At 68.4% G+C, this 57,671-nt stretch carries 47 protein-coding genes, 1 tRNA gene and 2 pseudogenes (2 of these 50 only partly in view); 28 read left to right on the forward strand and 22 right to left on the reverse strand.

The genetic code is table 11. The features are described from left to right. The 6 genes and pseudogenes from R4823_RS15735 to R4823_RS15760 form a co-directional block, all read right to left on the reverse strand. A protein-coding gene (locus tag R4823_RS15735) for a filamentous hemagglutinin N-terminal domain-containing protein (RefSeq protein ID WP_338615377.1) crosses the window boundary here: on the reverse strand, positions 1-1,625 show its start. It extends 2,266 nt beyond the left edge of the window; the window shows 1,625 of its 3,891 coding nt (coding positions 1-1,625); its start codon is at positions 1,623-1,625; the stop codon falls past the left edge of the window. A 9-nt stretch (positions 1,626-1,634) separates the two neighbouring features. Next, positions 1,635-3,311: pseudogene (locus R4823_RS15740) on the reverse strand (ShlB/FhaC/HecB family hemolysin secretion/activation protein). A 205-nt stretch (positions 3,312-3,516) separates the two neighbouring features. Continuing rightward, positions 3,517-4,606 (reverse strand): annotated as a pseudogene (locus R4823_RS15745) (tripartite tricarboxylate transporter substrate-binding protein). Positions 4,607-4,623: 17 nt separating this feature from the next. After that, positions 4,624-6,216, reverse strand: a complete 1,593-nt coding sequence (locus R4823_RS15750; protein WP_338615378.1) for an efflux transporter outer membrane subunit — start codon at positions 6,214-6,216, stop codon at positions 4,624-4,626. Positions 6,217-6,236: 20 nt separating this feature from the next. After that, complete coding sequence (locus R4823_RS15755) at positions 6,237-9,422, reverse strand: efflux RND transporter permease subunit (RefSeq protein ID WP_338615379.1); 3,186 nt, start codon at positions 9,420-9,422, stop codon at positions 6,237-6,239. Then, positions 9,419-10,624: an efflux RND transporter periplasmic adaptor subunit gene (locus tag R4823_RS15760; protein ID WP_338615380.1), complete on the reverse strand. Its 1,206-nt coding sequence runs from the start codon at positions 10,622-10,624 to the stop codon at positions 9,419-9,421. The genes R4823_RS15755 and R4823_RS15760 overlap by 4 nt, the downstream gene beginning before the upstream one ends. Before the next feature lie 242 nt (positions 10,625-10,866). On the opposite strand from R4823_RS15760, the gene R4823_RS15765 reads away from it, so the two are divergent. From R4823_RS15765 to R4823_RS15775, 3 genes are all read left to right on the forward strand, one after another. Beyond that, complete coding sequence (locus R4823_RS15765) at positions 10,867-11,049, forward strand: heavy metal-associated domain-containing protein (protein ID WP_338615382.1); 183 nt, start codon at positions 10,867-10,869, stop codon at positions 11,047-11,049. A gap of 128 nt (positions 11,050-11,177) precedes the next feature. Then, positions 11,178-11,765, forward strand: a complete 588-nt coding sequence (locus R4823_RS15770; protein WP_087836931.1) for a TetR/AcrR family transcriptional regulator — start codon at positions 11,178-11,180, stop codon at positions 11,763-11,765. A 122-nt stretch (positions 11,766-11,887) separates the two neighbouring features. Beyond that, positions 11,888-12,406, forward strand: a complete 519-nt coding sequence (locus tag R4823_RS15775; protein ID WP_338615384.1) for a hypothetical protein — start codon at positions 11,888-11,890, stop codon at positions 12,404-12,406. Between the two features lie 168 nt (positions 12,407-12,574). Here the strand turns inward: R4823_RS15775 and R4823_RS15780 are convergent. From R4823_RS15780 to alr, 4 genes are all read right to left on the reverse strand, one after another. Beyond that, positions 12,575-12,650, reverse strand: a tRNA-Gly gene (locus R4823_RS15780). A gap of 146 nt (positions 12,651-12,796) precedes the next feature. Further along, a complete protein-coding gene (gene clpB, locus R4823_RS15785) occupies positions 12,797-15,388 on the reverse strand; it encodes an ATP-dependent chaperone ClpB (protein WP_087836992.1) in 2,592 nt (863 codons plus the stop codon). A gap of 119 nt (positions 15,389-15,507) precedes the next feature. After that, a complete protein-coding gene (gene radA / locus R4823_RS15790; RefSeq protein WP_087836991.1) occupies positions 15,508-16,875 on the reverse strand; it encodes a DNA repair protein RadA in 1,368 nt (455 codons plus the stop codon). Between the two features lie 2 nt (positions 16,876-16,877). After that, on the reverse strand, positions 16,878-17,981 hold the full coding sequence (alr, locus tag R4823_RS15795; protein WP_087836990.1) for an alanine racemase: 1,104 nt from the start codon (positions 17,979-17,981) through the stop codon (positions 16,878-16,880). 141 nt (positions 17,982-18,122) lie between these two features. On the opposite strand from alr, the gene hpnC reads away from it, so the two are divergent. The 3 genes from hpnC to hpnE are packed head-to-tail and all read left to right on the forward strand — an operon-like array spanning position 18,123 to position 21,212. Then, a complete protein-coding gene (hpnC, locus tag R4823_RS15800; RefSeq protein ID WP_087836989.1) occupies positions 18,123-18,989 on the forward strand; it encodes a squalene synthase HpnC in 867 nt (288 codons plus the stop codon). Beyond that, a complete protein-coding gene (gene hpnD / locus R4823_RS15805) occupies positions 18,979-19,842 on the forward strand; it encodes a presqualene diphosphate synthase HpnD (protein ID WP_132978733.1) in 864 nt (287 codons plus the stop codon). The genes hpnC and hpnD overlap by 11 nt, the downstream gene beginning before the upstream one ends. Next, positions 19,821-21,212 carry a hydroxysqualene dehydroxylase HpnE gene (gene hpnE / locus R4823_RS15810; RefSeq protein ID WP_243724326.1) on the forward strand — a complete coding sequence of 464 codons (1,392 nt, stop codon included), beginning with the start codon at positions 19,821-19,823 and terminating at the stop codon, positions 21,210-21,212. Before hpnD ends, hpnE begins: the two co-directional genes overlap by 22 nt. Positions 21,213-21,226: 14 nt before the next feature. On the opposite strand, the gene moaE is transcribed toward hpnE, so the two are convergent. The 5 genes from moaE to R4823_RS15835 are packed head-to-tail and all read right to left on the reverse strand — an operon-like array spanning position 21,227 to position 25,958. Further along, positions 21,227-21,685: a molybdopterin synthase catalytic subunit MoaE gene (gene moaE / locus R4823_RS15815; RefSeq protein WP_087840650.1), complete on the reverse strand. Its 459-nt coding sequence runs from the start codon at positions 21,683-21,685 to the stop codon at positions 21,227-21,229. A gap of 1 nt (position 21,686) precedes the next feature. Continuing rightward, positions 21,687-21,944, reverse strand: a complete 258-nt coding sequence (gene moaD, locus R4823_RS15820) for a molybdopterin converting factor subunit 1 (RefSeq protein WP_087840649.1) — start codon at positions 21,942-21,944, stop codon at positions 21,687-21,689. A 3-nt stretch (positions 21,945-21,947) separates the two neighbouring features. After that, complete coding sequence (glp, locus tag R4823_RS15825) at positions 21,948-23,174, reverse strand: gephyrin-like molybdotransferase Glp (protein ID WP_243724325.1); 1,227 nt, start codon at positions 23,172-23,174, stop codon at positions 21,948-21,950. Positions 23,175-23,229: 55 nt separating this feature from the next. Then, on the reverse strand, positions 23,230-24,642 hold the full coding sequence (thrC, locus tag R4823_RS15830; protein ID WP_087840648.1) for a threonine synthase: 1,413 nt from the start codon (positions 24,640-24,642) through the stop codon (positions 23,230-23,232). Positions 24,643-24,650: 8 nt separating this feature from the next. Continuing rightward, positions 24,651-25,958: a homoserine dehydrogenase gene (locus R4823_RS15835; RefSeq protein WP_087840647.1), complete on the reverse strand. Its 1,308-nt coding sequence runs from the start codon at positions 25,956-25,958 to the stop codon at positions 24,651-24,653. 309 nt (positions 25,959-26,267) lie between these two features. Here R4823_RS15835 and R4823_RS15840 point away from each other — a divergent pair, with 309 nt between their 5' ends. From R4823_RS15840 to R4823_RS15895, 12 genes are all read left to right on the forward strand, one after another. Further along, positions 26,268-26,945, forward strand: coding sequence for a TetR/AcrR family transcriptional regulator (locus tag R4823_RS15840; RefSeq protein ID WP_087840646.1), 678 nt, complete (start codon positions 26,268-26,270; stop codon positions 26,943-26,945). Positions 26,946-26,989: 44 nt separating this feature from the next. Next, positions 26,990-27,916, forward strand: coding sequence for an ABC transporter substrate-binding protein (locus R4823_RS15845; protein WP_132978732.1), 927 nt, complete (start codon positions 26,990-26,992; stop codon positions 27,914-27,916). Beyond that, positions 27,913-28,734, forward strand: a complete 822-nt coding sequence (locus tag R4823_RS15850; protein ID WP_243724324.1) for an ABC transporter ATP-binding protein — start codon at positions 27,913-27,915, stop codon at positions 28,732-28,734. Before R4823_RS15845 ends, R4823_RS15850 begins: the two co-directional genes overlap by 4 nt. Then, positions 28,731-29,495 (forward strand): ABC transporter permease subunit, encoded by a 765-nt coding sequence (locus R4823_RS15855; RefSeq protein WP_087840644.1) that lies wholly within the window; start codon positions 28,731-28,733, stop codon positions 29,493-29,495. The genes R4823_RS15850 and R4823_RS15855 overlap by 4 nt, the downstream gene beginning before the upstream one ends. Continuing rightward, a complete protein-coding gene (locus tag R4823_RS15860) occupies positions 29,492-30,274 on the forward strand; it encodes an ABC transporter permease (RefSeq protein ID WP_207958559.1) in 783 nt (260 codons plus the stop codon). Before R4823_RS15855 ends, R4823_RS15860 begins: the two co-directional genes overlap by 4 nt. A 22-nt stretch (positions 30,275-30,296) precedes the next feature. After that, positions 30,297-31,094, forward strand: a complete 798-nt coding sequence (locus R4823_RS15865) for a cyclase family protein (protein ID WP_132978901.1) — start codon at positions 30,297-30,299, stop codon at positions 31,092-31,094. Between the two features lie 40 nt (positions 31,095-31,134). Beyond that, on the forward strand, positions 31,135-32,106 hold the full coding sequence (locus tag R4823_RS15870; protein WP_087840642.1) for a tripartite tricarboxylate transporter substrate binding protein: 972 nt from the start codon (positions 31,135-31,137) through the stop codon (positions 32,104-32,106). A gap of 22 nt (positions 32,107-32,128) precedes the next feature. Further along, positions 32,129-33,103, forward strand: coding sequence for a fumarylacetoacetate hydrolase family protein (locus tag R4823_RS15875; protein WP_132978731.1), 975 nt, complete (start codon positions 32,129-32,131; stop codon positions 33,101-33,103). A 166-nt stretch (positions 33,104-33,269) separates the two neighbouring features. Continuing rightward, complete coding sequence (locus R4823_RS15880) at positions 33,270-33,653, forward strand: Mth938-like domain-containing protein (protein ID WP_087840640.1); 384 nt, start codon at positions 33,270-33,272, stop codon at positions 33,651-33,653. A gap of 50 nt (positions 33,654-33,703) precedes the next feature. Continuing rightward, on the forward strand, positions 33,704-34,168 hold the full coding sequence (locus R4823_RS15885) for a peroxiredoxin (protein WP_132978730.1): 465 nt from the start codon (positions 33,704-33,706) through the stop codon (positions 34,166-34,168). Between the two features lie 108 nt (positions 34,169-34,276). Continuing rightward, complete coding sequence (locus R4823_RS15890; protein WP_132978729.1) at positions 34,277-36,025, forward strand: PhoH family protein; 1,749 nt, start codon at positions 34,277-34,279, stop codon at positions 36,023-36,025. A 1-nt stretch (position 36,026) separates the two neighbouring features. After that, the gene (locus R4823_RS15895) at positions 36,027-37,424 is read left to right on the forward strand and encodes a CoA transferase (RefSeq protein WP_087840637.1); all 1,398 of its coding nucleotides are present in this window, start codon (positions 36,027-36,029) and stop codon (positions 37,422-37,424) included. Positions 37,425-37,470: 46 nt separating this feature from the next. Here the strand turns inward: R4823_RS15895 and R4823_RS15900 are convergent, their stop codons facing one another. Genes R4823_RS15900 through R4823_RS15915 form a run of 4 tightly spaced genes read right to left on the reverse strand, consistent with a single transcriptional unit; the run spans position 37,471 to position 41,162 of the window. Continuing rightward, positions 37,471-38,172: an ABC transporter ATP-binding protein gene (locus R4823_RS15900; RefSeq protein ID WP_087840636.1), complete on the reverse strand. Its 702-nt coding sequence runs from the start codon at positions 38,170-38,172 to the stop codon at positions 37,471-37,473. Continuing rightward, positions 38,169-38,951: an ABC transporter ATP-binding protein gene (locus tag R4823_RS15905; RefSeq protein ID WP_087840635.1), complete on the reverse strand. Its 783-nt coding sequence runs from the start codon at positions 38,949-38,951 to the stop codon at positions 38,169-38,171. The genes R4823_RS15900 and R4823_RS15905 overlap by 4 nt, the downstream gene beginning before the upstream one ends. Then, entirely contained in the window at positions 38,944-40,206 is a 1,263-nt protein-coding gene (locus R4823_RS15910; protein WP_087840634.1) for a branched-chain amino acid ABC transporter permease, read from the reverse strand. Before R4823_RS15910 ends, R4823_RS15905 begins: the two co-directional genes overlap by 8 nt. Further along, positions 40,203-41,162: a branched-chain amino acid ABC transporter permease gene (locus R4823_RS15915; RefSeq protein ID WP_087840633.1), complete on the reverse strand. Its 960-nt coding sequence runs from the start codon at positions 41,160-41,162 to the stop codon at positions 40,203-40,205. Before R4823_RS15915 ends, R4823_RS15910 begins: the two co-directional genes overlap by 4 nt. Positions 41,163-41,275: 113 nt before the next feature. Between R4823_RS15915 and R4823_RS15920 the strand changes: the two genes are divergently transcribed. From R4823_RS15920 to R4823_RS15950, 7 genes are all read left to right on the forward strand, one after another. Beyond that, on the forward strand, positions 41,276-42,787 hold the full coding sequence (locus R4823_RS15920; protein WP_087840632.1) for a YdiU family protein: 1,512 nt from the start codon (positions 41,276-41,278) through the stop codon (positions 42,785-42,787). Between the two features lie 8 nt (positions 42,788-42,795). Then, entirely contained in the window at positions 42,796-43,197 is a 402-nt protein-coding gene (msrB, locus tag R4823_RS15925; RefSeq protein ID WP_087840631.1) for a peptide-methionine (R)-S-oxide reductase MsrB, read from the forward strand. Between the two features lie 168 nt (positions 43,198-43,365). Continuing rightward, positions 43,366-43,956: a septation protein A gene (locus R4823_RS15930; protein WP_087840630.1), complete on the forward strand. Its 591-nt coding sequence runs from the start codon at positions 43,366-43,368 to the stop codon at positions 43,954-43,956. Then, positions 43,953-44,237, forward strand: a complete 285-nt coding sequence (locus R4823_RS15935) for a BolA family protein (RefSeq protein WP_087840629.1) — start codon at positions 43,953-43,955, stop codon at positions 44,235-44,237. Before R4823_RS15930 ends, R4823_RS15935 begins: the two co-directional genes overlap by 4 nt. Positions 44,238-44,291: 54 nt before the next feature. Beyond that, entirely contained in the window at positions 44,292-45,059 is a 768-nt protein-coding gene (locus R4823_RS15940) for a peptidylprolyl isomerase (RefSeq protein ID WP_087840628.1), read from the forward strand. A gap of 424 nt (positions 45,060-45,483) precedes the next feature. After that, positions 45,484-46,557 carry a porin gene (locus R4823_RS15945; protein ID WP_087840627.1) on the forward strand — a complete coding sequence of 358 codons (1,074 nt, stop codon included), beginning with the start codon at positions 45,484-45,486 and terminating at the stop codon, positions 46,555-46,557. Positions 46,558-46,963: 406 nt separating this feature from the next. Further along, positions 46,964-48,031, forward strand: coding sequence for a porin (locus R4823_RS15950; RefSeq protein ID WP_087840626.1), 1,068 nt, complete (start codon positions 46,964-46,966; stop codon positions 48,029-48,031). 95 nt (positions 48,032-48,126) lie between these two features. Here the strand turns inward: R4823_RS15950 and purL are convergent, their stop codons facing one another. Further along, positions 48,127-52,155, reverse strand: coding sequence for a phosphoribosylformylglycinamidine synthase (gene purL / locus R4823_RS15955; RefSeq protein WP_132978728.1), 4,029 nt, complete (start codon positions 52,153-52,155; stop codon positions 48,127-48,129). Between the two features lie 133 nt (positions 52,156-52,288). Between purL and R4823_RS15960 the strand changes: the two genes are divergently transcribed. Beyond that, positions 52,289-53,632, forward strand: a complete 1,344-nt coding sequence (locus R4823_RS15960; protein ID WP_338615398.1) for a D-amino acid dehydrogenase — start codon at positions 52,289-52,291, stop codon at positions 53,630-53,632. Positions 53,633-53,635: 3 nt separating this feature from the next. Continuing rightward, entirely contained in the window at positions 53,636-55,162 is a 1,527-nt protein-coding gene (locus R4823_RS15965; protein WP_132978727.1) for an NAD(P)H-hydrate dehydratase, read from the forward strand. A 22-nt stretch (positions 55,163-55,184) separates the two neighbouring features. On the opposite strand, the gene R4823_RS15970 is transcribed toward R4823_RS15965, so the two are convergent. Further along, a complete protein-coding gene (locus tag R4823_RS15970) occupies positions 55,185-55,922 on the reverse strand; it encodes an ABC transporter ATP-binding protein (RefSeq protein WP_087840661.1) in 738 nt (245 codons plus the stop codon). Between the two features lie 28 nt (positions 55,923-55,950). Here R4823_RS15970 and R4823_RS15975 point away from each other — a divergent pair, with 28 nt between their 5' ends. After that, entirely contained in the window at positions 55,951-56,667 is a 717-nt protein-coding gene (locus R4823_RS15975) for an arylesterase (RefSeq protein WP_087840622.1), read from the forward strand. 30 nt (positions 56,668-56,697) lie between these two features. On the opposite strand, the gene R4823_RS15980 is transcribed toward R4823_RS15975, so the two are convergent. Next, on the reverse strand, positions 56,698-57,671 hold the 3' portion of the coding sequence (locus R4823_RS15980; protein ID WP_087840621.1) for a SurA N-terminal domain-containing protein. Its footprint extends 943 nt past the window's final position; only the last 974 of its 1,917 coding nucleotides appear in the window; its start codon lies beyond the right edge, outside the window; the stop codon is at positions 56,698-56,700.

Raw genomic sequence — 57,671 nt, forward strand, 5'->3', positions numbered from 1 at the left:
ACGCCACTGAAACCGAGGCTGCCGTCATTGGTTCCAATAGGAGAGAAGCCGGAGAAACCGCCGCTGCCGTCCGGGTTCCAGCCCGCCGTGGCGCTGGCGTCGATGTCGCGGCCCAGCGCGTAGTGGCCGTCCAGGCCGCCGCCGATGCCCTGCAACTGGGACAGGCTGGCGACGATGGTGTAGGGCGTGCCCTTGATGCTCAGGCTGTTGCCGGTGCCGGTGAAATCCACCCGGCCGAGGCCCGGCATGACGTTCATCGTGCCCGCGGCGACGGCCGTATCGGAACCATTGGCGGTAGCCGGATTCAGCGCCAGGCCGGCGGTGCCGCCGGCGGTCATCGTCGCGTTGATGTTGATGCTATTGGCAGCGGTCAGCGTCAGGGTATTGGCGCTCCACGCGACCGTGTCGTTGACGTTGAGGTTGCCGGTGCCGGCAGCGGCTCCGGTACTGGATTCGATCGTGACATTGCCGTTGCCCAGTTGGGTGCCCAGCGCGACTCCCGTCATGTCGCCGCCGCTGGCGGCGATGGTGAAATCCACCGGATCGATCAGCCAGGTGCCGTTCCGGCCGCTGGCCGCCTTGGTCGTGATGCGGGCATCGTCGGCGATACCCACCCGCGCCGCGCTGGTTTCGATGAAGCCGCCATCGCCCCCGGCCGATGCGCTGGCGTCGAGCGTGCCGGCCACCTCGATGCGATCCTTTTCCATGCCGCCCAGCAGCACGATCCGGCCGTCTTCCCCCGTGGACAGGGTGCGCGCTTCGGTCACGCCCGTGTGGTTGATGACCGTGGACGTCAGCGCGCCGGCCGAGGCCGCCGTCATGTACACCCGCCCGCCGTCCGCGCGGATCGCGCCTCCCTGCTCGATCAGCGCGTCGATCGCCCCTTCGTCCACCTTGATCTTGACCGGCCCGCCCAGGTCCAGCGTGACCTTGTCTCCCGCGCCCAGCAGCACGTTGCCCTTGCCGGCCTCGATGCGGCCCCGGTTGGCCACGCGCGCCGCCACCAGCGCCACCGTGCCGCCGTCAGCGGCGCGGATCGTGCCCTCGTTGACGACGCCGGCGCCGCTGCGGCCTTGCAGGACGTATTTGCCGTCCTGCTCGGCGATGGCGTGCGTGGTGGCGATCAACCCGCCCACGTCCACCTGGGCGGTGGGGCTGAACACGATGCCATTGGGGTTGGACAGGAAGACCTGCCCATTGGCCTTGAGCGCCCCCTGGATCGAACTGACGTCGCTGCCCGTGACCCGGTTGACGGCCACCGAGCTCGCGTCCGGCTGCACGAACCGGACCGAATTGCCGCTGCCGATGGAGAAGCTCGTCCAGTCCATCCCCAGCCTGGCGCTGGACTGGGTGATGGTCATGTCCGGGCCGCTTTGGTGGATGACGCCGGCCCCCGAGGTGACCTGCCCGCCCGTGGGTAGCGGGCCCGCCGCCCACGACGGCGCGGCCCCTGCCAGCAAGCCGCCCCCGAGGAATCCCGCCATCAGGCTTGCCTCGGCCAGCCGCCGCAACCGCTGCCCGCCGCGCTTGCCGTGCGACTTCTGGATCTCCGGTACCGCCACCCAGACACCCCTGGCCTCGCTCCATGCCAGGCGATACGTATGGTTCAGGCTTGCGCGTTTCATAGGTCTCTCTCAAAAGCGATAAACCAGGCTGGCCCATGCCAGCGGCCGCGCGTCACGCGTATCGGATCGCGGCTTGCCCCCGTGCGTGCGCCAGGCCAGGCTCACGTCCACCGTCCACGCCTTCTGCACGGTCGCCCGCAAGCCGAAGCCCGCGCCCGACAACGTCCGGGTGTTCTCGCCCGGCGCCCAAGGATCCTGGTTGACCTTGACCCGGCCTATGTCGAAGAAACCGTAGGGCGTGACGTTGCCGATCGGATAGCGCAGCTCGGTCTGCAGCAGCCAGCCCGAATCGCCGTAGCCTTCGCCGAGCGGATACGCCCGCACCCCGCCCTGCCCCCCCAGCCCGAAGCTTTCTGACGAATGCAGGTTCTTGTTCGCCCACTGCGCCATGAAACGCGCGTACAGGTTGAGGTTCGCCGGCAATTGCTGCAGCCGCGCCACGTCCAGGTTCAACTTGTGGAAATGGCCGTTGCTGCGCGCCGTTGCCTGGTCCACCGCCATCAGGGTCGGCCCCAGGTGCAGCTTGCCCGGCGTCCAGCTCAACTGCCCATAGGTCAGCCCGCCCAGGCCGGCCAGCAGGCTGTCGCGCGCGTCGAAGCGCAGGCTGAACGGCAAGCTGTCGCTGGAGGCCTTGGTACGGCTGTCGGCGGCCTCGATGTCGTCCCTGAGGGTCTTGTGCTAATAGAGCAGTCCGGCGGTCACCCCGCCCCAGGCCGCCCGCCACAGCGGATATGACAGCCCCACCGCGGCGATGTCGGCTCTCCCGGTGGCATTGAGCGACGAGAACTCCTTGCCCAGCTCGTAGCGGGTGTGGGCGAAACGCGCTTCTGCCCGCAAGCCGCTGGTGCCCAGCGGGGCCTCGTAGCCAAGCGCACCCAGCCACATGGTTTCGGTGGTGAGCAAGGCGTCCAGGGTGGCGCGGTCGCCGAAGGTGAACAGGCTGTTGCCCCACAGGCCCAGGCCGGCGCGCCCGGCGCCGGTGTAGCGGTTGCCGTAGTTGTCGACACTGGCCTGGCCGCCCCATTTCCGGGCCATGGCCACGCCGACGTCGAGATCGCCTTCGCCCACAGCCGAGCCCGGCCCCATGACCGGATCGACCGCGACGCCGGGCAGGTCGGACAGCAGGTAGATGCTGCGCTCGAGTTCGCGGCCGCCGATGACCTGGCCGGGCCGCAAGGCCGACAGCCACGGCTGGGCCTGGCCGGCCAGTTCACCCGAGGCCGCGACCCGGCCATAACGCCCTTCCAGCACCTGGATGCGCAAGACGCCGCCCTCCAGCTCCTGGGCCGGAACGAGGGCGCGGGCGAACGGATAGCCGGCACGACGGTAATGATCGGTGATGCGATCCGCCAGGGCCTTCAGGCCGGCCAGATCGTAGCGGCGGCCCGGCGCATCGGCCACCAGCGCCTGGAGTTGCGCGGACGGGATTACGGAATTGCCATCGATGATGATGGAGCTGACGGCAACCTGCGGTCCGCCAGGCGCGGTGGGCTGGACCACGGGCGCATCGAGTCTGAATGCGGGAGGAGTGCCCGGCTGCGGCAGGCGTGGCCGCAGCTCTTGCAAGGTCCGGCCCGCATCGGGCGCCTGCTGGGCTTGGACGGACGCGGCCGGCATGACGGCGGCAAGGCAGGCCGCCAGCGGCAGCGCGGCGGCAATGATGAGATGGCGAGGGATGATGTGCATTGCTTCCGGGAAGCTCCGTGAGGTCCACGCGTGACCACCGCCGGGCTCGGAAACAACGGATTTGTGTCCCAGGGGGTTATAGCCATCGGATGATGGTAACCCTTATTTGCAGATGATCTCAAACTCCCCAAGGCAGCTTCGAATTTCAGCCAAGGGAAGCTCACTATGAGCATGCCAAGCACCAGCGATGCCGCGCCGCCGCGCCTCAATCCACACGCGCCCCCGAGCTCTTGACCACCTGGGCCCATTGAGGAATTTCCCTGTTCAGGAAAGCGCCGAATTCCTCCGGAGTACTCGTCACGACCTTGGCACCCTGGCTGGCAAGGCTCTCTTGCGCATCTGGCTGACGCAATGCCTTGACGATCGCCTCATTCAACCTGTCGATGATCCTGGCCGGCGTGCCGGCAGGCGCAACGATGCCGAACCATGGCGTCACGTCAAAGCCGGGTAGTACCGATTCGGCCAGCGTCGGCACGCCGGGCAAGGCGTCCAGACGTTGTGTACCCGGCAGCGCCAGCGCGCGCAGCTTGCCTGCGCGCACGTGAGGAGCCGCCACGGCGATGCGAGCCCGTGCCGTTGCCGCCTGAAGCGTAATTGATGCTGCCGGGCCGCTTCTTGGCCAGCGAGATCAGGTCCTGTACCGACCGGATGCCCGAGCCGGCATGGGCCACCAGAACCATGGGACTCTGCGCCGCCAGCGTCACGGGCGCGAAATCCGCCTGCGCCCGGTACGGAAGCTTGCCGTGCAGGCTCTCGTTGATGGCGAAATCCGGCGCCACCATCAGGATGGTGTATCCATCGGGTTCCGCCTTGGCGACGATGTCTGTGCCTATGGTGCTGCCGCCCCCTCCCCGGTTGTCCACGATGACAGGCTGGCCAAGGTCCTGCCCGAGCTTCGTGCCGACGAGGCGAGCCAGAATATCGGTGAATCCACCGGGCGGATACGGCACGACGAAACGGATCGGCCGGTCGGGATACCCGCCTTGCGCAGTGGCGGCATGCGCCAGCGCGGCGAGGCAACAGCCCGCCAAAAGATGTCTCCACATAATCCCTCCTTGCGTTCGATGCCGGCACGCCGGCGGCGCGGCGTCAATCGCGCTCGTGATCGCCGCAGCGGCTTTCGGATCCAGCTCGGCGGGCCGCGGCGAGGCGGGGGGCCGGATATCGGCCGACAGACCTGCCGTTGGTTGAATCAGCGTGTAGTTCGAGGCATCCGCCCCGTCCAGTCCGAAGCTGCCCTGCAGCGTTACCGGTTTGCCGGTGCCTACCTCGGCATCGGCGAACGAGGCGGTCACCCCACGGCCGTCCAGCGCTACCTCGTCGCCCGCCAATCGTCTTTCCCGGCGTTGAACGCGCCGCCCGCCCTTTCCGGGGAAATGCCTTGTGCCTTGAGCATGCCCACGGCGGTACCGGCGGCGGTCGGCTGCGCGCCGGTGCTCGGGTGCACCGTATGCTCTGTCCAGCCTCCCCCCAGCGCCTTGTACAGATCGACGAGGTTGTGGAGCCGCGCCAGGCGCGTGCGCACCAAGGTCTGCTGTGTGCCATACAGCGTGCGATGGGCGTCGAGCAAGGCGAGGTAGTCGTCCACGCCTTCCTTGAAACGATGCTCGGCCAGCTCGTAGGCGCTCCGGCTCGCGACCACCGATAGCTGCTCCGAACGGATCTGCTCATCGAGCGTGCGCTTGCCCGCCAGCCCATCGGCCACTTCACGGAAAGCCGCCTGGATGGCTTTTTCGTAATTGGCGATCTCGATGCGCTTTTGTATATGCGCCATGTCCAGGTTCGCCCGCAACGCGCCGCCCCGGAAGATGGGCAGCGTGATCTGCGGCAGGAAGCGCCAGGACCGCGAGCCGGAACCGAAGAGATCGTCGAGCGAAGCACTGGCGGTGCCTGCCGATCCCGTCAGGCTGATCGAGGGAAAGAAGGCGGCGCGCGCGGCGCCGATATTGGCGTTTGCGCCACGCAGGGTCTGCTCGGCCGCGCGTATGTCCGGACGGCGCACGAGCAGTTCCGATGGCAGCCCGCTCGGCAGCTCGGTCGGCACGATGCCGTCGGGCAGCGTGGCGGCCTCGTCCAATTGTCTCGATAGCTCCAGCGTCAGGGGCTGACCCAGCAGCAGCACGAGGGCATTGCGGTCCCTGGCCGCCTGCCGGGAATAGGCTACACGGTTGGCCTCGGCGGTGCGCAGCGCGATCTCCGCAAGGCGCAGGTCCAGTTGCGTCGAGCTGCCGACGTCCACGAGCTGGGCGGTCAGCTCGTACGAACGCTGCTGCGTAGCCAGGGTGTCGTTCGTCAGGCGCAGTAGTTCCTGGTCGGCGCGCAGCGTGAGGTAGGCATTGGCCACTTCGGACACCAGGCTCATCTGCGTGGCGATACGGTTTTCGTCGAGGGCCAGATAGGACGCCAAGGCCCGGTCGCCGAGGCTGCGGATGCGGCCCCAGAGGTCCAGTTCCCAGGCGGCCGCCACCCCGGCTACCTCGTAACGCCGAGCGATATGGGCCCCACCCGTGGCGCTGAGGTCCGACGGCACGCGCTCGGCGGCGCCGCTGGCGGAAACGCCCAGGTTCGGCAGCATCTCGGCGCGCTGGATGCGGTATAGCGCCCGCGCCGCTTCGACGTTGAGCGCGGCCTTGCGCAGATCCCGGTTGTTGCTCAGCGAGATGTCGATCAATTGCTGCAATAGCGGGTCGCGGAAAAAATCCCGCCAGCCGATGTCGGCGGTGACCGCCTCGTCGGGTTTCCCGGATGCGGCTTGGACATAGGCCGCATCCGAGGGATAGGCCGCGCCGATGGGCGCCGCCGGGCGCTCATGCTTCGGCGCCATGGAACATCCGGCCAATACAGCCGCGAGGGCGAGCGGCGCCAGCGTCCTGGCTGGCCGGGAGATTGCGGAAAGTGTCTTCATATCGAGGGTCCTCCTGGCCGTTACGCGTGCTGGTCGCTTGCGCCGACGCGGGCTTGACGGGTTGCACGGGCTTGGCGACACAGGGCGAGTTTGCGCACGACGACATAGAACACCGGTGTGAGCAGCAAGCCGAACAGCGTCACGCCCAGCATGCCGGCGAACACCGCGATGCCCATGGCGTGGCGCATCTCGGCGCCGGCGCCGGTAGCCAGCACCAGCGGCACCACGCCGGCGATGAAGGCGAACGAGGTCATCAGAATCGGGCGCAGGCGCAAACGCGCGGCTTCCAGCACCGCTGCCAGCGGGTCGGCGCCTTCGTTTTCCTTGGTACGGGCGAACTCCACGATCAAGATGGCGTTCTTGGCGGCCAGGCCGACGAGCACCACGAAACCGATCTGCGTGAAGATGTTGTTGTCCCCTCCGGAGAGCCAGACGCCGGCGATGGCCGAGAGCAGCGCCATGGGCGCAATCAGCAGCACCGCGAACGGCAGCGACCAACTGTTGTACTGGGCCGCCAGGATGAGGAAGGCCAGCAGCACCGCCAGCGGGAAGATGTACAGCGCCGAATTGCCGGCCTGCTTTTCCTGGTAGACCAGGTCCGTCCACTCGTACGCCATCCCTTCGGGCAGCGTTTCGCGGACGATCTTCTCGATTGCGTCGATGGCCTGGCCGGAGGAATAGCCAGGAGCCGGACCGCCGCTGATGTCCGCCGAGGGGAAGCCGTTGTAGTGGATGACTCTATCGGGGCCGGACCCGCGCGTGATGGCCACGAACGCGCTGAGCGGGATCATGTCTCCCGCCGCGTTCCGCACCTTGAGCAGGCCGATGTCGTCGGCCTGCATGCGGAACGGCGCGTCGGCCTGGGCCATGACCCGGTAGGTGCGGCCGAAGCGGTTGAAGTCGTTGACGTAGAGCGACCCGAGGTTGATTTGCAGGGTTTCGAATACGTCGGTCAGCGACACGCCCAGGGACTTGGCCTTCACTCGGTCTATGTCCACCTGCAATTGCGGGGCGTTGGTCTGGAAGCTGGCCAGCATGTTCGCCAGCTCGGGAGCCTGCATGGCCTTGCCCATGATCTGTCCCTGCGCCTCTGCCAGCGCCTCGAACCCCAGCCCGGCCCGGTCCTCGATCTGCAGCTTGAAGCCGCCCATGGCGCCCAGGCCCGGCACCGGCGGCGGCGGGAAGATGCCCACGAAGCCGTCCGGAATCTGGCTGAACTTGCCCATCAGCTTTCCCGCGATGGCATTGGCCGAGAGCGACGGGTCCTTGCGCTCATCGAAGGGGTTGAGCATGGCGAACATCAGCGCCGAATTCGGCACGTTCACCGGACCATTGACCGACAGCCCGGGGAAAGCCACCACGCTCTCGACGCCAGGCTCGGCCAGCGCGATCTCGGACATCTGCTTGACGACGGCCTCGGTGCGGTCGAGCGAGGCGCCGCTCGGCAGTTGAGCGATGCCGACCAGGAAGTACTTGTCCTGGGCCGGCACGAAGCCATTGGGCACCTGGTGGAAGCCCAGCCAGGTCAGCCCCACGAAGCCCGCATACAGCAGCAGCACGATGGCGCTGCCGCGCACCGCCCGGCGCACGGCCCCGACGTAGACGTTCGAAGCGCCGTCGAAGAAGCGGTTGAAGCGCCGAAAGAACCCGCCGAGCACGCTGGCCATCACGCGCGTGAGCCAATCGGACTTGGCCGCATCGTGATGCGGCTTGAGCAGGATGGCCGCGAGCGCGGGCGACAGCGTGAGCGAATTGATGGCCGACAGGATGGTCGAGATGGCGATGGTCAGAGCGAACTGGCGATAGAACTCGCCTTGCAGTCCCGACAGGAAGGCCGAAGGGATGAACACCGCCGCCAGCACCGAAGTAATGGCGAGAATGGGCCCGGTCACCTCATCCATAGCCTTGAGCGCGGCTTGCCTGGGCGATTCGCCCAAGGCCATGTGGCGTTCCACGTTCTCGACCACGACGATGGCGTCGTCCACCACGATGCCTATCGATAGCACCAGACCGAACAAAGACAAGGTGTTCAGCGAAAAGCCGAACCAGTGCATCAGCGCGAAAGTGCCCACCAGCGACACGGGCACGGCCACGAGGGGAATGATGGAGGCGCGCCAGGTTTGCAGGAACAGCACCACCACCAGGACCACCAGGACGATGGCCTCCAGCAGCGTAATGGCCACGGATTGCAGCGAGGCGCGCACGAAGACCGTGGGGTCATAGGCGATCCGGTACTCGATGTCCTGCGGGAAGCCTTGCTGCAGCGCTTGCATCTTGGCACGGACCGCATTGGAGACGTCGATGGCGTTGGCGCCGGGACTTTGAATGATCTGCAAGGCGGGCGCCGATTCGCCGTCGAGCAGGCTGCGCAGAGTGTAGGCATCGGCGCCCAGGGAGACTCGGGCGACGTCGCGCAGCCGGGTAACCTGGCCATCGGCGCCGGTCTTCACGACGATATCGCCGAACTGTTCCTCGCTGGCCAGGCGCCCCAGCGTATTGACCGTCACCTGGAACGCGGCCGAGGTATCCGGCTGCTGCCCCACCGATCCGGCGGCAACCTGGACGTTCTGTTCCCGGAGGGCGGCGACCACGTCGCTGGCGGTCAGCCCGCGCGTGGCCACCGCCGACGGATCCAGCCAGACCCGCATGGAGTACTCCCCGGCGCCCCAGACCAGGACATCGCCGACGCCGGGCAGGCGCGCGAGTTCGTCGCGCACCTGCCGGATGGCGAAGTTCGACAGATAGAGCGAGTCGTACCGCTTTTCCGGCGAGACGAGATGCACGACCATCAACACATCCGGCGAGGTCTTCTGCGTGACGACGCCGATGCGCTGCACTTCCTGCGGCAGCCGCGGCAAGGCGCGCGAAACCCGGTTCTGCACCTGGATCTGCGCCATGTCGGGATCCGTTCCCTGCTTGAACGCAATGGTCAGCACCATCCTGCCGTCGGTGGCCATCTGGGAATTCATGTAGAGCATTCCCTCGACGCCATTGATCGCCTGCTCCAGGGGCGCGGCCACGGTGTCCGCGATCACCTCGGGATTGGCCCCCGGATAGCTCGCCGTGACCTGCACCGTGGGCGGCGTGACCGCGGGGTATTCGCTCAGCGGCAATTGCCAGAAGGCAATCGCACCGGCCAGCAGCATGAGCAAGGACAGGACGATGGCGAAGATCGGCCGGGCAATGAAGAAGTGGGGAAACTTCATTTACGGGCCTCCACCGCGACGGCGGCCTGCTGCATGGGCACCAGCCGTGGCGTGACCGTCATGCCGGGGCGCACCAGGCCCTTGATGATGATCCTTTCGCCGGCCTGCAAACCGCCGTTGACGATGCGCAGCCCGTCCACCACCTGCCCCAGCTCGACCGGGCGATACTCGGCCTGATTGTCTTTGCCCACGACCAGCACATAGTTCTTCCCCTGATCGGTGCCCACGGCCTGGTCGTTGACGAGAATGGTCTGGCGCTCGTCGCCGGTGGACAGCCTGACGCGGGCGAACAGGCCCGGCGCCAGCTGGCCATCGGGGTTCGGCACGACGGCGCGTGCGCGGATCGTGCCGGTGCTGCGGTCGATCCTGTTGCCCACGAAGTCGAGCACGCCCTTGTAGGGAAAGCCTTTGTCCGTGGTCAGTCCCATCTCGACAGGCAGCGATGCCTTGCCGCGGCCGGCGTCAGGCCGGGCCCGTCTCACGGCATTGAGGTAAGTCGCCTCGTCAATGTCGAAATAGACATACATGGGGTCGATCGACACGATCGTGGTCAGCAGCGTGGCAGTGCCGGTTGCGCCGCCGCTGACCAGATTGCCCTCGGTCACCAGCACCCTGTCGACGCGCCCGGAAATGGGCGCCGTGATGCGCGCGTAGGACAGGTCGAGCCGCGCAGCGGCGACCGCCGCGTTGGCCACCTGCACCTCGGCTTGCCGTGCCTTGCGCGCGGAGGCCGCGTCGTCATAGACCTTGCGCGAGACCGCGCCGGTGGTCACCAGCCGCTCGGCGCGGTCGAAATCCGCCTGGGCCTGGCTGGCCAGCACCTCGGCCTGGCGCAATTGCGCCGTGGCGGTGTCCAGCGCGACCTGGAACGGGCGCGGGTCGATCTGGAACAACGGCTGTCCCTTGCGCACGAGGCTGCCTTCGGGAACGCTGACCGCATCGACGGTCCCGCCCACACGCGAGCGCAGTTCGACGGTCTTGGGAGCGGCCAGGAAACCGGTGAACTCGGTGGATGGCGCGATGCTGCGCCTGATGACCTCGGCCACGGGCACCTGCGGCGCCGCCGGCGCGCCGGCGGGCGCTTCCTTGGGTGAAGCGGCCGCCTTGCCTCCGTCCTTGGAAGCATCGCTGGCGGCGAACGCTATCCCCCCAGCCACCGCAATAGCACTCGCCACCACGGCAATTTTGAATTTTCGACGCATGGTCTTGCCCCTTTTCCGTGCAGCAGGGCTTCGGCCCTTCCGAAGCGTCTCTGCAGAAATTTTCGGCAAGGCTAGGCGTTGCCACGGCGGGAAGGTCAAGCCGTCCGCGGAAAATCTCCATGCGGCATGGGTTTGGCCGTAAGGCTACCGTTGAAACGAAACCACATTCCCGGGGCTTGACCTTCCCACGATGTCAAGCCTTAAGCTGGCTTCAAGTCGAACTTCACTATGGGAAGCAAATCATGAGCACGCCACGTACCAGCGATGCCGGCGCCGCAGCAGCCACGATAAGCCTGCCTATCGAGGGCATGACCTGCGCAAGCTGCGTCGGCCGGGGCGAGGCGGCCCTGGCCAAGGGAGCGCGTGCCGGCGGTGGACGGCGCGAGGTGGACACCAGGCTGACGCCTCCGCGCATTCGCGGCTGAGCCGATGTGAAATTCTTTTCGCAGCTTGACGGATAACCTACCTACTAGTAGATTGACGACACATTGGGCGTCGACACGGAGGTTTGGAGATGTCCAGCCCGCCCCCCAGCGGTTTGACGGAACTTGCCATGAACGAAGACCTTTCCCCCAAGGCGGCCGAGATTGCCGCGCATGCGCGATCGTTGATTGAAGCCGGCGGCTACAACAGCTTCAGCTATGCCGACATTTCCGATCGGGTGCATATCAGCAAAGCCAGCATCCATCACCATTTCCCCAGCAAGGCGGAGTTGGTCCGGGTCGTAGTGGCACGGTATCGCGAGGAAGCACGGGAAGGCATGGTTGCGCTCGATCGGCAGCTCGCGGATCCATTGGCGGAGCTCAACGCCTACGTGGATTATTGGTCCGCGTGCATCCGCGGCGGCACTTCCTCGTTCTGCATTTGCGCGCTGCTGGCCGTCGAATTGCCGACGATCCCCAAAGAGATTGCGGCTGAAGTCCAAGGACACTTCCAGGATCTGGCTGCGTGGCTCACATCGCTGCTCAAGAAGGGAGTGGCCAAGGGACAGTTCCGCCTGCAAGGCAGTCCGGCCGTCGAAGCAAAAGCTTTCATGTCGGCGGTACATGGGGCCATGCTTGCCGCCCGGGGCTTCGGCGACCCACAAATCTTCCAGGCACTTGCCCCTCTGGCGGTCAACAGGCTGACTTCAACCGTCTGAACCGGGCGGGAACGGACAGGTGCGCTCTTTTTTTGCCATACCAGTCTACCAACTAGTAGGTAAATATCATTGGCGCCCGACCCGGCGCCGGTCTTTCATCCGTAGCTTGAGAGAGGTTCTCCATGGTTCACTCCATCTCGCCCCTGGGCGCGATCCATACCGCCATCAGTCTGGTGCCCGTCGTTGCAGGCATCCATGGCTTTGCCCGCTATGGCAAGATCGACGCGGCTACGCGTTCCGGCAAGATCTATCTGGTCGGCCTGACGCTATCGGTGATCACATCCTTCGGCATATCCAGCACGGGCGGCTTGAATCGCGGACATGCGTTTGGCCTGCTGGTGCTTCTTGTGGCGTTCGGGGGCCTCTTCGCATCCAGGCTGACTTTCCTGGGCAGGCTCGCCCCGTATCTGTCCGCCTTCGGACTGTCTTTCAGCTTTTTCCTGTCGCTGGTTCCAGGCACCAACGAAACGCTCACCCGCCTGCCCCCTTCGCACCCGCTGGCCGATGGTCCTCAGTCCCCCGCGGTGCTGGCCGTGCTGCTGCTCTGGTTCGGGCTTTTCATCGTAGGATTTGCCGCGCAATGCTGGCTGATCCATGTACGCAACAAGGGCGTGGTCCGTGCATCGACCCGTTCAACTTGAGATGGCGGAAAGGAAGAACGCGGCGTCCATGCGAAGGCCGGGGCATGACGAGGTCGTTGGGGGAGTTTGCCCGTTTCTGGACAAGCGGAAGTCGTGCCGGAATGAAAAAAGGGGCGAAAGCCCCTTTTCAACGATTTGCAGGCGTCGACAAGCCTGCAAATCAAAATCTGGAGCGGGAAACGAGTCTCGAACTCGCGACCTCAACCTTGGCAAGGTTGCGCTCTACCAACTGAGCTATTCCCGCATCTACGCTGCAATTTTGTGCAGCGAGAAAAGAACTATAGCAAATAAAAAATTATCGTGTCAAATCACCCCCGGTACGACCGCTCGCCGCGAACCCTAAGAAAAACGCCGCACCGGCGATCCGGTGCGGCGCTCGAGGCAAGGCGATTACTGCAGGGTGCGGGTGAAGACGAAGCGTCCTTCGCTCCAGTCCACCGGCACCACGTCCTTCGGGCCGAACTTGCCCTCCAGGATCAGCTTGGCCACGGGGTTCTCGATCTCCTGCTGGATCGCGCGCTTCAACGGCCGCGCGCCGAACACGGGATCGAAGCCGGCACGCGCGATCTGGGCGATGGCCTCGTCCGAGACCTCCAGCCGCATGTCCATCTTCGCCAGCCGCTCGCCCAGGCGCTGCAACTGCACCCGCGCGATGGATTCGATGTGCTTGGCATCCAGCCCGTGGAACACCACGACCTCGTCGATCCGGTTCAGGAACTCCGGACGGAAGTGCTGCTTGATCTCGTCCCACACCACGGCCTTGATGACGTCGTACTGCTGTCCGGCCATGGCCTGGATCTGTTGCGAGGCCAGGTTGGACGTCATGACGATGACCGTATTGCGGAAGTCGACCGTGCGCCCCTGCCCGTCGGTCAGCCGCCCGTCGTCCAGCACCTGCAGCAGCACGTTGAAGACGTCCGGGTGGGCCTTCTCGATCTCGTCGAGCAGGATCACGCTGTACGGCTTGCGCCGCACGGCCTCTGTCAGGTAGCCGCCCTCTTCATAGCCGACGTATCCCGGCGGCGCGCCGATCAGGCGGGCCACCGAGTGCTTCTCCATGAACTCGCTCATGTCGATGCGCACCATGTGGTCGTCGGCGTCGAACAGGAATCCGGCCAGCGCCTTGGTCAGCTCGGTCTTGCCCACACCGGTCGGCCCCAGGAACAGGAACGAGCCGTAGGGCCGCTGCGGATCGGACAGGCCGGCGCGCGAACGGCGGATGGCGTCGGACACGAGACGCACGGCCTCGTCCTGGCCGATCACGCGCTCGTGCAGCTTCTCTTCCATGTGCAGCAGCTTGGCGCGTTCGCCCTGCAGCATCTTGGAGACGGGAATGCCCGTCGCGCGCGAGACGACCTCGGCGATTTCCTCGGCGCCGACTTCCGTGCGCAAGAGCTTGGGCTTGTCCGCCTCGATCGCCTTCTCGTTGCCTTCCGCGGACTTCAGGCGGGCCTCCAGCTCGGGCAGCTTGCCGTACTGCAGTTCGGCCAGCTTGTCGAACTGGCCCTTGCGCTGCAGCTCGCTCATCTCGGCGCGCACTTTCTCGATCTCTTCCTTGATCGATTGGGCGCCCTGGACGGCGGCCTTCTCGGCCTTCCAGACTTCCTCGTAGTCGTTGTACTCGCGCTCGAGCTTGCCCAGCTCTTCCTCGAGCAGTTGCAGCCGGCGCTGGGAAGCCTCGTCGGTTTCCTTCTTGACCGCCTCGCGCTCGATCTTGAGCTGGATCATGCGGCGGTCGAGCTTGTCCATGACCTCCGGCTTGGAATCGATTTCCATGCGGATGCGCGCCGCCGCCTCGTCGATGAGGTCGATGGCCTTGTCCGGCAGGAAGCGATCGGTGATATAGCGATTGGACAGCTCGGCCGCGGCGACGATGGCCGGGTCGGTGATGTCCACGCCGTGGTGCAGCTCATAGCGCTCCTGCAAGCCCCGCAGGATGGCGATGGTGGCCTCCACCGAGGGCTCGCCCACCAGCACTTTCTGGAAGCGGCGCTCGAGCGCGGCGTCCTTTTCGATGTACTTGCGGTACTCGTCCAGCGTGGTCGCGCCTATGCAGTGCAGTTCGCCGCGCGCCAGCGCCGGCTTGAGCATGTTGCCGGCATCCATGGCGCCCTCGGCCTTGCCCGCGCCGACCATGGTGTGAAGCTCGTCGATGAAGACGATGTTCTTGCCCTCGTCCTGGGCAAGCTCCTTGAGCACGGCCTTCAGCCGTTCCTCGAACTCGCCGCGGAACTTGGCGCCGGCCAGGAGGCCCGCCATGTCGAGCGACAGCACCCGCTTGCCCTTCAGGGACTCGGGCACCTCGTCGTTGACGATGCGCTGGGCCAGGCCCTCGACGATGGCGGTCTTGCCCACGCCGGGCTCGCCGATCAGCACGGGGTTGTTCTTGGTGCGGCGCTGCAGGATCTGGATGGTGCGGCGGATCTCGTCGTCGCGGCCGATGACCGGGTCGAGCTTGCCCTGGCGGGCCCGCTCGGTCAGGTCCAGGGTGTATTTCTTCAGGGACTCGCGATTGCTTTCGCCTTCCTGCGAATCGACCGGCGCGCCGCCGCGCACGGCGTCGATGGCGGTCTCGAGCGCCTTGCGCTGCAGCCCGGCCTCGCGCAGCAGGCGGCCGGCCTCGCCCTTGTCGTCGGCCAGGGCCAGCAGGAAGAGCTCGCTGGCGATATAGGTGTCGCCGCGGTTGGCCGCTTCCTTGTCGACCTTGTTGAACAGGGACTGGAGATCGCGGCTGATCTGGATGTTGGCATCGCTGCCCTGAACCTGCGACAGGCGGCCGATGGCGGCATTGACCTCGGGGGTCAGCTTGCTGACGGCCACGCCCGCGCGCGCCAGCAGGCTGCCCGCGCCGCTTTCGGCATCGGCCAGCAGCGCCGCCAGGACGTGCAGGGGTTCTATGTAGGGGTTGTCGTTGCGCGCAGCCAGGCTCTGCGCGTCTGCCAGGGCCTGCTGGAACTTGGTGGTGAGTCGGTCGATTCGCATTGTTTTCACGCCAATAAGTGGGGGCCGCGGGCCCGGATACTCTGGATGTGAGGTCGATTCGAACGGTTTCAATCCCCCTACATTGCGCAGGGGGATAGAAGGTTATACCACCCCGAAGACTACCCCCGCAGCCGGTCCAGCGCCTCGTCCAGCCTGTCCACTGCCCAGACCTCCATGCCCTCGATGGGCTGGCGTGGGGCGTTGGCCTTGGGAATCAGCGCCACGCTGAAGCCGAGCTTGGCCGCTTCGCGCAGGCGTTCCTGGCCGCGCGGCGCGGGCCGGATCTCGCCGGCCAGGCCCACTTCCCCGAAGGCCACCAGGCCGCGCGGCAGGGGCCGGTTGCGCATGGAGGACACGATGGCCAGCAGCACCGGCAGGTCCGCCGCGGGTTCGGTGATGCGAACGCCGCCCACGGCATTGACGAAGACGTCCTGGTCGAAGGCCGCGGTGCCGGCGTGCCGGTGCAGCACCGCCAGCAGCATGGCCAGCCGGTTGCCTTCCAGCCCGACCGACAGGCGGCGCGGATTGGGGGCGTTAGCCGAATCCACCAGCGCCTGGATCTCGACCAGCAGCGGACGGCTGCCCTCCTGCGTGACCATGACGCACGAGCCGGACACCTGCTGCTGGTGCTGGGACAGGAACAGCGCCGACGGGTTGGCGACCCCCTTCAGCCCGCGGTCGGTCATGGCGAAGACGCCCAGTTCGTTGACCGCGCCGAAACGGTTCTTGAACGCGCGCACCAGCCGGAAGGACGAATGGGTGTCGCCTTCGAAGTACAGCACGGTGTCGACGATGTGCTCGAGCACCCTGGGCCCCGCCAGCGCGCCTTCCTTGGTGACGTGGCCGATCATGACGATGGTCACGCCGGTCTGCTTGGCCGTGCGGGTGAGCTGGGCCGCGCACTCGCGCACCTGGGCCACCGAGCCCGGCGCCGAGCTGAGCTGCTCGGAATACAGGGTCTGGATGGAGTCGATCACGGCGACTTCCGGCGCGGTTTCGGCCAGCGCCGCCTGGATGGCTTCCAGGCGTATCTCGGCCAGCAGGTCGACGTTGCCCGTATCCAGGCCCAGCCGGCGCGCCCGCAGCGCGACCTGGTCGCCGGACTCCTCGCCCGTCACGTACAGGACCCGGCGGCTGGCCGACAACGCCGCCAGCGCCTGCAGCAGCAGCGTCGACTTGCCTATGCCCGGATCGCCGCCGATCAGCACCACCGCGCCGGCCACCATGCCGCCGCCCAGCACGCGGTCGAATTCGTCGATGCCGGTGGGAAAGCGCGGCATTTCGCGCGCCTCGATATCGGCCAGCTTGCGCACCGGCGTGCTGGCCGCCAGCGGCGCGTAGCGGTGGCCGGCCGCGGCGCCGGCGCTGGCCGCCGCCACGGTTTCCTCCAGCGTGTTCCAGCCGCCGCAATGGGGGCACTTACCCTGCCATTTGGGCGCGGTGCCGCCGCACTCGGTGCAGACATAGACGGTCTTGGCCTTGGCCATGGTCACTCCTCGAAATGCATGGGCACGCGCGGGGCGACCGCGCACAGCAGCTCGTAGCCGATGGTGCCGGCGGCCGTCGCCACGTCGTCCACCGACAGGCCCTCGTCGCCCCACAGCGTGACCGGCGCGCCGGCCTGGGCCCGCGGCACGGGACCGAGGTCGACCGCCAGCATGTCCATGGAGACGCGTCCCAGCAGCCGGGTGCGCACTCCGTCGACGACCACCGGCGTACCGGTGGGCGCATGGCGCGGATAGCCGTCGGCATAGCCGCACGCCACCACGCCCACGCGCATCGGTCCCTCGGCCCGGTACATGCCGCCGTAGCCGACGGCGTCGCCGGCCCGCAGTTCCTGGGTGCCGATGAGCCGCGACTTCAGCGCCATGGCCGGCACGAGCCCCAGCGACTCGGCGCTTTCGTCGGCGAAAGGCGTCGCGCCGTAGAGCGCGATGCCGGGCCGCGCCCAGTCGCCCGCCACCTCCGGGTAGCGCAGGCTGGCGGCGGAATTGCAGAGGCTGACCGGTCCGGGCAGCCCCGCGGTCGCCCGGCGGAACACCTCCAGCTGGGCCCCGATGCCCTCTGCCGTATCGGCGGTGGAGAAATGGGTCATGTGGCCGACCTGGCCCAGCCGGCCCTCGGCCTGCAAGGCCGCGAGTCCGGCATGCGCGCCGGCGTAGGCGTCCGGGCTGAAGCCCAGGCGGTTCATGCCGCTGTTGAGCTTGAGGAAGACGTCCACGGCACGCGGCAGCCGGGCCTGCCGCAGCAGCGCCAGCTGGTCCGCATGATGCACCGCCGTGGTCAGGCCGTACCGGCCGACCGCGTCCAGGTCGGCGGCCTCGAAGATGCCTTCCAGGAGCAGGATGGGCCCGGTCCATCCTGCTTCGCGGCAGCGCACGGCCTCGGACAGGTCCAGCATGGCCAGGCCGTCGGCCCGCGCGAATCCGGCCACCGCGCGTTCGATGCCATGCCCATAGGCATTGGCTTTGATGACGGCCCAGATCCTGGCCCTGCCGCCATCGGGACGGGCGGCATCGAGCCGGCGGCGGACGACATCCAGGTTGTGGGAAAACGCGTGGCGTGAAACGGTGGCGAAGATGGGACGGGGCATGGCGCAAAAGAGGACCGGCGCGGCGCGCCGGGATGGCAAAAGGAAAGTGTAGCCCTTGAGCGCCGGCCGCGCAGGACATCCCTGTCCACACCGTCGTCGCGGCGAACCGGTATCATCGGCGCCGGATTCCCAGGTCTAGCCATGTCCGCCGGTCACTACGAAAACTTCCCCGTCGCTTCGCTGCTGCTGCCCCCGCGCCTGCGGACGGCGGTGCTGGATATCTACCGCTACGCGCGCGCCGCCGACGACATCGCCGACGAGGGAGACGCATCCGACCGGGAACGCCTGGCCGCGCTGGCGCGCTTCGGCGCCGGGCTGGACTGGATCGGGGAAGGCGCACGGGCGCAACCGCCCGCCCCCGAGCTGGCCGCCATCTTCGTCCCGCTGGCCTCCACCGTCGCCCGGCATCGCCTGCCGCTCGTCCCCTTCCGCCGCCTGCTGTCGGCATTCGCCCAGGACGTGACCGTCAAGCGCTACGAGGACTTCGCGGCCCTGCGCGACTATTGCCATCGCTCGGCCGACCCCGTGGGCGAGTTGATGCTGCACCTGTACGAGGCCGCCACGCCGCGCAACCTGGCCTGGTCGGACGCGATCTGCACCGGGCTGCAGCTGACCAACTTCTGGCAGGACGTGGCCGTGGACTGGGGCAAGCACCGGGTCTATATTCCCCGGGAGGACCTGGCCCGCCACGGCGTGGCCGAGGCCGACATCGCGGCGGGCCGATGCTCGCCGGCGTGGCGCGCGCTGATGGCGTTCGAGGTCGACCGGGCACGGGCGCTGTTACACTCCGGAGCGCCGCTGGCGCGGGCCCTGCCGGGCCGCATCGGCTGGGAACTGCGCCTGGTCGTCCAAGGCGGGCTGCGCATCCTGGAACGCATCGAAGCCGGCGGGTACGACGTCTTCCGGGCCCGGCCGGTACTGAAGAAAACCGAGTGGCTGAAGCTTGCCTGGCGCGCGCTGCGCATGCCCCAAGCGACGCCCGCACCCCCTCCCCATCATGACGCCTGACCAGTACTGCCAGGAGAAGGCCGCGCAGAGCGGCTCCAGTTTCTACTACAGCTTCCTGTTCCTGCCACCCGAGCGCCGGCGCGCCATCACCGCGCTGTACGCGCTGTGCCGCCAATTGGACGACACGGTGGACGAAGCCAGCGACGCCTCGGTGGCCCGCCTGAAGCTGGCCTGGTGGCGGACCGAGATCGAACGTCTGTTCGACGGCAAGCCCGAGCATCCCGTCACCCGTGCCCTCGCCCCCCACCTGGTCGCCTGCGGCATCACCCGGGACCGCCTGCTGGAGATCGTGGACGGCATGGAGATGGACCTGGACCAGACGCGCTACCTGGACTACCCCGCGCTGCAACGCTACTGCCGCCGGGCGGCCGGCGTCGTCGGCGAACTGTCGGCGGGCATCTTCGGCTACGCCGATGCGCGGACGCTGGACTACGCCGACCGCCTGGGGCTGGCGTTCCAGCTCACCAACATCATCCGCGACGTCGGCGACGACGCCCGCAAGGGCCGCATCTACCTGCCGGTCAACGAATTGCAGCAGTTCGACGTCAAGGCGGCCGACATCCTGAACGGCCGTTATTCGGACAATTTCTCGGCCCTGATGCGCTTCCAGTGCGAGCGGGCGCGGCGTGCCTATCGCGAGGCGCTGGCGCTGCTGCCGCCCGAGGACCGGCGGCCCCAGCGCCCGGGCCTGATGATGGCCGCCATCTACCACGCGCTGCTGGACGAGATCGAACGGTCCGGCTACCAGGTCCTGCACCAGCGCATTTCGCTGACGCCGCTGCGCAAGTTCTGGCTGGCGTGGAAGACCTACGTGACCGGTGGCCGGGCCCTGTGGCGCCAGATCGGAAGCTGAGCGGCCCGCGCCGCGCGGCGGTGGTCGGCGCCGGATGGGCGGGCCTGGCGGCCGCGCACGTCCTGGCCGGCCGCGGCTACGCGGTCACGGTGTACGAGGCGGCCCGCGAGGTAGGCGGCCGCGCGCGCACCGTCGCCGCCCGTCCCGGCGGCCCCGCCTTCTCCGCCCCGCTGGACAATGGCCAGCATCTGCTGCTGGGCGCCTACACCGAAACCCTTGCGCTGATGCGCGAGCTTGGCCAGGACCCCGATGCCTTGCTGCTTCGCGCCCCGCTGCGGCTGGCCTCCGCCGATGGACGCTTCGCCTTGCGCGCGCCCCGCCTGCCCTCGCCGCTGCACGGCGTGGCCGCGCTGCTGGGCGCGCGCGGCCTGAGCGCCGGCGCGCGCTGGGCGGCGCTGCGCTTCGTGCTGGGACTGCGCGCGCAGGGATGGCTGGCGGCGGGCCGGGACCCGATGCCCGGACAGGCCGGCGGCTCGCCCACGGTCGCGCGCCTGCTCGCCACCTGGAACCAGCCACGGGAAGCCGTCGCGCGCCTGTGGCGCCCGCTGTGCCTGGCCGCGCTCAATACCCCTCCTGAACAGGCCTGCGCCCGTCTGTTCGCCGCCGTGTTGCGCGATAGCCTGGACGCGCCGCGCAGCCACAGCGACCTGCTGCTGCCGCGCTGCGACCTGTCCAGCCTGTGGCCGCGCGCGGCCGCGGCCCGCCATCAATTGCGCCGTGGACAAGCGGTGCGGGAACTGGTGCCTGGCGACGAGCGCGTGCTGGTCGATGGCGAGCCCTATGCGGCCGCCGTGCTGGCCGTCCCGCCGGGCATCGCGGCCCGCCTGCTGCCCCCCCATCCCGCCATGCAGGCGGTCCGGCAGGCGCTGCGCGCCTTCCGCCATCTGCCCATCGCCACGCTGACCGTGCGGCTCGCGGCGCCGTTCCGGCTTGCGTTTCCCATGTTGATGCTGACGGAAGACGCCGCGCGCGGGCACCTGGGCCAATGGGTATTCGACCGGCGCGCCCTGCTGGGCCACGATGAAGGACACGGGGAACTCGCCGTCGTGGTCAGCGCGGCATCGGACTTCGAAGGGCGGGACCGCGCCGCGTGCGCGGCGGGCCTGCTCGATCAATTGCGGGAACAATTGGCCGGCCAGGGCGCGGGCGGCATGCCGCCGGTGCAAGACTGGGAATTGCTGGTCGACAAGCGCGCGACCTTCGCCGCCGTGCCGGACCTGGCGCGGCCGGGCAATGCCACGGCCTGGCCGCGGCTGGCGCTGTGCGGGGATTGGACGGATACGGGCTACCCAGGCACGCTGGAAGGCGCCGTCCGCAGCGGGCTCGAGGCCGGCCGCCTGCTGGCAGACGCTGCGGACGCACGCGGCTGACCCGCGCCGCGCCCTCACTCCTGCCCGGACTCCCAGCGGCGGGCCGCCTCGTCGTCGGAATCGCGCGCCTCGACCCAACGATCGCCCCGGCCCGTGGCCTCCTTCTTCCAGAACGGCGCCTGCGTCTTCAGGTAGTCCATGATGAACTCGCAGGCGGCGAAGCACGCGCCGCGATGCCGCCCCGCCACGCCCACGAAGACGATCTGGTCCAGCGCCCGCAGCGTGCCGACGCGATGAATGACCCGTACGGCGTTCAGCGTCCAGCGTTCCCGGGCCTGCCGGACGATGTCGGCCAGCGCCTTCTCGGTCATGCCGGGATAGTGTTCGAGCGTCAGCGACGAGACGCTGTCGCCTTCGTTGATGTCGCGCACGGTGCCGACGAAGGTGACGACGGCCCCCACCGACGGGTCGGCCCGCAGCGCGGCGATTTCCGCGCCGGCGTCGAAGTCGGCGGTCTGGACGCTGATGGACATGTCACCCTCCGGTGACGGGTGGAAAGAAAGCGACCTCGTCGCCGGCCTGCAGACGTTCGGAGGCCTGCACCATCGTGTGGTTGCGCGCGGCGCGCACGGCGCGCTCGGGAGCCAGCGCCGCGGCCCAGGCGCCGCCGCGCCCGGCCAGCCACGACCGCAGTTCGCCCACGGTACGCACCGTCTCGGGCAGTTCGGCCGCTTCCCTTTCCCGGCCCAGGGCTTCGCGCAGCGATGCGAAATACAGGATGTCGACGTTCATGGCTCAGCCCAGCAGTTCGGCGTAGCTGATGAATGACACCGTATCGCCTTTCCGGATCGTCTGTCCACCCGGATTGTCGATCACGCCGTCTCCCCAGACCGTCGAGGTCAGCACCGCCGACAACTGGTTGGGGAACAGGTCGAGCCCGCCCTGCTCGTTGCGGCGCACCCGCAGGAACTCGCGCCGGCGGTCGGCCTTGGGCCAATCGAAATCGGCGCGCATGGCGGTCCTCGACGGCGTCGTGGCGTGGGCCCCGGCCAGCTTGAGCAGCAGCGGCTTGACCAGCAGGCCGAAGGTCAGGAAGCTCGAGACGGGATTGCCCGGCAGCCCGATGAAGACCGCCTCGGTACCGTCGTCGCGGCGCAGGCGGCCGAAAGCCAGCGGCTTGCCGGGCTTGATGGACAGGCTCCACATGTCCAGCCGCCCCAGCGACTCGACCGCCGGCTTGACGTGGTCTTCCTCGCCCACCGACACGCCGCCGGTGGTGATGATCAGGTCGTTCTCGCGGGCGGCGTTGCGCAAGGCCTCGCGCGTCGCCTCGAAACTGTCCTGCACGGCGCCCAGGTCGGCGTGCTCGACCGGCAGCGCCGCCAGCATGCCCTGCAGCAGGTAGCGGTTGGAGTTGTAGATCTTGCCCGGGGGCAGCGGCTCGCCGGGCGCGACCAGTTCGTCGCCGGTGGACAGCGTGGCCACGCGCAGCCTGGGCTGCACGGGCAGGCGCGGCACGCCGACCGAGGCGGCCAGGCCCACGTCCTGCGCCCGCAGGCGCGTTCCGGCCCGCAGGATGCGGCTGCCGGCCTCGATGTCGCAGCCCTTGGCGCGTATCCAGGCGCCCGCCTCGACCGGCTTGGCGAATGCCACGCGGTCGTCCCGGACGTCGGCCTCTTCCTGCATCACGACGGCATCGGCCCCCTCGGGGATCTCCGCGCCGGTGAAAATGCGGGCGGCCGTCCCGGCGGCCAGCGGTTGCGGCACGGCCCCCGCGGGGATGCGCTGCGACACGGGCATGCCCGCGGCGAACAGCGCCGCGTCGGCGGTACGCACGGCGTAGCCGTCCATCGCCGAATTGTCGGCGGCCGGCACGTTGATCGATGCCGTCACGTCGGCGGCCAGGATACGGCCCGCGGCCCGCGCCAGCTCGATCTGTTCGGCGGCCCGGCCCAGGGGCTCGACCGCCAGCAGGATCTCCAGGGCCTCGTCCAGGGAAAGCAGGTTCGAACCAGGCTTCACAATCGACTCCTTCGCGGCCCGCCCCGCGGCGCGCCGCACATACTCGACGCCGCCGTCAGACGGCCTCGGCGGCGATCAGGTCCTTGATGGTCTGCACGTCGCCGTCCACGGTCTGCACGCGCTGCGGCAGCTGTTCGATGTTCTCGAATCCCGCGGGCCGCGGCGCGGGCTGCCCCAGGGCCTCCTCGATGGTGGCCGAGAACTTCACCGGCAGCGCGGTCTCGAGCACCAGCATGGGTATGCCCGGCTCGACATAAGGCAGCGCCACCTTGACGCCGTCGGCGGTATGCGGATCGATGACCACGCCGGTTTCGGCATGGACGCGGCGGATGGTGGCCAGCCGGTCGGCATGGGTGCTGGTGCCCGAGACGAAGCCGTACTGCGCGAACTGCGGCTTGTAGGCCGACAGGTCGAACGAACCCTGCGCCGCCAGTTCGTCCCACAGCGCCTTCAGGCGCGCGGGATCGCGGCCCAGCAGGTCGTAGACGAAGCGCTCGAAGTTGGATGCCTTCGAGATGTCCATGGAGGGGCTGGAGGTCTCGTAGGTTTCGCTCGAGACGCGCGGGCGGTAGATACCGGTGCGGAAGAATTCCTCCAGCACGTTGTTCTCGTTGGTGGCCAGCACCAGGCGGCGGATGGGCAGGCCCATGCTGCGGGCGACGTGGCCGGCCAGGATGTTGCCGAAGTTGCCCGAGGGCACCGCGAACGACACCTGGGCCATGGGATCGGCCGCGCCTTCGGTGGCCAGCCGCCAGCCATGGAAGTAGTACACCACCTGGGCGGCGATGCGCGCCCAGTTGATGGAGTTGACCGCGCCGATGCGGTGCGCGGTCTTGAACGCCAGGTCGCCGCTGACCGCCTTGACGATATCCTGGCAGTCATCGAACACGCCATGCACCGCCAGGTTGTGGATGTTGGCATCCTGCAGCGAATACATTTGCGCGCGCTGGAAGGCGCTCATGCGGCCGGCGGGCGACAGCATGAACACCGCCACGCCCTTCTTGCCGCGCATGGCGTATTCGGCGGCCGAACCCGTGTCGCCCGACGTCGCGCCCAGGATGTTCAGCGTCGTGCCCCGGCGCGCCAGCACGTATTCGAACAGATGGCCCAGGAACTGCATGGCCATGTCCTTGAAGGCCAGCGTCGGCCCTTCGGACAGGCCCAGCAGCGAGATGCCCTGCTTGAGCGGCTTGAGCGGCACGATGACCTCGCCGCCGAATACCTCGGGGCGGTAGGTCTTGCGCGTCAGTTCGCGCAGGTCCTGCTCGGGAATGTCGGTGATGAACAGCTTGAGGACTTCGTACGCCAGGTCGGCATACGACAGCGAACGCCACGCCTGGAGCTGCCCGGGCGTGACCTGCGGGATGGACTCGGGCACGGCCAGCCCGCCGTCGGGCGCCAGCCCTTCCAGCAGGACGTCGGTGAACGATTGCGGCGCCATGCCGCCGCGGGTCGAAAGGTATTTCATGCTGCGTCCTAGGCGAGGTTCTCTATGCGCAGGCGCGTGACGGCCGACACCACGGTGGGCAGCGCCTCGATACGGGCGATGGCGGCGTTGACGTTGCGCTCCAGCGCCTCGTGGGTCAGGAAAATGATGTCCGCCTGGGTGGCGTCCTCGCGCGGCTTCTGGATCATGGAAACGATGGAGATCGACGCGTCGGCCAGGATGCGCGTGATGTCGGCCAGCACGCCCGGCTGGTCGGTCACCGCCAGCCGCAGGTAGTACGAGGTGGTGATGTCCTCGATCGACAGCATGGGACGGTCGGTGATGGCATCCGGCTGGAAGGCCAGGTGCGGCACGCGGTGCTCGGGATCGGCCGTGTGCAGGCGGGTCACGTCCACCAGGTCGGCGACCACCGCCGAGGCGGTGGGCTCCTCGCCCGCGCCCTGGCCGTAGTACAGGGTCGCGCCCACGGCGTCGCCCTTGACCATGACCGCGTTCATCGCGCCTTCCACGTTCGCCATCACGCGCCGGGCGGCGATCAGGGTCGGGTGCACCCGCAGCTCGATGCCCTCGGGACGCGCCTTGGTGATGCCCAGCAGCTTGATGCGGTAGCCCAGTTCCTCCGCATACCGGATGTCTTCCTGCGCCAGCCTGGAGATGCCCTCGATGTGGGCCTTGTCGAAACGGATCGGCACGCCGAAGGCGATGGACGACAGCAGCGTGAGCTTGTGCGCGGCATCCACGCCCTCGATGTCGAAGGTCGGGTCGGCCTCGGCATAGCCCAGGCGCTGCGCCTCGGTCAGCACCTCCGAGAACGGCAGGCCGCGGGCCCGCATCTCGGTCAGGATGAAATTGGTGGTGCCGTTGATGATGCCGGCCACCCATTCGATCTGGTTGGCCGACAGGCCCTCGCGGATGGCCTTGATGATGGGAATGCCGCCGGCCACCGCGGCTTCGAAGGCGACCATGACGCCCTGTTCGCTGGCGCGGGCGAAGATCTCGTTGCCATGCTTGGCCAGCAGGGCCTTGTTGGCGGTGACGACGTGCTTGCCGTGGGCAATGGCTTCCAGGACGAGTTCGCGCGCCAGGGTGTCGCCGCCTATCAGTTCGACCACGATGTCGATCTCGGGATCGCGGACGATCTGGAACGGGTCGGCGACGACTTCGGCGGCTTCGCCGACGCGGGACTTCGCCTTGGCGACATCGCGGGCCGAGACCTTGGTCGCGACGATGTGGCGGCCGGCGCGGCGGGCGATTTCTTCGGCGTTGCGGGCGAGGACCTTGAAAGTGCCGCCGCCTACGACGCCCAGGCCCAGGAGGCCTACTCGGATGGGTTCCATTGTGTTTCCGGGCAATACAGGGTTCTTCGAAAACTTCCCCGCCCTTGCTTTGGCGCGCTCCGACCCGCCGCATGGGCTCCGCCGGACGAGGCGGGATGCGGCACTGGGCTGCGGAAGGGGCGGGAATCGCCGGCCACGGCCGCCGGCTGGCAAACCTCCAGTGTAACGGACTTGGGACGACAGCAGGAAAAGCTCCCGGCGCGCCGCCGGCGGTCTTCGCGCATCGGCGTGCGGCTTCCTCTGGTTTCTCCCGATTTGTACGAACGTACAACAAACTGTACGATCGTATAAAAATCTAAATCGAGACCCATGGCCGCGAAAATCGCTCCAGCGCCCCGCCGCGCACGCCCCCGCTCCGAGATCGACGAGGCGCCCGACCGCCGCCGCAACATCCTCATGGCGGCCGAGGCGCTGTTCGCGCGCCATGGCTATCACGGCGTCTCGATACGCGACATCGCCGAGAAAGCCGGCGTGCCGCTGGCGCTGGTCGGCTACTACTACGGCCCCAAGCTGGCCCTGTACGAGGAGATCTTCCGGCAGCGCTCGGGCTACATCAGGGAGCGGCTGGCCGCGCTGGAAACGCTGTGGCATGCCGGTCCGCCCGACGAATTGCTGGACCGCATCGTCCGCGCCTTCGTACGGCCGGCGCTCAAGCTCGCCGCCAACCCCGAAGGCCGGCAGTTCATGCAGCTCGTCGCCCGCAACCTGGTCGAGCAGGGGCCGGAGAACAGCGGGCCGCGCGCCGAACTGTTCGACCCCGTGGCGCACGCCTACATCGATGCGCTGATGAAGGCGCTGCCGGGTATCTCCCGCGCCCAGGCCGCCTGGTGCTACCAGTTCTCGCTGGGCGCGCTGATGCACCACATCAGCGACCAGCGCATCGAGGACCTGTCCCACGGCCAGGCCAAGGCGCGCGAGTTCGACCGTTCCGCCGATCTGCTCTGCCGCTTCCTGAGCGCCGGCATCCGCCACGCCTGCGCCGTCTAGGACCTGTCCCCGCGGCAACCGGCACCCTTTTTCCAGGAGACACCATGAAGACATCCAGACTCGCTCCCGCGCTGGGAATCGCGCTCGCCTTATGGGCGGCGGGCGCCGCGGCGCAGACCCGCATCACCGTGGCCTATACGGCGGTATCCGAGTTCATGCCCCTGTTCGTGGCCAAGGAACGCGGCTATTTCGCCAAGCGAGGGCTCGAAGTGACGCCGCAGCAACTGGCCCTGAGCGGCGTGATGCCCGCCGCGCTGCAATCCGGGTCGGTACAGATCGCGGGCGTGGCGAGCCCGGTGCTGCTGCAGGCCAACGACAGCGGCATGGACCTGGTGGGGCTGGCCGGCACGAGCGTCCACAATCCCTCGTCCAAGGCCATTGGCCTGGTCGTGCGCAGCGGCGGCGCCAAAAGCGCGGCCGACCTGGTCGGCAAGAAGATCGCTGTGCCCGGGCTGAACGCCGCCCTGCACATCATCGGCCGCAAATGGCTGGCCGACCAGGGCGTCGATCCACGCAAGGTGACCTTCGTGGAAGGCGCCTTTCCGCAGATGGGCGATCTGCTCAAGGGCGAATCGATCGACGCCGCGGTCACGGCCGACCCGTTCCTGGGCCGCATCCTGCAAAGCGGCGCCGGCACGCTGCTGTCGCCGCTGGCGCCGGACCTGCCGGCCGGCTTTTCCAACATGCTGTACATGTCGACCCGTGCCTGGCAGCAGGCGCATGGACCGGCCATCGCAAGCTTCCGCGCCGCGCTGGCCGACGCGCTGGACTTCGCCGCCGCCCATCCCGACGAGGCGCGGGCCGACATGGGCAAGTACCTGAAGGTGCCCGCCCCGGTCCTGGCCTCTCTGACGGTGCCGGCCTACAAGGTGCCGCTGGCCGGCAGCGAGCTGCAGTTCTGGGCGGACACCATGCGCCAGCAGGGCATGCTGCGCAAGGCGCCCGACCTGGCCGCGATGGTGGCCAAGTGACCGCCAGCCTGCGCGTCGTCGACGCGGCGCCCCGCGCGGGTGCCGCCGCTCCCCTGATTCGCCTGGGCGGGGTGGCGCTGGACCTGGGCGGCCGCCGCATCATCAATGGCCTGGATCTGGATCTGGGCCGGGGCGAGTTCGTCTGCGTGGTCGGTCCGTCGGGCTGCGGCAAGACCACGTTGCTGCGGCTGCTGTCGGGCCTGGTGCAGCCCAGCGCCGGCAGCATCCTGCGCGACGGCCGCCCCATCGACGGTCCGGCACAGGATGTCGCCATCGTTTTCCAGGACTATGGGCGCGCCCTGTTGCCGTGGCGATCGGTGGCGGGCAATGTCTCGCTCGCGCTCGAGGCCGCCCGCGTCCCCCGGGCCGAACGCGCTTCGCGCATCGCGCCGCTGCTGGCCCAGGTCGGGCTGGGCAATCACGCGGACAAGTACCCGGCGGAACTGTCGGGCGGCATGCAGCAGCGCCTGCAGATCGCGCGCTGCCTGGCCCAGCGTCCGGCGGTGCTGCTGATGGACGAACCCTTTGGCGCGCTCGACGCCATGACGCGCCAGTCGCTGCAGGACGATCTGCTGACCCTGGTGCGGCGGCATGGCACGACCGTGCTGTTTATCACCCATGATCTCGAGGAAGCGATCTACCTGGGCGATCGCGTCGTCGCGCTGCGGGCCAATCCGGGCACGGGCGCCAGCAGCCTCGCGCAGGACATCGCCATCGGCCTGCCCCATCCGCGCGACCAGTTGAGCACGCGCGAGCATCCCGAGTTCCTGCGCCTGCGCCGCTTCCTGTTCGATTTCATCCAGGAGCCGCGTCCATGATCCGCGCCATCGGGCCGCGCCTGCGCGGCCTTCTCCTGCCCCTGCTGGCGCTGGCCGCCGCCGAGGCCGCCATGCGGGCCAGCGGCGCGCAAAGCGACGCGTTCGCCCGGCCCACCGAGATCCTGCGGGCCATGTGGACGGCGGCGCAGGATGGCTCGCTGGCGGCCGCGTCCGCGCAGACCCTGGGCAATGCGCTGCTCGGCCTGGCCGCGGGCGGCGGCATAGGACTGGTTCTCGGCCTGTGGTTCGGCGCCTCCCCGCGCGCCGGCCGGTGGTCGGCGCTCACGGTCAACCTGCTGCGCCCGCTGCCCTCGGTCGCGCTGGTGCCCATCGCCATGCTGGCCTTCGGCTTCGGCTACCGCATGGAAAGCGCGGTGGTGGCCTTCACCTGCGTCTGGCCCATGCTGATGTTCGCCCAGGACGGCGTGGCGCGGGTGGAGCCCCGCCTCGTCGAGGTGGCCCGCGTGCTGGGACTGGGAGGCATCCGCCGCGCCTGGAAGATCGTGCTGCCGGCCGCGCTGCCGCGTATCTTCGTCGGCCTGCGGCTGTCGCTGGGCATCGCGCTGACCATCGCCGTCACCACCGAAATCATCGCCAACCCCATGGGCCTGGGCTACGGCCTGGCCATGGCGCAGCAAAGCCTGAACCCGGCGCTGATGCTCGCGCTGGTCATCTGGATAGGCGTGCTGGGCTGGGCCGCCAATGCCGGCCTGCTGTGGCTGCAGGCGCGCCTGTTCGCCCGCCGCGGAGTCCGCGCATGAACACGCCGCTGCCCGTTTCCCTGCTTTCCGCCCGGCGCCTGGGCGACGCCGCGGGCGGCCTGCTGGTCCTGCTCGTGATCGTGGGAGCGTGGGCCTGGGCCACCGCGGCCGGCTGGGTGTCGCCCATTTTCCTGCCCTCGCCCGGTGCCACCTGGGACGCCCTGCTGCAAGGCTTGGCCGAAGGCGAATTGGCCTCGGCCAGCCTGGCCACCGTCGAACGCATGCTCTATGGCTGGCTGCTGGCCTCGGCCCTGGGCCTCGTCCTGGGCACGCTGATCGGCGTCTCGCCCGCCCTGCGCGCCTGGACGCAGCCCACGCTGGAGTTCGTGCGCCCGCTCCCCGCCTCGGCCGTCATGCCCGTCGCCATCGCGCTGCTCGGCTTGTCGCCCGGCATGGTGCTGGCGGTCATCGCCTTCGGCGCCATCTGGCCGGTGCTGCTGTCCACCGTGCACGGGTTCGCGTCGGTCGACCCGCGCCTGCACGAAGTCGCGCGAGTGCTGGGGCTGTCCCGGAGCGCCTTCATCGCGAAAATCGCGCTTCCCCACACCTTGCCCGACGTGCTGACGGGCATGCGCTTGTCGCTGACCATCTCGCTGGTGCTGGCCATCGTGGGCGAGATGCTGGCCTCGCAGACGGGCCTGGGCTCGGCCATCCTGATGGCGGCCCGCTCTTTCCGCGCCCCGGAGCTCTATGCCGGCGTCGTCCTGCTGGGCGCCATCGGGCTCCTCAGCAACAGCCTGCTCGCGCTGGCCGAACGGCTGGCCCGCACCCACCACTGACCCCTTTCTCTTGTCCGGACGCATCATGCCACGCCGCATCGTCGACCTTTCCATCTATCTCGAGAACGACATCCTGTCGGACCCGCCCGCGCTCGCGCCACGCATCACCTACGAGAATCACGTGCAGGGCGTGGCGGGCTTCCAGCGCCTGCTGCCCGGCCTGAAGGCCGAGGATCTTCCCGACGGGGAAGCCGCGGCCGCCGAATGGGTCACGCTGACCACGCACAGCGGCACCCACCTGGATGCCCCCTACCACTTCCACTCGACCATGAACCGCGGCGAACGCGCGATCACCATCGACGAGGTCGACCTGGACTGGTGCTTCCAGCCGGGCGTCAAGCTGGATTTCCGCCATTTCCCCGACGGCTACGTCGTCACCGCCGCCGACGTCGAAGCGGAACTCGCGCGCATCGGACACACGCTGCGGCCGCTGGAGATCGTGCTGGTCAATACCCGCGCCGGCTCGCGCTACGGCCATCCCGACTATGTCGAGACCGGGTGCGGCATGGGATACGAGGCGACCATGTACCTGCTGGAGCGCGGCGTGCGCCTGACCGGCACCGACGCATGGAGCTGGGATGCGCCGTTTTCCCATACCGCGCGCAAGTACCGCGAGACCGGCGACAAGTCGCTGATCTGGGAAGGCCACAAGGCCGGACGCGACATCGGCTACTGCCACATCGAGAAGCTCCACAACCTGGAATGCCTGCCTCCCGATGGCTTCTACGTGAGCTGCTTCCCGCACAAGGTACGCGCCGCCTCGGCCGGCTGGACCCGGGCCGTGGCGATCTTCGACGACCGGCTCTTCGCCCCGGCCTGAGCCTCGCCTTCCCGTTTCCTTTTTCCTCCCGGAGCCTGCCATGCCCTCCCTTCTTTCCCGCCTTGCCGCCAGCGTCGCCGCGCTGGCCGCCACTTCCGCCATCGCCGCCGGCTATCCCGACAAGCCGGTCCGCGTCATCGTTCCCTACGTGGCCGGGTCTCCCGCCGACATGGTCGCCCGCAAGCTCGGAGAAGGCCTGGCACAGCAACTGGGGCAATCCTTCATCGTCGAGAACAAGGCCGGCGCCAACGGCATGATAGGCAGCGAGTTCGTGGCCCGCGCGGCCCCCGACGGCTACACCATCATGCTGGGCAACATGGATACCCATGCCCTCAACCCGCTGCTGTACCGCCACATCCGCTACGAACCGGCCCGCGACTTCGCACCCGTGGCGCAGGTCGGCACCCTGACCGCCATGCTGATCGCCCGTCCCGACGCGCCCTTCCAGGACGCCCGTGGCCTGATCCAGGCCGCGGCCCGCGCGCCCGGGAAGCTGACCTATGGCTCGTGGGGCCTGGGCAGCGTGGCGCACCTGTGGGGCGGCCTGCTGGAGGAATCGGGGCGCATCCAGCTGATGCACGTGCCCTACCAGGGCACGCCGGCGGCCATGAACGCGTTGATGGGCAGCCAGATCGACCTGCTGTTCGGACCGCCCACGCTGGCGCTGGCCAATGCGAAGAACGGCAGGTTGAAGATCCTCGGCGTCACCTCCGCCACCCGCCAGCCGCAATATCCGGACGTGCCCACGCTGGCCGAGCAGGGCTTCGCCGGCTACGACGGCACCACGTGGTTCGGCGTGTTCGCGCCCGCCAAGGTGCCCGGCGACGTGCTGGAGCGGCTGAACCAGGCCATCAACCGCACGCTGGACAGCCCCGCGATGGCCGATACCGCCGCCACCCTGGCCATGACCGTCACGCCCGGCGACCGCCGGCAACTGGAACGGACCATGGCCGCGTCGCGCGAGAAGTGGGGCAGGATCATCGCCGACAAGAAAATCCAGCTCAACGATTGACTCTCCTTCACAAAGGCTCGCCATGAAACTCGCAACCTTGAAGAACGGCGGCCGCGACGGCCGCCTGGCCGTGGTGTCCGCCGACCTGGCCCTGGCCGCCTACCCCGACCGGCCATGCACCATGCAGGCCCTGCTGGACGACTGGGACGCCATGCGGCCCGGCCTGGAGGCGCTCTACCAGGCGTTGAACCGCGGCGCCGCCCAGGGCGCGTTCTCGTTCGATCCCGCATTGGCCATGGCGCCGCTGCCGCGCGCCTACCAATGGCTGGACGGCTCCGCCTTCGCCAACCACGGCCTGTGGATGCAGCGGGGGTTCGGCGTCCCGCCCATCGATACGACGCTGCCGCTGATGTACCAGGGTGGCTCGGACGACTTCCTGGGCGGCCGCGACGACGTGCCGCTGCCGGACGAAAGCCACGGCATCGACTGCGAAGGCGAGATCGTGGTCGCGCTGGACGACGTGCCCATGGGAGTGGACGCGGCCGCGGCCCTGGATCACGTGAAACTGGTCATGCTGGCCAATGACTGGAGCCTGCGCGCGCTGCAGCCTCGCGAGCTGAAGACCGGCTTCGGCTTCATCCATGCCAAGCCTTCGACCTCGTTCGGTCCGGTGGCGGTCACGCTGGACGAACTGGACGGACACTGGCGCGAAGGCAGGCTGCATCTGCCGGTAAGGGTGGACATCAATGGCCGCTGGATCGGCCATCCGAACGCGCGCGAGATGAGCGTGGGCTTCGGCGACCTCGTCGCCCACGCCGCCGCGACCCGGCGCCTGCGCGCCGGCACGCTGGTGGGTTCGGGCACGGTGTCCGATCCGGCCGAGGGAGCCGGCTCGGCGGCGCTGGCCGAGGTGCGTGCCATCGAGAACGCCACGCAAGGCACGATCTCCACCCCCTTCCTGAGATTCGGCGACCGCGTCCGGATGGAAGTCAATACGCCGGCCGGAGCAAGCGTGTTCGGCGCGCTGGACCAGAAGCTGGTGCAAGCCCGGGCCTGATCCCCGGGGCCGCCACGCCCCCCTCGCGGCATCCGGGAGAGCCCTCGCGCAGAGGGCATTTATAATAATCCGACTGCCGCGCAGGCACTGTCTCGTTCGCGCATCCGTGCCGGCCGTCAGCAGGCGTATAGTTTTTCCATCCTCCCGTCGAACCGGAGCCGATCTTTTGAAGTTGCATTCCGACCCTGCCTCGGCGCTGAACACCGTGACCGCCTATGGCGATGGATACGTCGAAGTCAACCGCGTCCGTTTCGAGCACGCCGTCGTGTTCGGCCCCGAGGGCGATGTCGTCGCCTGGCCCGTTTCCTCCTTCGAAGACGTCGATGCCGCCGCGATGGAACACGTGGCCCGGCCGGGCGCGGCCTCGCTGCCCGAGGTCGTCCTGATCGGCACCGGCGCCCGCCAGCGCTTCCTGGCGCCGTCGCTGCTGCGCCCGCTGCTGAAGGCCGGCGTGGGCATCGAGATGATGGACACCCTGGCGGCTTCGCGCACCTACAACATCCTGATGGCCGAGGGGCGCCGCGTCGTGGCCGCGCTGATCCCGGCCTGAATGATGCGCCGCCCCTCCCGCCTTTCCCCCCATTTTCCGGAGACCCACGCATGAGCACTGCCATCGGGCGGGCCGCCCCCGCCTTCACCGCCCCCAGCACCGACGGCGACATCTCGCTGAAGGACCTGAAGGGCCGCGTCGTCGTCATGTATTTCTACCCGCGCGACAACACGCCGGGCTGCACGACCGAGGGACAGAACTTCCGCGACCGCTACGCCGACTTCCAGGCCGCCGGCGCCGAGATCCTCGGGGTCTCGCGCGACACGCTGGCCTCGCACCAGAAGTTCAAGGAAAAGCAGGGCTTCCCGTTCCCGCTGCTTGCCGATCCGGACGAAACCCTGTGCGAGCTGTACGGTGTCATGAAAATGAAGAACATGTATGGCAAGCAGGTGCGCGGCATCGAGCGCAGCACCTTCCTGATCGACGCGCAAGGCAAGCTGCGCCAGGAATGGCGCGGCGTGAAAGTGCCCGGCCATGTCGACGCCGTGCTCGAAGCCGTGCGCGGGCTGGCCTGAATGAGTCCGTTTTTCTTCCTGCGCATGTGTCGTACGCCGGCAGGCGTACGATATATGCAATGGAGGATGCAGTATCGTTGAGCTTCCCTACTGAGGAGATCCGCGCTCATGCCGCTTCCCAAGATGCCCACCCGGCCCGCAGCAATCCTGTCCTTCCCCTCGGGTGAACCAGCGCGCCCCGCAGCCCGCGGCAAACGTACCGAAGCCGAAGCCGAACCCCGACCGCCCTCCTCCACCGACATTCCCGACGTCCAGCCCCAGCTGGAAGGCATCCAGGCCGCGCCGGCCAAGACGGCCCGCAAGACCGCCGCCAGATCCAAGGCAGGCACCCTGCTGACGCCCGCGCCGCAGGCCGGGGCGCCCATCGTCGCGCGTGCGCCGCAGCCCGCGCCCGCGCCGGCTCCCGCCGCCACCGGCAAGGCCGTGGCCAAGCCCACGCCCAGGCGCAAGGCGAAATCGGCCGGACCGGAAGTCGCCAAGCTGTTCGTGCTGGACACGAACGTGCTGATGCACGACCCGAGCTCGCTGTTCCGCTTCGAGGAACACGACATCTTCCTGCCGATGATCACGCTGGAAGAGCTGGACAACCACAAGAAGGGCATGTCCGAAGTGGCGCGCAACGCCCGCCAGGTCAGCCGCTCGCTGGACGAGCTGGTCAGCGACATCGGCGACATGGAAGCCGGCATCCCGCTCGACAAGCTCGGCAACCGCGACGCGATGGGCCGGCTGTACCTGCAGACCACCCTGCTGTCGGCCTCGCTGCCGTCCGGCCTTCCGGCAGGCAAGGCCGACAACCAGATCCTGGGCGTGGTGCGCGCCCTGCAGGAACGCTACCCCGACCGCGAAGTCGTGCTGGTGTCCAAGGACATCAACATGCGCGTCAAGGCTCGCGCCCTGGGACTGCCGGCCGAGGACTACTTCAACGACCAGGTCCTGGAAGACTCCGACCTGCTGTATACCGGCGTGCTGCAACTGCCCGACGACTTCTGGGACAAGCACAGCAAGGGCATGGAATCCTGGCAGCAGGGCGGCAGCACCTTCTACCGCATCACCGGGCCCCTGTGCGCGCAGTTCGCCGTCAACCAGTTCGTCTATTTCGAAGGCAGCATGCCGCTGTACGCGCAGGTCAAGGAAGTCAACGGCAAGACCGCCGTGCTCCAGACCCTGCGCGAATACACCCACAGCAAGAACAGCGTCTGGGGCATCACCGCGCGCAACCGCGAGCAGAACTTCGCGCTCAACCTGCTGATGAACCCGGACTGCGACTTCATCTCGCTGCTGGGCCAGGCAGGCACCGGCAAGACGCTGCTGGCGCTGGCCGCGGGCCTGACGCAGGTGCTCGAGACCAAGCGCTACACCGAGATCATCATGACCCGCGTCACCGTGCCGGTGGGCGAAGACATCGGCTTCCTGCCGGGCACCGAGGAAGAAAAGATGCTGCCCTGGATGGGCGCGCTGGAAGACAACCTGGACGTGCTGAACATGGGCGACGGCGAAAGCGGCCATGGCGGGGACTGGGGGCGTGCCGCCACCATGGACCTCATCCGTTCGCGGGTGAAGGTCAAGTCGCTGAACTTCATGCGCGGCCGCACCTTCCTGAACAAGTTCCTGATCATCGACGAGGCGCAGAACCTCACGCCCAAGCAGATGAAGACCCTGATCACCCGTGCCGGTCCCGGCACCAAGGTGGTCTGCCTGGGCAACATCGCGCAGATCGACACGCCCTACCTGACCGAAGGCAGTTCAGGGCTGACCTACGTGGTGGACCGCTTCAAGGGCTGGCCGCATTCGGGCCACGTGACCTTGCAGCGGGGCGAGCGCTCGCGGCTGGCCGACTACGCGGCCGAGGTGCTGTGACATGCGGCGTGACCTGGACGGCGGAGCAGGCGGCGTCAGCGACGGCTACCTGCGCGCCATCTGGAGCGCGACGGGAAGCGCCACGCTTCCCGCCGGCATCGCCTGGCTCGGGACGGGCAGCCTGCCGTCCATCTTCCCGGTCACGGACCTGGCCGCCGCCTCGGTGGGCGCGGCCGGCCTGGCCATTGCCGAGCTGGTCGGGCAGCGTCACGGCAGCCTGCCCGCGGTCGCGGTCGACCGGCGGCTGACCTCGTTCTGGTTCGACACGTCGCTGCGGCCGGTGGGCTGGAAACTGCCGCCGGCGCGCGATCCCGTCACCGGCGACTACGCGGCCGCCGACGGCTGGATACGGCTGCACGCCAATGCGCCGCATCATCGCGATGCCATCCTGCGCGTGCTCGGCTGCCACGGCGGTCACGATGAGGTGGCGCGCGCGGTGGCGACATGGAATGCCCTCGATCTCGAGAACGCCATCGTCGAGGCGAAGGGCTGCGCCGCGCAGATGCGTACCCGGGAAGCCTGGGCAACCCATCCCCAAGGTGCCGCCGTGGCGGTCGAGCCGCTGCTTTGGCGCACGCCGGCACCCGCCGCCGAGGCACCCGCCTGGGCCGGCACCCCCGCCCGCCCGCTGCGCGGCATACGCGTGCTGGACCTGACCCGCATCATCGCGGGGCCCGTGGCCACGCGTTTCCTGGCGGGCTACGGCGCCGAGGTCCTGCGGCTGGATCCTCCCGCCTGGGACGAACCGGTCGCTGCCCCCGAGCTGACGCTGGGCAAGCGCTGCGGCCGCATCGACCTTCGCTCCACGGAAGGCAGGCGCCTGTTCCGCCAGTTGCTGCGCGATGCCGACGTGCTGGTGCATGGCTACCGTTCGGATGCCCTGGGCGCGTTGGGTTTCGATGCGGAGCAACGGCGCCGCATCAACCCCGGGCTGGTCGATGTGTCGCTGGACGCCTACGGATGGACCGGCCCCTGGAGAGCCCGCCGCGGGTTCGACAGCCTGGTGCAGATGAGCTGCGGCATCGCCGATGCCGGCATGCGCGAGCTGGGCCGGGACAGGCCGACTCCGCTGCCGGTCCAGGCCCTGGACCACACGACGGGCTACCTGCTCGCCACCGCGGCGATACGCGGACTGACCGAGCGCGCGCGCACAGGCTGCGGCAGCGAAGCCCGAGCCTCCCTGGCGCGCACGGCGGCCCTGCTGGTACAAGGCGTGGCGCCCGCGGACGCCGCGCCTCTTGCGCCTGAAGCCCGCGACGATTGCACCATGCCCTCGGAGATGACGGCCTGGGGGCGGGCACGGCGCGTCAAGTCGCCGCTTGCCGTGGCCGGCGCGCCCATGGCCTGGGACATACCCGCCGGCCCGCTGGGCGCCTCGCCGGCGTCGTGGCGCGCCTAAGGCCCGTTCCCGCCGAAAGCAGCCTGGCGCGGGCCGGGAATGGGTCCTAGAGTTCGATCCACTCGCGCCTGGTCGAGGCATCCGCGCGCAGGGCGGCCGGCGTCCCGGTGAACACCACGGCGCCGTGGCCCAGTACATATGCGCGATCGGCGATGTCCAGGGCGAAATCCAGCTTCTGCTCGATCAGCAGGATGGCCATGCCCTGGCGGCGCAGTTCGTCCAGGCAGGCCGCCAGCTGCGCCACCACCATCGGCGCCAGTCCCTCGGCGGGTTCGTCCACCAGCATCAGTGCCGGATCGCCCATCAGCGTGCGGCCCAGGGCCAGCATCTGCTGCTCGCCTCCCGACAGGTGCTGCGCCTGCACCCCGGCTCGTTGCGCCAGCGCGGGGAACAGCCGGTATACGTCGGCGATCGTCCAGCGCCCCGCCTTGGCGGCCTTCTGCCCCAGCACCAGATTCTGCTCGACCGTCATGCCGGGAAAGACGTCCCGGCTCTCCGGCACGTAGCCGACTCCCAGCCGCGCGATCTCGAACGTGCGCAAGCTGGCCGTCTCCCGGCCTCTCCAGAGCAGGCGGCCGCGCCGCTCGACCAGCCCCATGACCGCGCGCGCCAGGGTGGAACGTCCCGCGCCATTGCGGCCCAATAGCGCGACGATCTCGCCCGGAGCCACGCTCAGATCCACGCCTTGCAGCACGTGGGCGCGGCCGTACCAGGCATGGACGCCGCGAAGTTCCAGAAGGCCGTTCATTCCGGCTCCTGCACGATGCCGCCCAGATAGGCCTGGCGGATCGCCGGATCCGCCCGGATGTGTTCCGGGTCGCCCGTGGCAACCAACCGGCCCTGGACCATGACCGAAATGCGATCGGACAGGCCGAACACCACCCGCATGTCGTGCTCGACGATCAGCACCGTCCTCCCCTGGCACGTGCCGCGTATCAGCTCCATCATGCGCGCCGTCTCGGCCCGGCTCATCCCGGCCGTCGGCTCGTCCAGCAGGACGACGCGCGCATCGGTGGCCAGCACCATGCCCAACTCCAGGGCGCGCTGCTCGGCGTAGCTCAGTTCGCCGGCGGGCAGTTCCGCGCGCCGCGCCAGATCCAGTTGCGCCATGATCTGGTTCGCGCGCTGGGCCACGCCGCGCCCGCGATCCAGCGCACACCACCATTGATAACCCAGGCCTCCCCTGCGCATGGCGGCGCAGCGCAGATTGTCGAACACTGACATGCGGCCGAAGACGTTGGCCACCTGGAAGCTGCGCGACAAGCCCAATCGGGCCATGCGATGCGCCGGCAAGCCGGTGACGTCGCGGCCATGCAAGCGCACTCTGCCCGTCGAGGGCGGCGTCAGGCCCGATATCACGTTGAACAGGCTGGACTTGCCCGCCCCGTTGGGCCCGATCAAGGCGTGGAATTCACCCATGGGGACACGCAGGCTGACGCCGTCGAGCACCTGGACATCCCCGTAGCGCTTGCCCACGCCTTCCAGCGACAAGGCGTCGATGCCGCCCGTCTCCCGCGTCTTAGACATCGCATCGCTCCGGCGAGGGCACCGGGCGGCCTCGGCCCCGACCCAGGAACACACCCGCCGCGCCCAGCACCGCCAGCGCGCCGGCAACGCTCCACGGCAGCGGCGCGAACGGGTCCAGCATCAACCCGAACCACGGGACCGCCGCCGGCCCGCCCGCGTCGTGGACGCGGCCATAGGCCAGTTCGATCGCCAGGCTCAGCCCCGCGCATGCCGCCAGCGCCCCGAGGATCGTCCAGATCCTGGCGCCCAACCATTCCCTCGACTGGCCCCGCGCCACCAGCCGCGCCGCATCGCGCAGCCCGCCGGCCAGTCCGCCAGGCAAGACCAGCACGACCGCGGCGAAGGCGAGCCCCAGGTACAACTGCCAGGCGCCGGTGTGGCGCGACAGTTCCACCGAGAAGAACGTCACCACCACCGCGCCGGCCACCGGTCCCAGGAACAGGCCGCTGCCCCCCACCACCACCGCCAGCAGCACCATGCCCGAGCGCAGCGCCCCCAGGCCGTCGGCGCTGGCGATCTCCAGGTTGAGCGCCATCAACCCGCCCGCCACGCCGGCGAAGAAGCCCGACAGGATCAGCATGAGATAGCGGACGCGATGCGGGTCATAGCCGATGAAGGCCACGCGCTGCGGATTGTCGCGGACGGCGTTGGCAAGCTTGAGCAGCGGCGTGCGGCCCAGCGCATGGATGGCCAGCGTGCAGGCGGCCGTCCATGCGGCGGTCAGGTAATAGACGTGGACATCGGGTCCCAGGGTCCATCCCGGCCACAGGCCCGCCACGAACGCGGGGCCGGCGGTACGATCGGCCGCCAGCCCGCCCTCCCCGCCGAACCATGCCGGCAGCATGCCGGCGGCGGCATGCACCAGTTCGCCTATCGCCAGCGAAATCATCGCGAATGGCGTCCCGCCCCGGCGCGTGGTCGGATAGCCGATCAGCGCGGCGAAACCCGCGCCCGCCAGCCCGCCCGCCACGGGCAGCAGCACGGTCGGGTAGACGAACGACCCGCCGTCCATCCCGCGCAGGAGATGGATGACGGCATACCCTCCCAGTCCCGCGTAGACGGCATGCCCGAAGGACAGCATCCCGGTCTGGCCCAGCAGCAGGTTGTACGACAGCGCGAACAGCGCCATCGCGCACATCTGCGACATCAGGCCCAGTTGGAAGCCGCTGCCGAAGCACAGCGGCGCCAGCGCCAGCACCGCCAGTCCAACGGCCACGCAGGCCAGGAATGGCCTGCCGTCAGGGCGCGGACTCATGTTTCGCGCACGCCCATGAGCCCGCGCGGCCGCCATGCCAGCACCGCCACCATCAGCAGATAGGGCAATACCGGCGCCACGCGCGACAGCGGCCAATCCGCCAGCGCCCGCGCGGCGTCCGCCGCGCCCAGCCACGATGCCGGCGCGGCCAGCGACCAGGCGGACCCCACCGCCAGGGTCTGCAGCAAGCCGATCAGCAGGCTGGCCCAGAAGGCGCCCGCCAGCGATCCCAGCCCGCCCACCACCGTCACGACGAACACGATGGGCCCCAGCGCCTGCGCCATGCCCGGTTCGGTCACGAACACGCTGCCGCCTATCGCGCCAGCCATGCCGGCCAGCAGGCAGCCGGCGCCGAACACCAGCATGAACACACGGGGCACGTCGTGCCCCAGCGCCTGCGCCATGTCGGGATGACTGAGCGCCGCGCGAACGACCAGGCCGGTCCGGGTACGGGTCAGGCCCCACCACAATCCCGCCAGCATCAGGCCCGCGGCCAGCGCGACCACCAGGCGATGCACGGGAAAAGCGTGCCCGCCCAGGCTGAACAGGGGCTCGCCCCAGGCGGCCGGCATGCGGTAGGGCACGGCGGAGCGGCCCCAGGCCAGTTGCACCAGTTCGGCGATGATCATGGCGAGCGCGAAGGTGAACAGCAACTCCGCCACGTGCCCCCGGCCGCGCAAGCGGCGCAGCGCCAGCCGCTCGACCGCCGCGCCCGCCAGCCCCACCAGCACGGGCGCGATGAACAGGGCCACCCAGAATGCCGCGCCCGTGGCCAGCGCCGGCGACAACGCGCCGGCCACGGCGTGGGCCGCATAGGCCCCCAGCATGTAGAAACTCGCATGCGCGAAGTTGATGATGCCCATCATGCTGAAGATCAGCGTCAGTCCGGACGAAAGCATGAAAAGCAACAGCCCATAACTGAGACCGTTCAGCAGCGAAACGATGAGCCCGTCCAAGCAATACTCCGAGCGGCGCGCGAGGGAAAGGGAAACATGGAAACGACGGCAAATAGGTTAACCTTGATTGATACCCGGCGTGAGGCCGGACCGCCAATCACCGTTCCAACGTCGTGAAGCTCGCCAGCACTCTCCAGTCCCTGCGTACCGACAACTCGTTCGCCGCCCTGCCGGACGCGTTCTATTCACGGGTGTCGCCCCAGCCCCTGGACGACCCCTGGCTGGTGCATGCCAACCCCGAGGCCGCCGCCCTGATCGGCCTCGCTCCCGAGGCCCTGGCCACGCCCGAGTTCCTGTCCGTGTTCGCGGGCGCCCGCCCGCTGCCTGGCGGAGCGCCGCTGGCCGCCGTCTACAGCGGCCATCAATTCGGCGTATGGGCCGGACAACTGGGCGACGGCCGCGCGCTGCTGCTGGGCGAAGTGGCCGGCCCCGACGGCAACTGGGAACTGCAGCTCAAGGGATCGGGCCTGACCCCGTATTCGCGCATGGGCGACGGCAAGGCCGTGCTGCGCTCATCCGTGCGCGAGTATCTCGCCTCGGAAGCCATGCACGGCCTGGGCATCCCGACCACGCGCGCATTGGCGCTGGTCGCCTCCGACGATCCGGTCATCCGCGAGACCGTCGAGACGGCCGCCATCGTCACCCGCATGTCGCCCAGCTTCGTGCGCTTCGGCTCGTTCGAACACTGGGCCAGCCGTCAGCGGCCCGACCTGCTGCGCGTCCTGGCCGACTACGTGATCGACCGCTTCTATCCCGACTGCCGGCCGGCCCCGACCGGCGTCGCCGACACGGAGGCCGGCCCCTACCTGCGGCTGCTGGCCGCGGTCACGCGCAAGACCGCCACGCTGATGGCGGACTGGCAGGCCGTGGGCTTCTGCCATGGCGTCATGAACACCGACAACATGTCCATCCTGGGGCTGACGCTGGACTATGGCCCCTATGGATTCATGGACGGCTTCGACGCCCACCACGTCTGCAATCATTCCGACACGGCCGGACGCTACGCGTGGGACGCCCAGCCCGCCGTCGGGCACTGGAACCTGTACCGCCTGGCCGGCGCGCTGATGCCGCTGGTGCAGGACGAGGACGCGCTGCGCGCCGTGCTGGCCGGCTACGAAGGCGCCTTCCTGGCCGCCTTCCACGACAGGATGGCCGCCAAGCTCGGCCTGGCGCAATGGCAGGCCGGCGACGAGGAACTGCTGAACGGCCTGTGGTCCGTCATGCACCAGAACCGCGCCGACTTCACCTTGAGCTTCCGGCGCCTGGCCGCCGTGGCCAGCGCCGGCGACACCCCGCCGGCCCCGGGCATCGAGACCTTCGAGGACCTGTATGCCGACCGCGAAGCCGCCCGCGCCTGGCTCGCCACCTATCGCGCCCGCCTCGCGCAGGACGGGCGGGCCGATGCCGAACGCGCGGCGGCCATGAACCGCGTCAATCCGCTGTACGTGCTGCGCAACCACCTGGCCGAGCTGGCGATCCGCGCCGCGAAGGAACGGGACTCCGGCGAGATCGACCGCCTGATGCGGCTCTTGCGCGATCCCTATACCGAACGCCCCGGCCATGAAAGCTATGCCCGCGTGCCGCCCGACTGGGCGGGCGCACTGCAAGTCAGTTGTTCTTCATGAGGTAGACCATGTCCGACCGGCCCAAAGTCACGAAATCCGATGCCGAATGGCGCACCCTGCTCACGCCCATGCAATACGCCGTGGCACGCGAGAAGGCGACCGAGCGCGCGTTCACCGGCCAGTACTGGGATCATCGCGAGCCCGGCATCTACCGCTGCGTGGCCTGCGGCACGCCGCTGTTCGCCTCGGACACCAAGTTCGACTCGGCCTGCGGCTGGCCCAGTTATTTCGCCCCGCTCGACCCCGATAACGTGCGCGAGGAACTCGACACCACCCATGGCATGGTCCGCACCGAGATCCTGTGCAACGTCTGCGACGCCCACCTGGGACACGTCTTCGAGGACGGCCCGCCGCCGACAGGCCTGCGTTATTGCATCAATTCGGTCTCGCTGAAGTTCGAACCGCTGTAGCCCCCCACGCCCTTCGGGCGCCCCCTCAAGGGGGCGATGCGGGCGGACCGGCAAAGCCGGATCCACCGCATCCTGGATCTTGGTAGGCCGGGTTAAGCTGGGGCTGTAGGGTGAACGGTGGGGTGGTTTTCTTGTCCCACTCGGGTGCATTTTTTTCTCGACGATTCGATGAAATTACTTTTTGATCTTTTCCCGCTGGTTCTTTTCTTCGCCGCATACAAGTTCGCCGACATCTATGTCGCGACGGGCGTGGCCATGGCGGCCAGCGTGCTGCAGATCGTCTGGCTGCTGGTGCGGCGCAGGAAGATCGAGCCCATGCACTGGATCAACCTGGCCATCATCGTGGTGTTCGGCGGCGCGACGCTGTTCCTGCACGACGAGGTCTTCATCAAGTGGAAGCCCACGGTGCTCTACTGGCTGTTCGCGGCGGTGCTGGGTGGCGGCCAGTGGCTGTTCAAGCGCAATTTCCTTCGCAGCATGCTGGGCGCGCAGATCCAGTTGCCCGAGGCGGTCTGGAGCCGGCTCAACCTTGCCTGGGTGACGTTCTTCGCGGCGGTAGGCGGCCTGAACCTGTACGTCGCCTACAACTGGCCCACCGAAACCTGGGTCAGCTTCAAGGTCTTCGGCATCTTCGGACTGCTGCTGGTGTTCGTCGTTCTGCAATCGCTCTATCTCGGCCGCCACATGAAGCCCGCCCAGGAAGCCTCCACCGCGGACATCGCCAAGCGCGAAACCGACGCCGGGGCCGAACGTTCATGAACGCCGACCGCATCGCGGGGATCCGGCAGCGCCTGCAGGCCCTCGACCCCATCACCCTGGACGTGCAGGACGAATCCCACCTGCATGCCGGGCATGCCGGCGCGGCCGGCGGCGCCGGACACTTCCGGCTACGCATTGTTTCGCCCCGTTTCGCCGGGCTCAACCGGGTAGCCAGGCATAGGCTGGTGTATGATCGATTGGCAGACTTGATGCCGGCGCACATCCACGCGCTGGCGCTCCAGGCGCTGACACCAGAAGAAGATTCCGCACCAACCTCTTGAGCCCGGTCTTTTCAACCGACCTCACTCCCCCTCTACCTTCAAGGACTTCCATACATGAAGCGTGTTTTGATGATGGCTGCCGCGCTGACCCTGGCCGCTCCGGTTTTTGCGCAGAATGCCGCCGTGGTCAACGGCAAGGCCATCCCCTCGTCGCGCGTGGACCAATTCGTCAAGCTGCTGACCAAGCAGGGCCAGCCCGACTCCCCCCAGTTGCGCGAGCAGATCCGGGAAGAACTGATCAACCGTGAAATCTTCCTGCAGGAAGCCGACAAGCGCGGCGTCGCCAAGCAGCCCGAAGTCCAGGCCGAAATCGACCTGACCCGCCAGAGCGTGCTGATCCGCGGCCTGTTCAACGACTTCCTGGCCAAGAACCCGGTCTCGCCGCAGGACATCCAGGCCGAGTACGACCGCGTCAAGAGCGCCCAGGGCGACAAGGAATACCAGGCCCGCCACATCCTGGTCGAAAGCGAGGCCCAGGCCAAGGACATCATCTCCCAGCTGAAGAAGGGAGCGAAGTTCGAGGACCTCGCCAAGCAATCCAAGGACCCCGGCTCGGCCGCCAACGGCGGCAGCCTGGACTGGGCGCCCTCCAGCACCTACGTCAAGCCGTTCGCCGACGCGCTGGCCGCGCTGCAGAAGGGCCAGACCACGGAAGCGCCGGTGCAGACCCAGTTCGGCTGGCACGTGATTCGCCTGGACGACGTGCGCCCGGTCCAATTCCCGCCGCTGGAGCAACTCCGCCCCCAAATCGAGGAATCCCTGCGCCAGACCAAGCTGCGTGATTTCCAGACCAGCCTGCGCGAAAAGGCCAAGATTCAATAAGCTTGTTGGATTCAACCAACAAAAAACGTTGTCCCGATAATTAAATTTTCAACAATCAGGGTTTCCCTGGGTTGAACCTGATGCCCCGTAAAACAGCCCCTTGCCGGCCTGAGTTACGGGGCGTTTTTCTTGCTCAACCCTCCAGCAGAACTGGCGATTCGCGGGTTCACTCCGCCCTGGGGTTGCAATTAGGTAACAAAACCTTAGAGCAAAGCACAACACATTTTTATTGCAAGGGAATTAACTATTGGCACTCCATGGGCTTTCTGGTGAAATTCTTCGAGATTTCTTCACAGCAAAGTACATCGCGTAGAAATCGTAAGCAAGACGGGGGGCTTGTCTTGGGGGAAAGCGGCAGCAATGCTGTCTTCCGACTCGTCCCTTCGGCTTATCGAGTTACTCACTCCGCTGGAGACCTATTTAAATGAAGAAGACCCTTCTTGCCGCCGCGCTGCTGGCTGGCTTCGCAGGTGCCGCTCAAGCGCAAAGCAACGTCACGCTGTACGGTTTGGTTGACGCTGGTTTCAACTACACCAAGCTCGAAGGCAACAAGAGCAAGACCGGCATCGACAGCGGCCTGCAGAGCCAGTCGCGCTGGGGTATCCGTGGTTCGGAAGACATCGGCGGTGGTCTGAAGGCCATTTTCACCCTGGAAAACGGCTTCAGCATCGATAACGGTCAACAACTCAACGGCGGCCCCGCTCCTGGTGAAAGCGCCGGCCGTCTGTTCGGCCGTTATGCCTTCGTCGGCCTCGAAAGCGCCTCCGCTGGCCGCCTGACTCTGGGCCGTACCACCAACCTGGCCTTCATGTGGGCTGCCGGCATCGTCAACCCCTTCGGCCTGAGCTTCAGCAGCGCTACCGTCGGCTCCACCTTCGCGTACAACGACGCGGATCTGGGCCTGGGTCGTGTCAACAACTCGGCCTACTACTACTCGCCTAGCTTCTCGGGCTTCCAAGGCGCGATCGGCTACAGCTTCCAATCCAATGCCAACGGCGAAGTCGCTGGCAACAAGAACAACGACCGCCTGATCGACCTGGGTTTGAAATATGACAACGGCCCCCTGAAGGCTGTGATCACGTATCAGTACCTGAACCCGTCGCAAGCCTCTGCCAACAACGGCAAGCTCAAGAACCTGACGCTGGGTGCCAACTACGACTTCGGCGTCGTAGCTGTCTACGCTGGCTATAACAACGTCAAGGGCATCCGTACCCTGACCAACTACAATGGCTCCATCGGTGCTACGTCTGCGGACTTCACCAAGGACAACGCCTACACGATCGGTCTGAGCGCTCCTCTGGGACCCGGCAAGGCTTACGCTGCCTACCAGAAAGCCACCAAGTCGAAGACCGACAACTGGGCCATCGGCTACACCTACGACCTGTCGAAGCGTACCAACCTGTACGCCTTCTTCGTCGACGGCAACGTGCGTGACTTCGCCGCCAAGAAGGACCTGAGCAACCGCCAGTTCGCTCTGGGCCTGCAACACCGCTTCTAAGCACGTGATACCGGTCTGACCGGTATCACGGGGCTTCCGCCCTCGTGCGAACAAGCAAGAACCCCGCCTTGTGCGGGGTTCTTTTTTGCCTGTCCGATTCTGACCAGTTCCTTTCGAACCCTTTCATATTGCCAAATGTAACGCTCTTCCCCCTCTTGTTGCGCGAACAGCGACAAGTCCAATTGATTTAGACAGAATCGCAACACCGCCGAATATCGCACCAGATTTATCAGTTGGCACCCTTAATCCTTTCTGGTGAAATTTCTTCAGATTTCTTCGCAGCCTAAGCAGCACCGCCTGGAAATCGGGATCAAGACGGCGGCTGTACGCCGAAGACACTGGCCCCGCCAGCGCCGCCGGAACACCAGCCAACTTGTCGAAATGTTTTTCAGCTGGAGACCAAGTAATGAAGAAAACCCTACTCGCGACTGCCCTGCTGGCCGGTTTTGCAGGCGCCGCGCATGCACAGAGTTCCGTGACGCTGTATGGCCTGGTCGATGCAGGCTTCGACTACCGCAAGGTGGACGGCAAGACCGTCAAGGGTATCGACAGCGGCCTGATGAGCCAGTCCCGCTTCGGGATGCGTGGTTCAGAAGACTTGGGTAACGGCCTGAAGGCCATCTTCACCCTGGAAAACGGTTTCAACGTTGACAATGGCACTCAGACACACGACCGCCTGTTTGGTCGCTATGCCTACGTCGGCCTCGAAAGCAACAGCATGGGCCGCCTGACTCTGGGCCGCACGACCAACCTGGCCTTCATGTGGGCCGCCGGCGTCGCCAACCCGTTCGGCCTGAACTTCAGCACCGCCAGCATCGGCAGCACCTTCGCCTACAATGACGCAGTGATGGGCGGAGGTCGGGTCAACAACTCCGTCTACTACTACAGCCCGTCGTTCTACGGCATCCAAGCCGCCGTGGGTTACAGCTTCAACGCATTCTCGCAAGTTCCGGGCGCAGGTCCTGCAGGCGAAGGGGAAGCTGCGGAAAGCGGCAAGAACAACCGCCTGATCGACGCCGGCCTGAAATACGACAACGGCCCGATCAAGGGCGTGCTGACCTACCAGCAAGTGGAATCGCCGCTGCCCGGCACCAAGACCTTCCGCAACCTGACCGTGGGCGCATCGTACGACTTCGGCGTCGCGGCCATCCACGCCGGCTACGCCAAGGCCAATAACATTACCGGCGCCTACCTGAACGGGTACAACAACGTCGTCGCCACGGGCGGCCAATTCTCCAGCGACAGTGCCTATACCATCGGCGCGAGCGCCCCGATCGGTCCCGGAAGGCTCTACGCCGCTTGGCAGAAAGCCACCAAGTCCAAGGTCGACGGCTGGGCGCTTGGCTATACCTACGACCTGTCCAAGCGCACCAACCTGTATGCGTTCTTCGCCGACAACGACGTGCGCAACTTCGACCAGAACCGCGACATGACCTATCGCCAACTGGGCGTCGGCCTGCAACACCGCTTCTAAGAAAAAGGGCCGCAAGGCGGCCCCCATGCCGGCAGCTCAGGCTGCCAGCCCTCGCACCCCGGGCCCTGCCCGGGGTTTTTATTTGCCTCGTTGGCTCAAGCGGTCCAACGGCGCGCGTTGCGGAACATGCGCATCCACGGCGAGAACTCGCCGCCGCTGTCGCGTTCGCCCCACGAGGCAGGACTCCACGACATCTGCACGTTGCGGAACACCCGCTCGGGGTGCGGCATCAGGGCGGTGAAGCGGCCGTCCGCCGTGGTGACGCCGGCCAGGCCGCCGGCGCTGCCGTTGGGGTTGTAGGGATAGACCTCGGTCGGCTTGCCGGCGTGATCGACGAAACGCATGGCGGCCAGCGCCGCGTCGGCCCTGCCCTGCTGCGAGAAGTCGGCATAGCCTTCGCCGTGGGAAACGGCGATGGGCATGCGCGAGCCGGCCATCCCGTCGAAGAAGATGGACGGCGACTCGGGGATCTCGACCAGCGAGAAGCGGGCCTCGAACTTTTCCGAGCGGTTGCGCGTGAAGCGCGGCCAGTCCTGGGCGCCCGGGATCATGGGGGCCAGCGCAGCCAGCATCTGGCAGCCGTTGCACACGCCCAGCGCGAAGGTGTCGCCGCGGCCGAAGTAGGCCGCGAACATGTCGGCCAGCACCGCGTTGTACTGGATGGTCTTGGCCCAGCCCTCGCCGGCGCCCAGCACGTCGCCGTAGCTGAAGCCGCCGACGGCGACCAGCCCCTTGAAGCTGGACAGGTCGATGCGTCCGCTCAGCAGGTCGGTCATGTGCACGTCCCAGGACTCGAAGCCGGCGCGGTCGAAGGCATAGGCCATCTCGACCTGGCTGTTGCAGCCCTGTTCGCGCAGGATGGCCATGCGCGGGCGCGCGCCGGTGGCGATCATGGGGGCGGCGATGTCTTCCTGCGGGTCGAAATCGACCTTGGGCGACAGGCCGGGATTGGCGACGTCGTCCCACAGGTCGAATTCGGCCTGCGCGCAGTCGGGGTTGTCGCGCAGCGCCATGATGCGGCGGCTGACCTCGCTCCAGGCCTTGCCGAGTTCGGCGCGCGGCTTGCCCCAGATCCTGCGGGCGTCGCGGTAGAACTCGATCTCGTCGCGGCCGTTGGGTTCGCCGATCACGTGCGAGTGGGCCGACAGTCCGGCGCCGCGCAGTACTTCCATCACCGCGTCGCGGCTGGCGGCGGGCACCTGGATGACGGCCCCCGCCTCTTCGGAGAACAACGCCTTGATCGTCAGTTCGTCGCGCTGCACGGCGACCTGTTCCGGCCGGATCTTGAAATCGCCCCAGTCCGACGCATACGGATCCAGGGTAAGCATGTCCAGGTTGATCGACAGGCCGGTATGGCCGGCAAAGGCCATTTCGCACAGCGTGGCGAACAATCCGCCGTCGGAACGGTCGTGGTAGGCCAGGATCACGCCGCTGTCGGCCAGGGTGCGGATCGCGGCGAAGAAGGCGCGCAGGTCGTCGGGGGCATCGATGTCGGGCGCCTGCTGGCCGACCTGGCCGATGACCTGGGCCAGCACGGAACCGCCCAGGCGGTGCTTGCCGCGCCCCAGATCGACCAGGATCAGGGTCGTGTCGCCCTGGTCGGTGCGCAGTTGCGGAGTCAGGGTCTTGCGTACGTCGTCCACCGGCGCGAAGGCGGTAACGATGAGCGACACCGGCGCCACCACGCGGCGCGGTTCGCCGTTCTCGTCCCAGGCCGTGCGCATGGACAGCGAATCCTTGCCCACGGGGATGGACAGCCCGACGCGCCGGCACAGTTCGCTGACCGCGCTGACGGTGTCGTACAGCGCCGCGTCCTGGCCGGGCTCGCCGCAGGCGGCCATCCAGTTGGCGGACATCTTGACGTCTTCGATGCGGACCACGGAGGCCGCCACCAGGTTGGTGATGGCTTCGGCCACGGCCATGCGGCCCGAGGCCGGGGCGTCGATGACGGCCAGCGGAGTGCGTTCGCCCATGGCCATGGCTTCGCCGCGCGTGCCGCTGTAGTCGGCCAGCGTGACCGCGCAGTCGGCCACCGGCACCTGCCACGGGCCGACCATCTGGTCGCGCGAGGACAGGCCGCCCACGGTCCGGTCGCCGATGGTGATCAGGAAGGTCTTGTTGGCGACCGTGGGGTGGCGCAGCACGCGCAGGGCCACGTCGTCCAGGTCCAGGCCGACCACGTCCATCGGCTCGCCCGCGCCCGGCAGGCGCGCGACGTCGCGCTCCATGCGGGGCGGCTTGCCCAGGATGACGTCGACCGGCACGTCCACCGGGCGCGAAGTCCGGGCCCAGTCGGCCGCGGCCACGTCGCCCGCCGAGAAACCCTCGCCGTCGACCACGCGCAACTGGCGCTGCTCGGTGGCCACGCCCACGACGGCGTAGGGGCAGCGCTCGCGGCGCGCCAGCGCATCGAAGCGCTCGAGGTCCTGCGGCAGGATGGCCAGCACATAGCGCTCCTGCGATTCGTTGCACCAGATCTCGGCCGGCGACAGGCCCGATTCCTCGAGCTGGACGTTGCGCAGGTCGAATATGGCGCCGCGCCCGGCGCCGTCAACCAGTTCGGGGAAGGCATTCGAGAGGCCGCCCGCGCCCACGTCGTGGATGGACTGGATGGGGTTGTCGGTCCCGAGCTGCCAGCAGCGGTCGATGACTTCCTGCGCGCGGCGCTCGATCTCGGGATTGCCGCGCTGGACGGAGTCGAAATCGAGGTCGGCGGTGTTGCTGCCCACGCCCATGCTGGAGGCGGCGCCGCCGCCCATGCCTATGCGCATGCCGGGTCCGCCCAGCTGGATCAGCAGCGAGCCGGGCGGCAGATCGTTCTTGTGTGTCAGGCCGTCGTCGATGCTGCCCAGGCCGCCGGCGATCATGATGGGCTTGTGGTAGCCCCAGCGCACGCCGCCCGCGGTCTGCTCGAAGGTCCGGAAATAGCCCAGCAGGTTGGGCCGGCCGAATTCGTTGTTGAACGCCGCCCCGCCCAGGGGGCCTTCGATCATGATGGACAGGGGCGAGGCGATGCGGTCGGGCGCGCCGTGGCCATCGTGTTCCCAGGGCTCGATGGCATCGTCGAAACGCAGGTGCGATACCGTGAAACCGGTCAGGCCCGCCTTGGGCTTGGAGCCGCGGCCGGTCGCGCCTTCGTCGCGGATCTCGCCGCCCGCGCCGGTCGAGGCGCCGGGGAAAGGCGAGATGGCCGTGGGATGGTTGTGCGTCTCGACCTTCATCAGGGTGTGCACGATCGCGTCGCGGCGTCCGTACACCTGGCCTTCGGTGCCAGGCTGCACATGAAAGCGCTCCGCCCGGCCCCCGGCCATGACGGCGGCGTTGTCGGAATACGCCACTACGGTGCCTTCCGGCTGCGCCTTGTGCGTGGCGCGGATCATGCCGAACAGCGTCTCGGACTGCGGCTGGCCGTCGATGATCCATTGGGCATTGAAGATCTTGTGGCGGCAATGCTCGCTGTTGGCCTGGGCGAACATCATCAGTTCCACGTCGGTCGGATTCCGTCCCAGGCCGTTGAAGGCCTCGACCAGGTAATCGATCTCGTCGTCGGACAGCGCCAGCCCCATGCTGCGGTTGGCCGCCACCAGGGCGGGAGCGCCTTCTGCCAGCAGGGGCACGGTCTGCATGGGCTTGCCGGCCAGGGTAGCGAACAGCGGCGCGCCGTCGAAGGCGCCGTCGACCACCGTCTCGGTCATGCGGTCGTGCAAGGCGCCGGCCAGCGCGGCCAGGTCGTCCGCCGAGAACGATTTGGCGCCCCCCAGCAGGCCCCGTTTAGGGACCACCGTGTAGGCGACTGCGCGCTCTATCCTGCGGACCTGCGCCAGCCCGCAATTGTGCGCGATGTCGGTGGCCTTGCTGGCCCAGGGCGAGACAGTGCCCAGGCGCGGCACGACCAGCAGTTCCAGCCCCTGCTGGGGCTCGGGGGCCGGATCGCCGTAGCGCAGCAGGCCCTCCAGGCGCTGGCGGTCGTCCGCGGCCAGGTCGCCCTCCACGGCGACGAAATGCACGAACCGGGCCGAGACATCGGCCACCGAGGCATTCAGGGCCTGGAGTCGGCGCAACAGCCGGTCGCGGCGGAACGAGGAAAGGGCAAGGGGGCCGGAGAGGCGCAGGATGGAGGCCACGATAAGCGAGCTGGAAGCGGAGGAAATGAGGGGGAAAACGCGAGGGAAGCGCGTGACTAGCCGTGATTTTACTTCGTACCGGGGGATCGGGAAAAACCACGAGCGAATACCCGCCCTCCCCGCTTAAAATCCGGTGCCCGTTCCCCGGAATGCCCTCGCGCTCCGGCGGGAAAACGGGCTCGACCAGAAGAAGCGACCAGACCCCATGCGTGTGATTGTGATCGGTGCCGGCATCATCGGTGTGTGCACCGCCTATTGGCTCAACCGGCACGGCATGCAGGTAACCGTGGTGGACCGCCGCAGCGGCGTCGCCCAGGAATCGAGCTTCGGCAACGCGGGCATCCTGGCCGCCGACTACGCGGCCCCATGGGCCGCCCCGGGCATGCCCGGCCGCGTGCTGGCCCATCTGTTCAAGAGCGAGGCGCCGGTGGCGCTGCGCGCCTCGCTGGACCCCGCCCTGTGGAAGTGGCTGGTGAAGTGGCTGGGCCAGTGCCGGGCGGAGCGCTATGCCGCCAACAAGCGCGTCATGCAGCGCGTGGCCCGCTACAGCCGCGTCCAGCTGGCCGCGCTGCGCGAGGAATACGGCTTCGAATACGAGCGCCGGATCGGCTACCTGCAACTGCTGCGCACGCCGCGCGACGTGGAAGCGGCGCAGGCCACCCTCCAGGTCCTCCGGGAAAGCGGCATCGCCCACCAGTTGCTGGGCGCCGAAGAAGCCGTCGCGATGGACGTCCACCTGCAGGACGCGGTCCACGTCGGCACGCCGCTGGCGGGCGCCATCCACTATCCCGACGACGAATCGGGCAACTGCCCGCTGTTCGCCCGCCTGCTGGCGGCCGAATGCGAACGGGGCGGCGTCGAGTTCCTGTTCAACACCGTCGCCCAGCCCGTGCAGGACGCCGGCGGCATCGTCGCCGGCGTGCGCCTGCAGGACGGCCGCACGCTGCCCGCGCAGGCGGTCGTCGTGGCCTCGGGCAGCGACGCCGGGGATTGGCTGGCCCGGCTGGGCGTGCGCGTGCCGATCTACCCGGTGCGAGGCTATGCCGCCAACCTTCCCCTGCGCAACGACGTCATCGGCCCGCGGCGCGCCTTCGTGGACGAGACCTATCGCGTGACGGTGACGCCGCTCGGCCAGCGCCTGCGCATCGCCGGCACGGCCGAGCTGGGCGCGCGCGGTCCGGCCCTGCGCGACAAGGCCTTGCGCACCCTGGTCAGGACGGCCCAGGACTGGATGCCCGGCATGCTGGATTTCTCGCGCGCGACCTGGTGGGCCGGCACCCGGCCGATGACGCCGGACGGCCCGCCCATACTCGGCCCGACCCGGCTGCCCGGCCTGTACCTGAACGTCGGCCACGGCTCGCAGGGATGGAGCATGGCGGCGGGCACGGGGCGCATCGTCGCCGACCTGGTCGCCGGCCGGACGCCGGAGATAGACCTGGACGGGTTGGACATCGGCCGCTACGCGCGCAAGAATTAGCGCATGGACCCACACCCGCACCGGCTGCTGCGCACCCCCGCCATCAGGCTGATCGAACGCGAGGCGCAGGCCGCGCTGCCGCCCCACACCCTGATGCGGCGGGCCGCCGGCGCGGCTGCCGCGCTCATCGCCGAGCGCTGGCCCGGCCATTCGGTCGACCTGCTGTGCGGTCCCGGCAACAACGGCGGCGACGGCCTCATGCTGGCCGCGCTGCTGCACCAGGCCGGCCGCCGGGTCCGCGTTTGGGCGCTGCCGGCCGGCAGGCGGCCGGCCGATGCCGAACAAGCCTGGCAGGAATTGCCCGCCGGCCTGTTGCAGGCCGGCGAACCCGATGCCCGCGATCTGCCCGATCCATCGCGCACGCTGATCGTCGACGCCCTGTTCGGCATCGGCCTCTCACGCCCCCTGCCCGAATCCGCGCAGCGGTGGACGGCCTGGGCGGCGCGGCAGGGATCGCCGATCCTGGCGCTGGATGCGCCCAGCGGGCTCGATACCGACACCGGGGACGCGCAGCCGGGTGCCATCGTCGCCCACCATACCCTGACCTTCATCGCCGACAAGCCCGGACTCCACACGCGTGCCGGCCGCGACCATGCCGGCACGGTCAGCGTCGCCGACCTGGAACTGGAAAGCGGCATCGGCCGCCATGCCGGGCTGCCCCATGGCGGCCTGCTCGTGCGGCAAGCCGACTGCCCGGCGCTGTTCCGCCCCCGGCCGCAGGACAGCCACAAAGGCAGCTTCGGCACGCTGGCCATCCTGGCCGGCGCGCCCGGCATGACCGGGGCGGCCTTGCTGGCAGCCCGCGCGGCCTTGTACGGCGGGGCCGGCAAGATCCTGGTCGGGCTGGCCGAGGCGGCACCGCCCGCGCTGCCCTGCGACCCATGGCATCCCGAGCTCATGCTGCGCGACGCCGACGGGCTGCTGGATCATGCGGCGCGACTGGGCGTCGGCGGCTGGGTCGCGGGCTGCGGCCTGGGCACCGATGCCGGCGCCGAGCGCTGGCTTGGCCGCCTGCTGGCCGAGGCGCCCGCCTCGGCCCCCCTGGTGCTGGACGCCGACGCGCTGGTCCTGCTGGGCACGCTGCCCGACCTGGCGCGCGGCCTGGCGGCCCGGGGCGGCCCCGCGATCCTGACCCCTCATCCGCGCGAAGCGGCGCGCATGCTGGGCATCTCGACCGACGAGGTGCAGGCGGACCGCATCGAGGCCGCCCGCGAGCTGGCCGCGCGCTACCGCGCCTGGGTGGTCCTGAAGGGGGCCGGCAGCATCGTGTGCGGGCCGCATGGCGCCTGGAGCGTCAATGCCAGCGGCAATGCCGGGCTGGCCACCGCCGGTACCGGCGACGTGCTGGCCGGCATGCTGGGCGCGCTGCTGGCGCAGGGGCTGGAAGCCGACGAGGCGGCACGGGCCGGCGTGTGGCTGCACGGCGCCGCCGCCGACAGCCTCGTGGCCCGCGGCATCGGCCCCATCGGCCTGACGGCCAGCGAGATCGCGCCGGCCGCGCGCGACCTGCGCAATCGCGGCGGCCACTGATCCCTCGCCGCGGGCGCCCGGTTCAGGAAACGTCGCCGGCCGAATCGTGCACCAGGCGCCCGCCCGCCACCACCAGCTGGCGCGCGCAGCGCTGCGCCAGCTTGGCATCGTGCGTCACCAGCAGCAGGGTCGTGCCCCGCTCGCGGTGCAGTTCGAACATCAGGTCGATGACGGCCTCGCCGGTGGCCGAATCCAGGCTGCCCGTGGGTTCGTCGGCGAACAGCAGCTCCGGCTCCACCACGAAGGCACGCGCCAGGGACACCCGCTGCTGCTCTCCTCCCGACAAGGTGCGCGGATAGTGGCGCAGGCGCGCGCCCAGCCCCACGCGTTCCAGCATGGCCGTGGCGGCGGCGCGCGCATCGCGGCCCGCCAATTCCAGCGGCAGCATGACGTTCTCCAGGGCGGTCAGGTGGGGCAGCAGCTGGAACGACTGGAACACGAAGCCCACGTGGCGCGCCCGCAGGCTGGCGCGCTGGTCCTCGTCCAGCGCGAACAGGTCGCGGCCGGCCAGGTGCACCGATCCGGAGGTCGGCACGTCCAGCCCGGCCAGCAGGCCGAGCAGCGTGGACTTGCCCGATCCCGAACTCCCCGTGATGGCCACGGTCTCTCCGAAGGCCACCGTAAAATCGACCGCATCGAGAATGGCGAGCTCGCCGCTCGAATCGGCCACCCGCCTGGTCAACGATCGTACGGCGATGGCGGGCTGCGCGGCAGGCGTGGCCGCGGACTGGCTCGCGGCGGATCGGGTCGGTCCCGTCATGATTGGATCGCTGAAAGAAAGGAAAGACATGATAAAGCCTCGCTCGTCGCAGCCGCTCCGGGACACCGCCCGTACTGCGCACGGCGCCGCCCGGCGCCTGTTCGCGGGCACGCTGTGCGCGGCCGCGCTATGCGGCCTGGCGCCAGCCGCCCTGGCACAGACCGCCGCCCCCGCCGCGAGTTCCTCGCCCGCCCTGCTGGTGCTGGGCGACAGTCTGTCGGCGGAGTACGGCCTGCCGCGCGGATCGGGATGGGTGGCGCTGCTCGAGGCCCGCCTGCGCGAGCGCAAGCTCGACTATCGCGTGGTCAACGCCAGCATCAGCGGCGACACCACCAGCGGCGGCGTCAGCAGGCTGCCGGCGCTGCTCGCGCGCCATCGGCCGAGCGTGGTCGTGATCGAGCTGGGCTCGAACGACGCGCTGCGCGGGCTGTCCCTGCAGATGACCGAGCAGAACCTGAACAAGATGGTGCAGGCGTCGCGCCAGGCTGGCGCGCGCGTATTGCTGGTGGGCATGCAGATCCCGCCCAACTATGGCCGCGACTACACGCAGCGCTTCCAGCAATTGTTCGCCAAGGTCGCCAAGGAGCAGCAGGCGGCGCTGCTGCCCTTCCTGCTGGACGGCGTCGCCCAGCACATCGAACTGTTCCAGCCCGATCGCCTGCACCCCACGGCACAGGCGCAGCCGCGCCTGCTGGACAATGTCTGGTCGCGCCTGGAACCGCTGCTGGGCACCGGCAAGTCCTGACCCGGCCGGCCCGCGGGCCGGCCGGGGCGATCAGCGCTCGGCGGCCGGCGCGGCGGTGGTCAGGGCCGTGCCTTCGGGCGAGATCGTGACCTTGTACTTCTCGCGCAGCGTCTGCAGCACGGCCAACTGCTCGGCCTGGGCCCAGCGGCGTTCCATCATCGACTTCTCGCCGGCGATCGCGGCGGCGTCGGGCTTGGGCGCGGCCTCGACCTTGGAGATCCGGGCAATGACATAGTCGTCGCCGGCGATCGTGCCCACAAACGCCGGCAGCTTGCCGGCCGGCGCCTTCATGACCGCGTTCAGCAGCGCGGGGGCGACGCCCTGGGGCGCATTGCGCGCCACCGTGACGACGGCGCCGAAGCCCTGGCTGGAATCCTTGGCCTGCAGGGCCTTCAGGCGTTCCTCGCCCGCCGCGCGGGCCAGATCGAGCGCCTTGTCCTGGGTCAGCTGGGCGCGGATGCCGCTGGACACGTCGGCCAGGGGCTGCACCGAAGCCGGCACGTGCTTGACCACGCGCACCGCGGCCAGGCGATTCGGGCCAAGCTCGATCACCCCCGAGTTGCGCTTCTCGCGCAGCACCTCGTCCGAGAACAGGGCCTGCGCCACCTTGGGATTGCCCAGGACGTCGTTGCCCTGCAGACCGCTGCGCGTGACGCCCTGGGCCTCCTGGATCTTCAGGCCGAATTTCTGCGCCGCGGGTTCGAGCGTATCGCTCTGCTCGTACACCAGGTTCGTGAACTGCTCGGCGGCCTCGGCGAAACGGCGGGCAGCCTGCTGCTGCTTGATTTCCTCGACGATCTGGGCGCGAACCTCGGCCAACGGCTTGACCACGGCCGGACGGATGCCGATGAGCTTGATGACATGGAAGCCGTAGTCGGTCGCCACGACGCCCGACACTTCGCCGTCCTTCAGCGCGAAGGCGGCATCCTCGAAAGGCTTGACCATCATGCCGCGGCCGAACCAGTCCAGGTCCCCGCCCTTGGCCGCCGAACCGGGATCCTGCG

Origin of the sequence: Pigmentiphaga sp. CHJ604 (assembly GCF_036972535.1) — a bacterium.
Lineage (GTDB): Bacteria > Pseudomonadota > Gammaproteobacteria > Burkholderiales > Burkholderiaceae_B > Pigmentiphaga > Pigmentiphaga daeguensis.

Excerpts from the sequence above, each read along its gene's own strand:
- R4823_RS15895 (WP_087840637.1), top strand. The coding sequence starts at position 36,027 with ATGCGGCGTGACCTGGACGGCGGAGCAGGCGGCGTCAGCGACGGCTAC.
- R4823_RS15940 (WP_087840628.1), top strand. The coding sequence starts at position 44,292 with ATGAAGCGTGTTTTGATGATGGCTGCCGCGCTGACCCTGGCCGCTCCG.
- alr (WP_087836990.1), bottom strand. The coding sequence starts at position 17,981 with ATGCCCCGTCCCATCTTCGCCACCGTTTCACGCCACGCGTTTTCCCAC.
- clpB (WP_087836992.1), bottom strand. The coding sequence starts at position 15,388 with ATGCGAATCGACCGACTCACCACCAAGTTCCAGCAGGCCCTGGCAGAC.
- R4823_RS15835 (WP_087840647.1), bottom strand. The coding sequence starts at position 25,958 with ATGGAACCCATCCGAGTAGGCCTCCTGGGCCTGGGCGTCGTAGGCGGC.
- R4823_RS15885 (WP_132978730.1), top strand. The coding sequence starts at position 33,704 with ATGAGCACTGCCATCGGGCGGGCCGCCCCCGCCTTCACCGCCCCCAGC.
- R4823_RS15860 (WP_207958559.1), top strand. The coding sequence starts at position 29,492 with ATGAACACGCCGCTGCCCGTTTCCCTGCTTTCCGCCCGGCGCCTGGGC.
- R4823_RS15775 (WP_338615384.1), top strand. The coding sequence starts at position 11,888 with ATGGTTCACTCCATCTCGCCCCTGGGCGCGATCCATACCGCCATCAGT.
- R4823_RS15760 (WP_338615380.1), bottom strand. The coding sequence starts at position 10,624 with ATGCGTCGAAAATTCAAAATTGCCGTGGTGGCGAGTGCTATTGCGGTG.
- R4823_RS15870 (WP_087840642.1), top strand. The coding sequence starts at position 31,135 with ATGCCCTCCCTTCTTTCCCGCCTTGCCGCCAGCGTCGCCGCGCTGGCC.
- R4823_RS15905 (WP_087840635.1), bottom strand. The coding sequence starts at position 38,951 with ATGTCTAAGACGCGGGAGACGGGCGGCATCGACGCCTTGTCGCTGGAA.
- R4823_RS15945 (WP_087840627.1), top strand. The coding sequence starts at position 45,484 with ATGAAGAAGACCCTTCTTGCCGCCGCGCTGCTGGCTGGCTTCGCAGGT.
- R4823_RS15930 (WP_087840630.1), top strand. The coding sequence starts at position 43,366 with ATGAAATTACTTTTTGATCTTTTCCCGCTGGTTCTTTTCTTCGCCGCA.
- R4823_RS15840 (WP_087840646.1), top strand. The coding sequence starts at position 26,268 with ATGGCCGCGAAAATCGCTCCAGCGCCCCGCCGCGCACGCCCCCGCTCC.
- R4823_RS15875 (WP_132978731.1), top strand. The coding sequence starts at position 32,129 with ATGAAACTCGCAACCTTGAAGAACGGCGGCCGCGACGGCCGCCTGGCC.
- R4823_RS15755 (WP_338615379.1), bottom strand. The coding sequence starts at position 9,422 with ATGAAGTTTCCCCACTTCTTCATTGCCCGGCCGATCTTCGCCATCGTC.
- moaE (WP_087840650.1), bottom strand. The coding sequence starts at position 21,685 with ATGTCCATCAGCGTCCAGACCGCCGACTTCGACGCCGGCGCGGAAATC.
- hpnD (WP_132978733.1), top strand. The coding sequence starts at position 18,979 with ATGACGCCTGACCAGTACTGCCAGGAGAAGGCCGCGCAGAGCGGCTCC.
- radA (WP_087836991.1), bottom strand. The coding sequence starts at position 16,875 with ATGGCCAAGGCCAAGACCGTCTATGTCTGCACCGAGTGCGGCGGCACC.
- R4823_RS15910 (WP_087840634.1), bottom strand. The coding sequence starts at position 40,206 with ATGAGTCCGCGCCCTGACGGCAGGCCATTCCTGGCCTGCGTGGCCGTT.
- R4823_RS15970 (WP_087840661.1), bottom strand. The coding sequence starts at position 55,922 with ATGACGGGACCGACCCGATCCGCCGCGAGCCAGTCCGCGGCCACGCCT.
- R4823_RS15855 (WP_087840644.1), top strand. The coding sequence starts at position 28,731 with ATGATCCGCGCCATCGGGCCGCGCCTGCGCGGCCTTCTCCTGCCCCTG.
- R4823_RS15900 (WP_087840636.1), bottom strand. The coding sequence starts at position 38,172 with ATGAACGGCCTTCTGGAACTTCGCGGCGTCCATGCCTGGTACGGCCGC.
- R4823_RS15770 (WP_087836931.1), top strand. The coding sequence starts at position 11,178 with ATGAACGAAGACCTTTCCCCCAAGGCGGCCGAGATTGCCGCGCATGCG.
- moaD (WP_087840649.1), bottom strand. The coding sequence starts at position 21,944 with ATGAACGTCGACATCCTGTATTTCGCATCGCTGCGCGAAGCCCTGGGC.
- R4823_RS15975 (WP_087840622.1), top strand. The coding sequence starts at position 55,951 with ATGATAAAGCCTCGCTCGTCGCAGCCGCTCCGGGACACCGCCCGTACT.
- R4823_RS15750 (WP_338615378.1), bottom strand. The coding sequence starts at position 6,216 with ATGAAGACACTTTCCGCAATCTCCCGGCCAGCCAGGACGCTGGCGCCG.
- R4823_RS15890 (WP_132978729.1), top strand. The coding sequence starts at position 34,277 with ATGCCGCTTCCCAAGATGCCCACCCGGCCCGCAGCAATCCTGTCCTTC.
- R4823_RS15965 (WP_132978727.1), top strand. The coding sequence starts at position 53,636 with ATGGACCCACACCCGCACCGGCTGCTGCGCACCCCCGCCATCAGGCTG.
- hpnC (WP_087836989.1), top strand. The coding sequence starts at position 18,123 with ATGTCCGCCGGTCACTACGAAAACTTCCCCGTCGCTTCGCTGCTGCTG.
- msrB (WP_087840631.1), top strand. The coding sequence starts at position 42,796 with ATGTCCGACCGGCCCAAAGTCACGAAATCCGATGCCGAATGGCGCACC.
- R4823_RS15845 (WP_132978732.1), top strand. The coding sequence starts at position 26,990 with ATGAAGACATCCAGACTCGCTCCCGCGCTGGGAATCGCGCTCGCCTTA.
- R4823_RS15950 (WP_087840626.1), top strand. The coding sequence starts at position 46,964 with ATGAAGAAAACCCTACTCGCGACTGCCCTGCTGGCCGGTTTTGCAGGC.
- thrC (WP_087840648.1), bottom strand. The coding sequence starts at position 24,642 with ATGAAATACCTTTCGACCCGCGGCGGCATGGCGCCGCAATCGTTCACC.
- R4823_RS15935 (WP_087840629.1), top strand. The coding sequence starts at position 43,953 with ATGAACGCCGACCGCATCGCGGGGATCCGGCAGCGCCTGCAGGCCCTC.
- R4823_RS15765 (WP_338615382.1), top strand. The coding sequence starts at position 10,867 with ATGAGCACGCCACGTACCAGCGATGCCGGCGCCGCAGCAGCCACGATA.